The organism is Huijunlia imazamoxiresistens (genome assembly GCF_037132455.1).
Lineage (GTDB): Bacteria > Bacteroidota > Bacteroidia > Chitinophagales > Chitinophagaceae > Flavisolibacter > Flavisolibacter imazamoxiresistens.
In genome coordinates, this window is the sequence record NZ_JBBBEI010000006.1 from 1 (window position 1) to 57,671 (window position 57,671).

Consider the following 57,671-nt stretch of genomic DNA (forward strand, 5'->3'; position numbering starts at 1 on the left):
CGATTGTCTCCTAAAATTTCAAAGAACTATATTGTAACTTGTTGAAAATCAATTAGATTAAACCGGACACCCGTGAATACCAGTATAATTATTCTACACCAATCTCCTCTTCTTCCTCTACCGTTTCAAAACTATCATCTAGAACTGCCTCTTTTGCTTTATCAACGTCCGAAATAATAACGCGTTTTTTTAATTCTTCACTTACTGCATTTGCTCTTGCATTAAAGAACCTTTGATAATCATTCTCCCATATCCCATAACCTTCAAGGTCATAAATTAAATGAGTTTTCATAGTCTCTTCAAGATTAGGATTCTTTTTGGAAAATTCAGACATATACTTAAGAGGTGCCTTTGCGGCAATCTCTCTTTTATTAAGGAAGTCATCAACAATTGTGATATTTAGTATGTGATTTATATAAAATCCTTTGTTCTCCCACGATAAATTTTTATTCAAATAAGACTTAGGAAAAAAATGATGATAATTCTTGCTGTTAGCCTGTTTAAGCCAATAATTACTAATATTAACGATTGCATTCGTATTAAACGATCTCGGCTGTTTATATGCATATAAGCAAAGAATAGCCTTTATAAAGCTACGGCCAGCACTAAACCATCCATACTTTTTAATAAATTCTGGACTTACGTCAATAGCCCACTCATATTTTGGTAATTTATTTTGTAAAATTTGTTCAATTTTCTTTATGTCCTGTGCTAGCTTACCCTCTACCCCTGAAGTATATCTTCCAGAAATGGCACAACGCCAGAAAAAGTCTTCTAAATAATTTTTCTTGTCCCCAGTCGGATTGTCTTTATGATAATAGAAAAAGTATGCAAACGGAACAATCATAGCATTGTATGGCAGCAATTGTGACACTGGAATACCATAGGTGAACTTAAAATATTCAACTGCACTTTTAATGGCTGCAATAGCATTTTGCCATTCCGAAATAAACTTTTGCTTATCTAACTTTAAAATTTGTTTTCGAGTACAATCTTTCTCCATAATCATTGATACGGTTTGAAGGACAGTAGCATCGGAAATCGTTTCATAATTGTGAGGAATGAGATCCTTTATTAGTTCTTTATACTTCTCTGATAAGTCAAAGTGCTTAACTGCATCATAAGTTTTAGCAATCATTATTTCGAATAAGGACAAATGCTTTCCGCCTACATTAATCCTGGTAAATACCTCCGTGGCGATATCAATAGGAGCACCTTTTAAAAGTATTATGGAAAAGTTATATGACTGAATAGTATTTTTATACAAATCAAGCTTATCGAGATATTTTTCATCATACTTTGCAAGCATTTTTATACCGCCTTTTAATAAGTCAGTAATCTTTATTATGGAACCTTCTTCTTTTCCCGAAACATCAACTATTACAATTTGATCGTCCTCCTTTGCTTCTAAATCAATATAAATTTCACCATAGTCATCAACTTTTCCGTTTTCTCTGATTACTTGCAGCCCCTTTAGTCCAGCAAATAAGCTGGTCATCCTTTGCTGTCCATCCAAGACATAATTTATAAATTCGCCAAGTGTAGGCTCAGGAAGTTTGAATTTCCCAATATCTCTGACAGCACGTAGCCTTTCGTTTGTACGCCAAAAAATAAAAGTACCAATTGGGTACCCTTTGATTATGCTATCCAAAAGATTTGCAGACTTTCCAATATCCCATACAAAGTCTCTTTGGAATTGAGGAATCTTCACCTGACCACTTTCAATTTCACTAAGCAAAGTTGAATATGTTTGAGACTGAGGCTCTGGAAGTTGCATTTTAATTTTATCTTTTATTAATTATACAAAAATTAAATATAAATAACATTTCCATTTCAGCAAATTATTACACAAATCCAATCTTTTTTATTTGTAAGTAATTGAATTACACTTATGTTCAACCTTAAAGTTTAAATATTACCATATTTTCGAATCTTGAACATACCTCCATTGGAAAAATGAGGCTGTTGTGGATAAAGTGACTTTGCTATTATACTACAGAAAGCAAAAGCGCTTGGTGACTATTGATTTGTAGACTAACAAGCAAATGGAGGAGGTAAGGTGATGCCAGCGTGCTCAAAGCGCTGTACCTGCCGGTAACTGGGCAAGTTCTATCAGAATTTGCGCCAGCAGGCTGGGCGGCAAAACTTGATTCTGCCGCTACCGACCAAAACCTGTTCAGCAAAGGGCAAAACCTATTTCGGCAAAGGGATAGCAAAGCTATCTGGCGTAACAGGCACTGGCTGCGAACTTTAAGGAGACGAAATCTGTTGCCAGAGTGTGGCTCTTTTGTTTCGATATTCATTGAGTCACGAGTGTAAAAGGGAGTCGGAAAAGCCATGTTGACGGCAGAAGGCGGCAAGGGGGGGGTACCACTCTTTTCCCATTGGCAGATCAGGTCCAGCTTTTCCTTTTCGGTGCGCCTAACCCGTGGTTTCTTGGCGGTTCTGTCCAAATCCGATCGGTTATACAGCAAAGTTAGGAGTGGCAGAGCCAGTTGAATAGATGCAATTCCTTATTTGCGTATTATTGATTTTAAGAGCGATAGGTTTGAACCGACCTATAAAGGACAGATGGAACTCTACCTGCGTTGGCTGGAAAAATACGAAACCGAAGCGGGAGAAGATTCCCCTATCGGCCTTATCCTTTGCGCCGAAGGCAACCGGGCACAAATTGAGCTGTTGCAATTGGACGCAGCCAACATAAAGGGGCAGAATACATTACGCAATATCTCCCCAAAGAGCTGCTGAAAGAAAAACTGCACCACTTTATGCTTTCTTCAAAAAAACAAATAGCCAACCGATGACAGCCTGGAAGAATGGCAGGCAGAGCCGGAACATACCATTGGCATTCCCCTTTAACCTCGGACGATCCACATTGCTTTATGAAAGATGCTAAAGGCAAGCTTTCCAGCGCGGACAACAACAAAAAATTCCTGTGCACCTAAAGCCACACGTTGATAAAGATTTAAAATGCATAGGGCTTATGGACGGCCCTATGCCTTTTCCAGGAACACCAGCCCAGCACGAAGCAGAATGCCCTTTTTATTTCCCTCCGGGGGCCGGCTGATTCAGCGGAGGTTCTTCCTGCTCCTCGCTCAGTTTAAATATCTTTTCCAAAAACTGCTTACCATCTTCCTTATGGACACTGTAAAGCAGCTGCCAAGCCTTTTTATATTTCAGGTATTCCCGCTCCCGGTTATTTCGGTCAAACACAACTAAGCCGTAGACAAGAAGAATAAAACCCAACAGGGAAATAAAAAGGGTCTTAAAATTCTCCCGGGTACACGCTTCCGGAAAAAGCAGGACCCGCTTGTTTACCGTAACCTCTTTGGGTTGACCTTCAATGGCCTGCCGAAGCCTTTTTACTTCCTTTGTAGCGGCTTCTTCCAGACGGGGCATATCCAAAGGCTGCTGGCTGTAAGCTGTTACAGCGGCCTCTAATTTTAGTATTTGTTCTCCCAGCTTTTCCATAATCTTCGGATACTGCTCCGCCGCTTCATTACCCTTTTGGATCCTGATGATGATGAGATTGCGAATTTCCTTTTGCTCCTTCAGGATTTCGTCAAGTACCTTACTTAAAATATCATCGTTCATAACGCTAAATTTTAAAAGTTAACTGATTTACCGGCGCGGGGAATGGCCTTTTCTTTGCCCCTCCTGCCGGGATTGTTGTTGTGTCTGTCTTGGAATATTTTCTTCCCGGATAGAATCAGTATGGCCTCTCAAGGTATTTTGGTCCTTTCCCATCCCCGCCCCCGGCATATGTTGAGCCTTGACGATCCCTTGCTCCAGCTGACGGTTCTGCGCCTGTTGCTGCAGGATCCTTTCCACCTTACAGAGCGGGTAGCCCAGCTCGCTTCCTTTTACCTTTACGGTCTTGGGATCCACAATGGCAAGGCCCCGGCCCTTACATACCTTATAGCCCCTCTGCTGCATGTGCTGCCGGAATTCCTCCATGCTCACGGAAACAGCCAGGCAGCTTTCCACCTGCTGCCGGATTCCTTGTTTCCGCTGGTCCAGCCGCGGGAGCTTCCGCTGCTCCGGGGACAAGAACCTCCGGGGGCTCAACACTTGCCGAAGGCCGTACTGCCTTTCCATCTGCCGGCAATAGGCAGCCATCTTGCGGTAATTTTGGCTGTCCTTGACTACCTTACCGTCAAAGCCAACCCGGTTGGCCACGATGTGAACATGCTGGTGGCCTGTATCGATATGCTCCACGGCTAGGTACTGATTGTTTTCAAAGCCCAAGCTTTTGGCGCATTCCTCTACCATATTCATGAGTTTTTCCTTATCCAGTTGCTCACCCGGTGATAGGCTTAAGGCCACGTGAAGCACCGGGGCTCTGAGCCTGGGGTTCAGCGCCCTGACTTCTTCAAACTGCTGGGTCAGCTCGTGTTTGTTACCAACGCACAGGTGGTGGGTAAGGACCTCTGCCCGGTTCTGAAAGGCTACCGCTTCCGTTTTTTCCAGCTTCTTATCTTCCAGGCAATAGCTGATGCATCCGGAAAAGGAACAGCCTATAGATATCTTCCCAATCATTTTAAATAGTTTTTAATGTCAAAAGCCAATTGTTTAAGCTGATCGGAAAGCACGTTTAATTCTGCTCGCTCCAATGCATTCAGCTCATCATTACTGTTGCGCTTTTTTGCGATCTGATTCAGGTTCGCCGCCAGTTGGTTTAGGGTGCCGGAGAACAGCAACACCTCCTTGGGAAGGACCTTTTGCTTCCTGTCAATCTGGCTTTTCAGGCCCAGCGCCCGGAGGAATTCGGACACCGTAAGATTTACATCCCTGGCGTTGTGCTCGATAACCATTTTTTCCAATAGCGAGCATTTAACCCCCAGGAGCTGGTTCCGCAGGACGTCTTTTTTCGGCCGTCCTCCCTTACCGGAGGCGGAGTTGGAATTGCTTTCCATGGCTGCTGTTTTAAGGGTGATGCCGGTTTCGCACCACCCGCATTTTTTCTTTTCACCCGCCCTATTTCTTATGGCCAGCCACTCCAGGCAGGGAGGAAAGGGTTTCCGTTTAACCATAACATAGCTGGCTCCCCTGCCGCAGCTACCGGCCTATTCGAAACCGGAGAGACCGTTGCGGACCTTGGTACTGGTTAAGGAGGAATTCATTCAGGTCCTTGTATGCCTCGTAGCGGTAGCTCTGGTCGCTGTACCCACGGCCATACCCCAGTGCCTGCTTCGTGGCCTTTAACCCGGCCTCATCCCGGTCCAGGAAGAGGCGGACGGAGAGGTACATATCCATCCGCGAGCGGGACCGTTCGAGAAAAGAGAGAGAGTTAAGCACCAGAAAATTTGTCAGCGAAAGGGCTCCATTAGGATGGAGCACCTGGTAGGACAGGAAGCTAAAGAAGCCTTCAAATACCGTTAGACACGGGGCTTCGCGGTTGAAAAAAGTGGTGCCCTTAGGTGCGCTGCAACCCTTGTAATAGTGGTTGCGGAGCTCGTAGCCTCCGGCATTGTTGGGAAAGCCGATTGCCTCATGTCGCTTGCCGTTCACTTCGAAGACGATCTCGCGGCAATAGAGGCTGGCGACTTCTGGCGGTATTCTCCGTTTTTCCAAGTATTCGAGCAGCGGGGCAGAACCGAGCTCACGGGTTTGTATGATCCGCACTTTTTCTTTTTCACCGGCAGCTGGCCCGGGATTTTTGATGGGCGGGTGAAAAGAAAAATTCTGGATACTACCTGCAGACAGCTTTTGGAGGAGCTCGCTTACAGAACACTTATGAAACAGCACGCCAAAGTCCACAAGGTTTCCTCCCTGGCCGATACCGTGGTCGTACCAGAGGTTCTTTTTGCGGTCTACCTTGAAAGAAGGTGTCTTTTCCTCACGGAGGGGTGAGCAGTACCAGTAATCGGAATTGGTGATCTTCTGCGGCTGGTGGCCAAGAGATGCCAGGTAGTATACGAGGTCGATTTCCCTTGCCTGCCGGCAGGTTAAAATGTGGGTGTTCATAACAGTAGATTTTTGATGATTTGATGAAAAAGGATCTTATTAGATTGGATTTCAGGATATTACGCTTTCATCAAAGTGTCATCAAAGGGCAGGGAGATTTCATCAACCCTCATTTTTTGATGACGGTCTGATGAACATTTTGATGACGGCAACTTTCTTATTTTCAGATAGTTATACTGCTGTCATCAAAATCATCGGGAAAATTGAGCTTCAGGACCTCTTTCTGGGATAGGCGGTAGAAGCGGCCCTTGCTGCTGTACTCGTACAGGGTACCATCACCGCCCAGCCTGTACTGGGTATAGGAGTTGGAGTTTTCCGAAGGCTTCAGTTTCCAGTTATCCTGCAGCACTTTGCGAATGCTGCCGCTGTCATGGCCACGGAAGCCTTTTTTGAGCAGCCAGTCCTGCATGTCCGATACGCAGAAGCAGACCTCCACAATGCCTTCCCTATTGTCCATGATATGGAGCAGCAGGCCGGCCATCTCCACTTCCAGCTTGTTGCGGTTGTAGCGCTTGACCTTTTTCAGGGCGGCAGTGGCCAGCTGGTCGGGCCGAAACCACATCCGCGTGGTGCACTGGGTGGTGAAGGGCCGTTCCAGAAGGTAATGGATCAAAATGGGGATTTCCTGTGCATTTCGGTGAAAGCGGCTCTTCGTCAATATTTATAATAGCGGCCTGGGCAGATATAGGAAACCTCCAAATTTGAACAGGGAAGAAAGGAAATGATCACGAGCCTATCCCTTTTACAAGCAAGATTGGCGAAGAACCATAATCCCCGGAATAGACATGTATCACTAATAACTGCTCTTACCCTTGAACAGACTACTAATCCTTTAAGCCAGAAGACCTGATGTGAGGAATAGTTTATTTATGAACTTTATTGGATTTATTTATATTACTTAATATGCTAAATTGCTTCTGTTGAGGTCTCATAAGAGGCTAAGATTAAAGACCTTTGGGTTCATAGAAGTATTTAATTGCCAAAATTTCACCATATGTCAAATGCAAGTAAGCGAAGACATTTATTTATTAGCCATCATCATGCAGATGATTCGGAAGTGACTAAACTTACCTCACTACTTTCAAATAAAGGTTATGACATTAGAAATAGTTCAATCAGAGCAAAACCTGAGAACCAAAGACGCCTAGATGAAAAGAGGGTTAGCGATGAAGTAATAAAGCGACTTCTAAGAATGAAAATTTCTTGGGCGGGAACAGTTGTTGTCCTGATAGGAAAGGATACCCACAAGAGACCGTGGGTAGATTGGGAAATTGACAAGGCCAAGGAGCAAGGGAAACGAATAGTTGGCGTATTTGCCCGAGGTGGTACCGACGCGGATATTCCTCAAGGTTTAAAGGATTACAGCTCGGCAATTGTTAATTGGAATTCAGAAAGTATTATGAAAGCAATTGACGGCGAAAACATTTTTCAAAATCCTGACGGTTCAGGCCGACAAGGAACTGGCGGCGGATTTACAAATTGTTAGTAAAAATGTCTAAAGTTTATATTTATGTAGTTGCCAGAGACTTTGGGTTTGCCCCTAATCCTTTTCATGGCGTGTGTTCTTTGGCAACCTGCAAACCACAAATTCGAAATACTGCGGCCATAGACGATTGGGTTTTTGGTGTGGGAGGAAGTAGACTTAAGGCCACAGGCAAATGCATCTTTGCAATGAAGGTCACGCGAAAAGTATCATTTAATCAATATTGGGAAAACCCGGAATTTCTTAATAAGAAGCCAGTACGAAACGGAAGTAAAGTAATGATGCTCGGGGATAACATTTACTATCAAAACAATGATACTAAAGCTTGGACTCAAGCTCTTTCCCATCATAGTAACCCTGATGGAAGTATTAACCAATATAACTTAGATAGAGACACAAAGTCATCTAACGTCCTTCTATCGACGCACTTTTATTATTTTGGGAAATCCGCTCCACTAGTACCTCCCTATATTCTACAAGAAATTGGGTACCGAAACAGGAGAGGCCATTCTGTTTTTGATTATAACACTGCTATTAAGCTTGTCGATTGGGTTGAAGAAGAATATAAAGATCGTCTTAACCTAGTTCTATCGGACCCATTTGACTTTCATAGAAGTCATTCCCATTACTCGACAAAAACAAATCGTATTACCTAATATCCTATATTCCGAGTCGAAACTGACCTCCCCTCGAAAAACCGGGCAATTCTTCATAATTTGAAACCACGGAGAATTGCAATGAAAAAATCAAAGTTAACCGAGGCGCAAATCGCATTTGTGCTGAAACAGGCGGAGACCGGCGTGAAGGTGGAAAAGGTCTGCCGCAAAGTAGGCATTTCGGAAGCGACGTTCTATAATTAGAAAAAGAAGTACGGTGGCTTGGGTGTCAGTGAACTAAGGCGACTGCGGCAACTGGAGAAAGAAAATGCCAAGCTGAAACAAATCGTAGTAGACCTCACCTTGGACAAGCAGATGTTGCAGGAGGTGTTAAAAAAAAATCTCTGAAAGTCCGCCAATTGCGGGAGTTGACCACCGAACTGATAAAAGACTACCGGGTATCGGTCCGAAGAGCGTGTTCCGTAGTACGTCTGCACCGTTCCTGCAGGTATTATAAGCCCCATTGAAGGGAAGACCAGTCCCTCCGGCTGAGGATCAGGGAGATTGCCGCCACCAGAATCCGCTGAGGCATGTGGCGCATTTATATCCTGCTGCGCCGGGAAGGTTTTAAGGATAACCACAAAAGGCTGCACCGTATTTACAAAGAAGAAGGACTGAACCTAAGAAGCAAGCGTCCCAGAAGAAACAAAGCGGCGGCACACCGCCTAGAACGGCTGGAAGTCTCCAATTTAGCCCAGTGCTGGAGCATGGATTTCATTTCCGATGGGCTGTTCAACGGCGAAAGATTCCGCTGCTTAACTATAGTCAATAATTTTAGTCGCTACTGCTATGCTATCCGCATAGGCAAATCGATAAAAGGAATGGATGTTGTGTAAGTAATGGAGGAACTAAAGAAGGCCAACGGCTGGGTGCCTCAAAGGATCCAAGTGGGCAACGGCAGCGAGTTCATTTCCAAGGAATTGGATCGGTGGGCGTATGACAACAAGGTGACCCTGGATTACTCCAGGCTTAGTAAACCAACCGACAATCCCTTTATTGAATCCTTCAATGGCAGTTTCCAAGATGAATGCCTGAACATGCACTGGTTCCTGTCTTTGGAGTATGCTGTAAGCATTCGACCAAGTACACCTATGTCATCTTAGGAGTTTAGCTTATGGAGATTGGTTTCCACTGATCTGGAAGCAGTTCCCTTAGCTGAGAGGTTTTGGTTGTGGGCATACGTTCCAGAATATCTTTGAGGTACTCCCAGGGATTGACCTGTTGCTTTCTGCAGCTTTCCAGCAGGGAATAAAATAAAGCCAGCCGCCTGCCACCTTCATTGTTGCCCGCAAAGAGATAATTTTTGCGGCCCAAAGCTACCGGGCGCATGGCATTCTCCACCAGGTTGTTGTCGATTTGCAGCCTTCCATCGGTGGTATACAGGCACAGCCTGTCCCACCGCTCCAGTGTATAGGCCAAAGCAGTGCGGATCGGACTTTTGGTCACCTGGCGCACATAGTTTTCCTCCAGCCATTGCTTCAGTGCAGCCAATACAGGTACGGCTTCCTGCTGTCGAAGTTCAAAGGTCTTTTCGGCTGGCAGATCTTCATCCCGGCATCTTCGCTCCAGGGCATAGAGTTTCTGCACCTCTTTGAGGAAGTGTTCGGCAAGTTCCTTATCGCTCTGTAAGGCCTTTTCAAAATAACGCCGGGCGTGGGCCATACAATGCAGCAACACAATACCCGGCCTGCCGCCGACATCGGCATGTTCGTACACGCCGTAACCATCGGTCTGCAGGTGCCCGCTAAAGTTTTTCAATAACCCTACCGGCCCTTTTTTACTTCGTCCCGGTTGGTAGTCGTAATAAATCAACCGATCCACCACGTTGTGATAGGCCCATAAATAACCGGTTTGGGTAGCACCTTTCGTCTCGCCGTTCAATACCGGCAGGGGCGTCTCATCGGCCTGCAGGTAATCAGAACCGAATACCTGCTTCTTTAAGGCATCGCCAAGGGGCTCCAGAAGTGTTGCTGTCTTGTCCAGCCACCCGCTGATGGTGCTGGTAGCGCTTGATCTGGCGGTAGATAGGAAGATGATCGACGTGCTTATCGACGATGATCTGGGCTAAAAGACCCGGTGCCGCCATGCCTTTTTCAATGGCCAGATCAGGCAGCGCTGCAATGAGCACTTCCGTATAGGTGCCGTCAGCAGAGACTTTTGCATACTTAGGACGTATGGTGCGCAGGGCTATGAGCTTGCCGGGTCTGTAATCCAGCTGCTCGGTAATCTCTTCTCCTATCTTTTTATAGCCGGTGGTATCGAAGGGCGGTTCCAGGTAGATGTCCTCCCGCTCGATAGTATCGGGTATGGCCTGGCGGCCAGTGGGCTTTTGGGCAGGAACTTTCTTTTTCACGACCACCACTTCCTCTTGCTGCGGCACAGGCTTGGCAGCTTCCTGCATCATCAGAGCCAGGTCCAGCTGAGCGGGGTTGGTGGGCGCATCCGGCACAAAGCGTTCGGACTTGCGGCCAAAGAGCAGGCGCTTCATCTCGCCCAGCTCGAAGGTGAGCAGGGAGACCTGATGAAACAATTGCTTGTTCATCGCTTCGAGTTTTTCTATGTACTGCTCCTGGTCCATTAGGGGATAAATATACACTGTTGCTACGTGCTCAAAGCAAAGCGGGGCCTCCTTTTTATGGACCCAAGCTGTATGCCTTCCAGGATCAGGCGAAGCTGCAACGCGCTCAGGGTGAGGGCATCACCGTTTTTTGTGGCAGGCAGTTCAAAAGTGCCTTTTTCCAGGCGTTTATGGTAAAGGCATAAGCCGTCGCATTCCCAGCAGAGCAGCTTGAGCTGGTTGCGGCGTTTATTCAGGAAGATGAAGATATCACCCGAGAGCAAGTTGAGCTTCATCTGTTGCTTTACCAGGCCACCCAGTCCGTCGAATGACTTCCTCATATCAGCCGGTGGCTGGTAGAGAAAATACCTGCGGTTATCGTGAAGGGCAAGCATAGGGGTCAGAGTAAGGCTGAAACATAAGTAAAGGCCTCGGGATGATAGATGGAGATCAACGCTCCGCCCGGCAACTGCACGGAAGCCAGTAAGGTATTTGCAGATCCGGACACCTCAATGGCAATGAAGGATTGCTCCGGTTGAGGAGTTGGCTCTTTGCGTTTTTTCAGCCAGTAGTAGTAAGATGCCTCTTTAATGCCATTGGCTTTGCAAAACTCGCGGACACTTTGGTTGGGCTGTTTCTGGTCCAAAAGAGCATACATTGTTGCCTGGGTGGTGGTTTGCATGGGAATCATTTAGGGCAAAACTATTCCGGACCGAGGCTCAGGGCAAGACGTGGATCGTCGAATGCTTACAGTATGCTTATGAAAAGATAAATGCGTGGCGGGAGGAGTATAACCACTTCCGGCCCCATAGTTCTTTAAATGATTTAACGCCCGCAGAAGTAGTGGAGCGCTGTGAAAAGGATAAAACCGGCACCAGTCAAAAAGAGGCCCTGCCGGTGGCATCTGGTGAGACAGGGATGTATTTTTCAATTTCAGAAGATGGCCCGGCAGCACCGGAAAATACATCTTTTTCTCACCAGTAGAAAAAGCCTCGCAACAGCGGGCTCAACCGTCCGAATTCTCCAACTTAGCCGGTCCTAAATATGGGGGACCTCAGCAGTCCGGCTTCTCTAATTTAGCTGGTCCTATATATGGGGGACCTCAAAACCGCACGGATTCTCCAACTTAACTGGTCCTAAATATGGGAGAAGGTCAATTTTTCCACAGAATAATTTTAATCACCCGAACTGTTATACTAGTTTAGTATACTTTTTCTAATTCTCGTAAAATAACTCTTTCGATCTCTTCCCTTGTTACTGCTTTATACCGCAAAATCTTCCTTGCTTTCGGATGGACTATCCGAGTATCATCCATACAAATTAGCCAAATTAATTTCCCTTCTTTCTGATGAGGATCAATTGCAAGGCTTAACTCATCAAAACACCAAGGGCTACAAGCATACTCTTTACAATATAAAGCGATAAATACATCAGATTTATAAATACTTTCATTTATCGAATTAATTATTTCTTCACCGGCAGAAAAGCTTGTTTCATCTCTGAGCACATTGTGATTTCTCCTTCTTAAAATCATTTCCACAAAATCCGCCTCTGCAGGGCGCTCTTGTGGATAACTTATAAAGAAATTTAAGTACTGCTTTTTGTTCTTCGGGAATTCAGCTCTCCTATCCTTTGGCCCATCAACAATAATATCTATTATTTTTTCTGGATCATCACAATTATAGAATTTCTCTACATTTTCACTTCCCCAAGAATCAATTAGTTGATATCTTCTTCGTTCAAAAAAAAGCCCTCCAACACCTTTGAATTTAGGCAATGGAATAATCTCCTTTTCTTGAGCTTCTGCTACCCTAACTAATAGGTTTGAAGACCCAGAAGTTTTACCACCAATCACTATTACAAAATCTGAGTTTGCAATCGCCTGTATCTGACAAAATAACCATGCATATTTTACAGAGTCTTTCTCTTTTATTTCAGAAGCCTCATGCCTAAACTTAGAGACTTTAATAGATAAGTCGGCAACTATATTATTCCATAATTCCTCAGTTTCAATTATTTTAGGATAGTGAAGCTCAAGAGAGAGCCTTTTATACTCGATAGTTGTAATGCCTCTTGTTACTTCATAATCGGCAGAATCTGGATAAGGACTACAAAGGATCAACTCGATGGGCTTAATAGCTAATCTTTTTCCTAGTTGTTGGCAAAATTCCGAAAATTCAAGTTGATTGGTTTCACCACGAATGAGACTGCCAATGACAAATAACCTCATAGGTCTTGATTTATATAAGTTGCTTCAATAAGTTAAACCATTCAACTAAATAAATATACAGGCTCTAAATTTCAACTTTTTTGACCAAAAAACCATTCAGGTGTATTGGAGGTCGTTCTGCGGCTTTCGACTAAGGCTTGCTGCCCAGCTCCTATGCATTCTATGCAGCATCATTACCATGGCGGCTGAGCTTGATGAAAAGAAGCTTACAAATTAACGCCCAATGCACCCCTTAAATATACACAACGCAATGAAACTTAACTAGAAAACGCATTGTCGAGGTTTTAAATCATCATACACTAGCCATTTGGCAGGGGAGATGACTGCCATTAAAAGCTTTCATTAAACTAAAGGTATATTTGTAATATTGTGCAGATAGATCATTATCTGGGGTTAAACTCCGACAAGCAAACACAAGAAAAAACTCATTAGTGTTGATTTTGAAAGCAATAAGGTTTTCTTTCAATATCTCTAGCCATAAAATTTTGGTTCTTTTTATAAAAAATTGAATTATGCGCTCTGTTCTCTTGCAATTACACATCGGCAACCCAAAGCAGTGCAATGCCTGGGAGAATGTACCGGTTGCCCATGGCGTTCAATTGACCTTATATGCATATTCTGGCGTTACATCTGACGTTGAGCGCTGTGCCCGACATTGTTTTTCCATATTGGAACGCCATTTTACCACTATTGGCGGAAATAAGGCGTTATCTCCGTGCATGGAGGAAAATGGCCAGATTTTTCCAGCCTACACCTGTGCCGGGGCTGTACAGAGCCTCAACAAGCGCGTACTAATTTATTTTGCAGATGGAACTGGTCAAATTGATCCGGTTTTCGAGCAATATTTCCATGGGCCAGAGGCCGCTGTATTTCCGGTAGTGGATAATTCTTTTGGGGACCAGCCTGCCTCAGTATTACCCACCCACCTTAGCGCCCACATTGCCCAAAGAACAAACAATTTCGATATCACACCCCTTATTCCTCAGATTTTGCATGCAGCTGGAATTGTAGACAAAGGATTCCGTCTCTTTATCAGTTATCGCCATGATGATGCCCAATATATTGCTGGACAGCTTTTCCATAAATTGTCAGAACGCATGTTTGATGTTTTCTTAGATCGTTTTTCCAGCCGTCCAGGAGATGACTTTGTGTCCCTTGTTCGAGAGGAACTTTATGATAAAGCTTGTGTCCTTGTATTGGAAACCGAGCATATCGGAAAGTCAAAATACTGTTATCAAGAGGTGGGCACTGCAACTACCTACCATCTTGGCTTGATGGCCATTGATCTTCCTGGCTCCAAAACTACTTTTCCTTTAGCAAAAAGGCGGTTGGATCTAACAACAGCAGTGCTTGCTGGTGATGGCACACTTCAGCCGGCGGACCTAGATCACGTTGTGAGTTTCATTGAGCAAAATTATGATATGGAGATCGCCCGCCGGCCACGAGCACAGGACTTGTCCCTTCTGTATAGCATTTTGGTTGCTAAACTATGGCCGCAAGCCAAGGGGGTTGGGCAATACCTTGTCAACAATGGAGTACGGGATTACTTCGTTAATATGTGCCGGCTTCCTCCTGCTATTGAAGACTTTATGCGGATTGAGGAATTTTCCCAAAAACTATCCGCCCCTGGCATATTATTTGGGCCCATGGCGGTCGTGCGTACTCAAAGAGCTCAAAGAATAAACTGGCTAGGGGTGAAAAGTTCCGTACGCCCCCTAGAGGAAGGCCATATGCTTCGAAGCCTTTTCGATATTGCATCAAACCGGATATAAATATGAGTAATTTTTTGCTGGTCCGGGAAAAAATAAGGGAACCTGGAGATTTAGCTCTTCTGGAACACCAGGCAATTGCCGCTATTGCCCGCACCATCCTTGCAGCTCCCGACAACGAGGGAACGAAACTTTCGGAACATAGACTATTGGCACCCGCCCATCCCGATATTCTTACGATTCTAGCCTTGGCCGCAGATGATTTTTCTCTACTAATAGAACCTGAATCCTACCAACCCTCTTGGCGCCCGCCAATTTCCCTGTACTGGGATGGCTCAATTGAAGATGAGGAAACAGCGAATTTGATTGAGCAATTTCTACATCCCCGCTGGTTCAATATAGGGGGTAGTCATCCTCAAGAAAACCGGTCTACCTTTCTAAAAGGGAAACCTAACCTCATCGACATTGTTTCTGAATTTAAGCCTGAGGTGTGTATTCTAACAGGTGATGCAAGCGGAGTAATTGATAAGCTAATGAATTTGAATTCTATATTTCAGCTTGTAGTAGGTTTTTCCTTATTTCTTCGTGATACAGAAGATAAGCTTCGGAACATGCAAATAGGCGAAACGATCACCATGGCTGATCAAGTATTCGATGAGGCAATAAGATATGCCATGAAAAGCATGAATATCTCTGCTTTCCGACCAGAGCAAGGAGGCTTTTGGTTTAGCTTGTACCAAAATGGCGAAAGACGACCTGAGCTGGAACCTTTCATTGCTTTCGGGGCTGCGTTGGAAACAGTAATATTCCCACAGCGCTTTAACTCTTTTGGATAAATAAAAACGAGTAATTCATGAATCCATACCGAGCGCCCTTAGCCATTTATGTTGTTTGGTATCCTGAGTACAACGACAATAACGTACTTGTGGGAAAAGGAAAAGAACTAGCTGACTTCTTGTTTTCTTCCTTTAACCGCGACATTTCGAACCCGATATCACGGGGCATAGGCATACCGGTGTTTTTCCGGTACCAACCTCCAGAAGGTCAGCAATATCCCATCCCGATTTCCAAGGCCGACTCTAAAAAGAGCGTGGTAGTCCTGCTCATTGACCATGAGTTCGTCAATAATTGGGAAAACTATACAGAACAAATATTGGCAGCTTGGGAAGAATCTGACGAAGACTTACACCGAGTCATTCCAGTCGCTTTAGAAGAAACTGCCTATAACGTCTCCTCTAAAGTAGAAACATTAAACTTTATTAACCTACACCGATTTCCCGAAAAAAAGCAAAAGGATGAACTATTGACCAATGTTACACATGAGTTATGCCGCTTACTGTACAATGAACCCAGGATTTCAGAAGCCGATCACTCCAATGAAGAAAGACCTATTACACTGTTTTTGAGCTATGCCCGGGAAGGGGGAGAAGAAATAACCGATAAGATTAAATCCTATATTGATAAAGAAATAGCGTTAAGAACTTTCATGGATAAGCGGGATATTCCAAAAGGACGGAAATTTGATCAGGTACTTGCGAAAAACATTTCTCAGGCAACATTATTAATCGTCTTAACAGACGCTTATTCCTCCCGTGAGTGGTGCCGGTGGGAAGTATTGAAAGCCAAAAGAAACGACCGACCAGTGGTAGTAATTGATGCCCTAACCCGTCAAGAGGCAAGAAGCTTTCCCTATCTAGGGAATTCGCCGGTGATACGGTTTGAAGAACTAAAAACTGCGAAGGAGGTATTAACGCCCATCCTTACAGAAGATCAATTGAAAAAACTTGAAGAAGCTGAACAGAAACTCACCGAGGAACTTTTGAAAAAAATACTCCATATTGTCCTCTTTGAAATCCTGCGATATGAATATTCAAAACTTCTTTTGCGCAGCCAACTAAACCAGTATGAGGAGGATAAGAAAAGTTACAAAATTTTAGGCAGCCCGCCGGAATTGCTTACGCTTGTAGGAAAGGCTTTTGAAAAAGAAGCAAAAGACCGTCATGTGATTTATCCAGACCCTCCCCTTACCAATGAAGAACGGGAACTACTTTCAGAACTAGAGGGATATTATTTCTTTACACCAACCACCTTGGCTGCTTTATGAGCAGTATCAGCAAAATAAATAAGCTATGAATAGTGTTCAGGGCAAAGTTATCGGAATATCAATATCCAAAAGCAGCGACTTGGCAAGCTTGGGATTTGCTGATGCTCATTTAGAAAATGCTCAGGTTGAAATTGCCCGATACCTTCTTTACCAAGGCTATAAACTTGCCTATGGCGGCGATCTGAGAAAGGAAGGTTTTACACGGCAACTATTTATGTTGGTGGATAATTATGTCCCATTAGAAAAAGAAAAGGAAGTTGTACTACATAGCTATCTGGGATATCCCATAGGCGCCGATCTTACTAAAGAAGAAAAAGCAAACCTGAAAAAAGCCGTTCATTTTGAAGTATTGCCCTTACCACCAGACTTACCGGCAATGCCCCCACAACAAATGAAGGAAGACAAAACGCCTGAAAGTCGCTATTATTGGTTCCGTTCAATGTCGAACATGCGAGAAAAAATGAATAAGGCGATTGATGCACGAATAGTATTGGGAGGACAGTCCAAAGGATTTAAAAGTAAATATCCAGGAATTGTAGAGGAAGTTTTTTTGGCCATGCAGACGGCCAAGCCCACCTATCTGTGCGGTGCTTTTGGCGGTGCCACGCAATCAATAATTGAAGCTATTACCAAGAAAACTTCCCCACGGTTAAGTATGAATTATTTCACAGATTCACTGTATAAAGAATCTGTAGCCTTGTATAACCAAAAACGTCCGGACGAGCCAGTGGACTATCAAGCCATTACAACTTTTTTTTCTAACAAAGGCATTGAAGGGCTGAAAAATGGTTTAACTGAAGAAGAAAACAAACTTTTGTTTTCCACAATTCATATTCCTCAAATGATTTCACTTATCCTCAAAGGATTAAGGATATCATTAAAGATTAGCTAAACTTCTTTTCCTTTATAACATTAAAAGGTTCAACTTGCCTTTTGTACCGAAGCAAGTTAGCTTTAAAATTATTTTATGTTGAGAGAAGGTCGGTTTACTCTTTTGGTAAACAGAGTTTAATTTGACTTTTTCTGCTTTGATTGATAACGACAAATCGCTTTTCACCTGCTCGTCGTATAACACTTTGGTAATGGCTACAACTTATCTTTTCAAATCCTCAAATCCAGGTATACGACTTTGCAGGCATTCTTTCACTAGGGCAAAAGCTTCGCTTGCCGGACGACTTTCATAAAAAAAGCTGACATTAGGCGTAAAATCGTCTTATGCCAGCCGAATCTTCGCGGCCTCGGTTCAGCAAACCCGTTATCAAGATGCCATTTCCAGCTAGTTTACAATTCTCTTTCAAAAACCTTCATTACAACGAAAACATTAGCAAAAAAGTACAGAAGTTAACTTTACGAATAATCAAATTAAGGTTTTATTATTGTTCTTAAATTTCACTAAAATGTCTTTTTTAGGAGCGAATGAATTAAAGGAATTATTACCTTCGTTAATTGAACCTTTCAGGCAAGAGAGAATTGAAAATGCCGCGTATGAACTTTCACTTGGCAAGGAAGTGTTCTCTAGTGACTCAAAATCAGGCAAAATTGAGCTATTAGATGATAAAAACCGTACAGTAGAAATAAACCCTGGACAATTTGCCCTACTTCTTACCGAAGAAAAAATATCCGTACCAAAGGATAAGATTGCGTTTATTTCAATAAAAGCAGGAGAAAAGTTAAAAGGCCTAGTTAACGTTTCGGGCTTTCATGTTGATCCAGGTTTTAGCGACCACCTTTTATTTTCTGTATACAATGCAGGACCATCTACTATTATCCTCGAATCAGGAAAGCCATATTTTCCAATCTGGTATTGTGAATTAAAAACAGAATTAAACTCCAGTGATGCATATAATAAATCTAATGAACATTATAATAAGTTGGCCCATATTCCTCCCAAATACATAGAGTCGTTAAAAAGGGGTGAACTAGCGTCTCCAAACGTTCTATTAGAAAGAATAAAAAACAATGAACATTTAATTAATAACCTAAAGTGGGCTGCAGGCATACTTATCACATTAAGTATATCGATCTTTCTTAAAACCATTTGGGACTTAAGTAAATTTAATGAAGGTTACAGTGCGGGAATTAAAGAGAAACAATTGAAAAGTCAAATAGATACTTTAATTAACAAGAAATCTTTGGATAGCTTAATTTTACTAAAAGTAGATAGCATTTTAAAAGCCAAACACATAAATAATTTGGCTGATAGTACCTCAGAACAGTAAAATATAGGCTTTTTATTTCCAGATTTGTTTTGCTGATGTCCCATGGCGTCCCCTACAACTCGAACCTGGAGTTCTTCAAGGTAATCCTCTTTGGCTTGAATTATAAGCTTTGCTCGTTTTCTCTACTTTCCTGCAGTCCGGCTTCTTTTCAAAAAACGTATATTTTCATTGGCCTTCTAGTTTAAAACCATTTAAGCCGTCATGCCAAAGAAAGCCAAAGCTTGGTCTTTTGCAATAGAAAAGGTGCTATACCTTTGTCGGTTAGCATGAAGAGATCTCAACTCTTACAGATTAAATCATAAGTCTCCCCTCTGCTTCTCAAACTCTCGCTTTGCAATATTGTTCAAAGCGGGGTGCGCAAATGATAAAAGGCTTGTTTGTTTAACATTTTTCATGAAAAAAACCTTAGCCCAGTCATCAAAAAACTCATCATCAAATTGAACTAAGCTTTTTACTCTCTTTTCTCTTAGCTCTTCCTCATACTGTTGAAGAGCATTTAACTTTTCATCAAATTCCTTCAATGAGTTAAAACTTTTATTATACAAATACCCTTGGTCGCTCACTTCCTCTATACCTGCCAACTTCTTTACCCTCTCATACATAGGTTCATAATAATGAAGATTATCCACAATGTGGTAATAGGCCCCAACCTCAAGACCAATTATTTGGGCAAAATATTCTTGCATAAATGTAAAATTAAAAATATTAACCCCCCCTGCACCCCATACAAAATCATTTGACCGCATATGAACTATCACGTCTAACTTGCTCCCATTCCTTAAAAAATGAATACTTTTCGTACAAGGGAAGTCTTTTGTCTCTTTCATTTCTTGGCTTGAAGAAAAATAATCTTTTGCAGGGTCTAAAATCGTAAGAATTGCTTGACGAGTATAGGGATCTTTTAAAAAGCACTTTTCAATAAACTTAAATTGGTCTATTGAAATCGTTTTTCTGTTGTAAAAACCTTCCTCCTTACTAATATGGTCAACTTTATATTCATCAGAAATTCCGTTAAAATACCTAAGTCTTGGACCATACCCCCCACGCATAAATTTACCATCATCTGAATAGTTATACAGACTTCTTAGATAATGCCCAGGAAGAGCCATATCATTACGCCCAGCTGCTAGCCACAAAGACTCAGCAAATGCAAGACTGAAATTCCAGCCCCTTTCTGGCAAAGTGACAATTCGGGCCAGCGGGTTTTTTATCTTGATCATTACTGGATTTGGTATTTCATAGCAAATGTTACCACGAGTATACCTCCTTACTCCTTCCTTAAGTAATACATTGGACATGCCAACTAAAAAAGAGTTAATTCCTTCGTATTCGTTGTAGTACATTCTTTAATAAAATCGTTTAAATTCCATTTAGGGGGAAAAAAGAAAGCGATAGCTTCTTTCTTGGGACGAAACTTTTGCTTGATCCGTGTATTATCAACATGTAGCTCAGGAAGTTTTGCCCTAAGGTATTTATCACACTCACAAAAGCAATTCTGAATGTCTATCAGCTTGGGCTCTCTACCAAAGAGGCTTCTAAAGTTATTATATCCATATCGCTCCTGAAAAACTGTAAAATTATCCTGTGTGTATCTAATACAATCTTCAAATGAATAACTTCCAAAAGTTATAAAACATTTTTTTAAACCTCTTACAGCGCCAATGCCAGCCTTGACAAAAGAATTTTCATCAAAATTAATGACATCAGAATAATTAAAGTCGATAGCATATTGGTATGCCAAAAAGTCGCCTATAAAGGAGCACTCCAATAATATCTTATAAACGTCTTCAAGCGACTTAGCTAATGTTATTCTTTTCAATCTACCTTCTTTAATTAATTCTTTTTCAATCATCCTTAACCACTTTTCATGTTTTGACGAGAAAGCCGAATACTTTTCGTGAGTTCCAGTCATCATGTATGCTGAGTTAAAAATTGGAACACTGCTAATACGGTCTGCCAGCATTCTGGAAAGGATATCCACATTAAAGCGATTGACAGTAATAGCACCAAAGTTATTTGTCAAATACTCCCACGTTTCAACTTTATTAAATACTTTAAAAATTAGGATCTTTAAAAGCACATCCTCTTCATTTAGTCCATTGTTATCACCATAAATAACATCTTTTATTAAATATTGACTTATTCTATCTTGCGCTCTATAAACGTTTGTAAACTTATAAGTAGCTAAAATTTTATCGTCTGTCAAAAGATGATTTACTCCTTCATATCTTTTCCAGAATAAGTTCATCCTTTCTTGAATAAAATAAAAATAATACTGGAACGCTTCATCTCTAATTTTCATTTTCATTTAATATTAAATTATTTCTTTAATATATTCGATAATCTAATTTGGCTTGCCTTACTTAAATGCACTTGTTTCAGGGCCTGCACCTGCTTTTCATCATTCTCATAGTGGCTAAAAGAAATATTGCGAGGTGAACCCAATAATAATAATAATAATATCCATTATCCAATTTACGCTTTATTTGACATGACTTTATTGAGCTCACCTTCATTTTCCCTTAATTAATTTATCTAGCTGATCGGCATATTCAATCAAAACTCTATTTACCTCTTTCATGGAAGTAATTAAATTTTGAAACTCAGGGTACTTCTTTTGAAGTTCTTGAGGAGATAAATCTTTATTAACTGGATCCTCCTGTGCTTCCTTAAGCCATCTTCTAAATTTAGCCTGATACTCTGTTAAGTGTGGGCGTAGTCCCTCATTCAATATTTTCCTCGATAAACCAATTAATGCTTGTGTAGCATCATGATCCTTTAAATACTTTCCAGGTAGTGCTTTTAATTCATCCCTAATTATTCCAAATAATTCGTACCAAGAATTATAAATCTCCTCCACAACATCATTATTCTCATCGATTGTTATTGCAGCTTTTCGCGTGGTTAATTCAACGTAAATTCGATTAGCTATATATAGATTCTCATTGTTCCTTTCAACCTTAAACACTGCCTTAGGACTCCCAGATATTTCTACTTCAAGCGCATGCCAGTAAAATTGCTTAAGTAAGATTCTTCTAAGAAAAAGAAATAAAGAAATTAAAATTAAAACTATAATTATGAAGCTCCAATCACTCTCAAATGTAATTGAGGGCTTCCTTCTATCGAAAGACACCCTAATAATCTCATGTATTAAAGTTGAGTCCATCATATGAAAAATTTTTACAAGCATTAATTGTAAATCAAATCATGCTCAGTTTTAGTTTGCTTGTCGGGCGTTGCCCGAAGTATTTTAGTGATAAGTTTTTGAAAGTTTCAGTCTATAAGGATGTAAAAGTTTGGGGCCTTGCATGCACTTGTAGGCTGTTGAGCTAATGCAGCATGGTGCCTAACGGACAGGGCTTTTGGCTGTGCTGATATTCTACTCTCTATCCAACGCCGTACTACAGCCCGATAAATTAATGATGTTAAAGATATGCACTTGTGTTGGTTGTATTTAATCAGCGTTGTTAATGGTTGCCAACAGAGGCGAAACTAGTCTTCAGCCAGCATAGCAGAAAACCAATGTAAGTTGCATACTCTTCGTTTTCTTTTTTTATTACACCTTCTTTGTCAGAAGCCGTTTAAGTTCAACGATGTTTTTATCCCAATTACTTTCGTCGCTGAAGTCAAGATACTTTAGGCGCCTGATTATGTTGTCTATTGGCTCATCAAATTGTTCCCCTTTGTCAATAATTATTGGAATTATGTTCCGATTATCAGCAATACCCATAAACTGTGATAGCTCAAACTTTACCCATTTAGAATTAACTGAATCCTTGGAAATGACAGCAATTAAAAAATTACTTGCCCTTAAATTTTCTGAAATTGAATATTGTATATCGTCTCCCCCACTTATTTCCTTTTCATCAATCCAAAAATTCAAATCACTTCCTGAAAGTGTGGAAATAAGCTTTCTTACAAATGGCTTGTCAACAGACGAATGACTAACAAATATTTTTGATTTGGGTAGCTTGTGTGAAATAACATCCTTTAAATCTCTACCGATTGAGTAGTTATCAACAATATTCCGTACTCCAAAAGTCCTCATTAATATTCTTTCAAGCTCTCCTGTGTCTGTAGTTTGAGATGAGTAATAAATTGCTTCCTTCAGCTTAACGTGAAAGTTATTGAAGGTTGGTAATTCAAATCCTGAAAAAAAATTTGGCTCATATGATTCCCCTCGTTTTTCAAGTTTAAAGAAAACAAAAGTTGGATTTGTTTGAATTGGTATTCCTAACGCACGAAACTCATTAGCCATATATCGCATTTGGTCATCGGGAACCAAACTATCTTCATAAATGAATGGAGTGAAAATGTGAAAATTGGCTCCACTGTAAGAAGAAATTTGTTTTTTATAAGTCTTGAAGTAATCCACAAATTCAAAATCCATTGATGAGAAAAATGCAATCATAAACCTAGAGTCTTCAGGATTCAACTGTTCCTCATTAATTAATTTTACAACCTCATTAATCCATTTTTCTGTCGGATAGATGTACCACATAAAATTTGTTAGTTATGGTGAGTGTCATTTTAAAATCGCAGCCTATGGGCCTAGACTTAGCGCTGTGATGGTTTCCCCACCCCTTCAGTCTGGACCGCGGCCCCTAAATGTACAAAAGATGAGCATAAAATCTCAGCTTGGTGTGGTTCGCCCAATGGAAACTACTGACTAGCAGTATTCTTTCTGCCGAAAATAAAACCCTCACCCTGTCAATGCGCGAAGCCCCTGTATCTAGACGTGAGGCGGGTGCCTTGTAAAGGAGTCTGCCTGCAAGGGCGGATAGATGTCTTGGGAGATGATGCCTTCGGCAATGGCTTCGTTGAAGATGGTTCGGATCTGCCGCAGGTAGATGCCCACAGTGGTGCGCGATTTCCCCCGCTGGATCATCCAACGCTCGTAGGCCCGCAGGACGTCAGGAGCTATTCCCCCGAAAGCGACCTTGGTCCCAGTTACCTTTCATTTATTAGCACACAGTTTAGATTTCAGTGGTTGCGGCTCTTTTTTCTTGCTTTCATTCCAGACTTCTTCTAGAAACATCTTCCCGTCTTCCCTTTCCATACTGTACAGCAGTTGCCAAGCCTTCTTATAGGGAAGGTTTTTATTTGCCTCGAAAGACCAATGGAGCTCGACTAATAGGAAAAAGATAACTAAAGATGCTAACCCGCCTATATACAGCAATTTGAAGTACTGCAATGCCTGTCCATCGGGGAAGAGTAAGAAACGCTTGTTCATCGTAATTTCCTTAGGCTGGGATTCAATACTCCACCGAAGTGCCCTTACCTCCTTAGTAATGGCTGCTTCCAGTTGGGAAATATCTAAAGGTTCCGGCTTGGACACTAGTACGGTAGCCTTTAACTCCAGTAAATATTCTTCCATTGTTTGTACTTTCTCCAAAAGCTGGCCCATTGCTTCACCCTCCTTTTGCTTTTGGCCGTTGAGGGATTTTTGCTCCTGCAGGATTTCCGTAAGCACCGTATTTACGATTTCGTCGTTCATAACGCTTGATTTTAAAGGTTAACTGATTCACCGGCGGAGAGAGGGGCCCTTACTTTGCCCCTGCTGCCGGGACTCCTGTTGTTCCATTTTCCTGGATATATTTTCTCCACGGGTGGACTGCAAAAGATCTTTAATAATATCTCGTTTCTTTTCCAGCCCTTGGTGCGGATTATGCTGAGCCATGCCGAGTCCTTGCTCCAACTGCCGTTTCTGCGCCTGCTGCTGCAGGATCTTTTCCACCTTCCAGAGCGGGTAGCCCAGCTCGCTCCCTTTTACCTTTACGGTCTTGGGATCAACAATAGCGAGGCCCCGGCCCTTGCAAACTTTATAGCCTCTCTGCTGCATGTTTTGCCGAAATTCTTCCAGGCTCCTGGAAATAGCCAGGCAGCTTTCCACCTGCTTCTGGATTGCTTCCTTTCGCTGGTCCAGCCGCGGAAGCAGCCGCTGTTCCGGCGAAAGGAACCTGCGGGGACTCAGTACCTGCCGGAGCCGGTACTTCCTTTCCATTTGCCGGCAATAGGCAGCCACCTTGCGGTAATTATGGCTATCCTTGACCACCTTTCCGTCAAAGCCGATCCGGTTTGCAACAATGTGCACGTGCTGATGGCCTGTATCCATATGCTTCACGGCCAAATACTGGTTGTGCTCAAAACCAAGACTACGGGCACACTCCTCCACCATATCCATGAGCTTTGCCTTCTCCAATTGTTCTCCTGGCGAAAGACTCAGAGCCACGTGGAGCACCGGGACCTTCACTCTATGATTCAAAGCCCGGACTTCTTCAAATTGCTGGGTCAGTTCCTGCTTGTTTCCAAAGCACTGGTGAAACAGTAGGACCTCAGCCCGGTTCCGGAAGGCGATTTCTTCCGTTTTTTCCAGCTTCTTGTCTTCCAGGCAATAGCTGATACACCCGTAGAAAGAGCAGCCGGTTGAGATTTTCCCGATCATCGCAAATAGTTTTTAACGTCCCCGGCCAGTTGTTTTACCAGCCCCGAGAGGTATAGCAGCTCGGCCCGCTCCAAGGCATTCAGCTCGTCGTTACTATTCCGCTTTTTGGCGATTTGGTTGAGGTTGGCGGCCAGGTGGTTCAGGGTAGCCTGGAACAGCAGCACTTCCTTGGGAAGAACCTTTTGCCACCTGTCAACCTGGCTTTTAAGCCCCAATTCCCGGAGGAATTCCGAAACTGTAAGGTTCACGGCCCTGGCCTTGTGTTCGATAACCTTTTTTTCCAGGAGGCTGCACTTGACCCCCAAGAGCTGGTTCCGCGGGATGGCTTTTCGTGGCCGTCCTCCTTTATCAGGATTATAGTTGGTAGTGTTTTTCATCGTTGCCGCTTTAAGGGTGAGGCCGGTTCAGCGCCACCCGTATTTTTTCTTTTCACCCGCCCTTTCCTTTTGAGCTGGCAGCACCAGGGCAGGGCGGAACAGGTTTTCGTTTAACCATAACATAGCTGGCTATCCTGCCGCGCCTAAAGACATCTTCCTTGCCGGAGCGACTTTTTCGGACTTTGGCCCTGGTCGAGGAGAAACTCGTTCAGGTCTTTGAACTTCCCATAGCGGTGGCTCTGGTCAGTGTAACTTAGGCCATACCCCAGTGCCTGTTGTGTGGCTTTTACCCCGGCCGGGTCTCGGTCCAGGCAAAGGTGGTTCGCAGAATGTTTTTCCATCTGGCTGCGTGAACGATCCAGGAAGGAGAGGGAATTGAGCACCAGAAAATTTGTCAGGCCCTGTGCCTCCATAGGGTAGAGCACGTGGTAGGAAAGGAAGTTGAAGAAGCCTTCAAACACCGTAAGGCGGGATGCTCCCAGACCGATGAAGCTGGTATCCTTTGGTGCGCTGCACCCCTTGAAGTAGTTGTTGCGCAGCTCGTAGCCGCCGGCATTGTTGGGAAAACCGATGGCAATATGCCTTTTCCCATACAACTCAAATACCACCTCGTGGCAGTACCGGGCAGCTATCTCCCTGGGTATTTTCCTTCTTTCAAGGTATTGAAGCAGGTGAATGGAACGGAGCTCCCCAATTTCAACGACCCTGATCTTTTCCATTCCTGCTTCAGTGCCCTCCAGGGTTTTAACGGGCGGGTGAAAAGAAAAAGAGAGATTGCGGTTACCCGATAGCTTTTGGAGGAGCTCGGATACAGGGCACTTGTGGTACAAAACGCCGAAATCGATGAGATTGCCTCCTTTGCCGATGCCGTGGTCGTACCACAAGTTTTTTTGGCGGTCGACTTTAAAGGAGGCTGTCTTTTCTTCCCTTAGGGGAGAACAATACCAATAATCGGAATGGGTAATCTTTTGGGGTTGGTAGCCCAGGGATGCCAGGTAGTCTACCAGGTCAAGCTCCCTGGCTTGCCGGCAGGAAAAAGTTGGGAGGCTCATAACGGCTCATTTTAGAGGTTTGTTGAAAAGGGCAGGCTTCCTCCGGGCGCCCGGGAATACGGCGCCTTTATAAGGATTAAGAACTTTGAGAGCTATCTTCCAATGATACAAATACACGGATGCGCCCAGTTGCCCTTTCCCAGGATCAGGAAGAGGGAAATTGCGGGGCAAAACGGCTGCGGCAGCTTTTTACGTACTCCAGCACTTCGGAGCGCTGGAAATACACCCGACCGTTCAGTTTGTAGGAAGGAAGTCCCTTCTTGGCCCAATCGTTCAACGTAACCAGAGAAACACCCAGCAGGCGGGCGACATCCTTGCGGGTAATAAGTGGCTTCTCCCCATCCGGTTCCAGCTTATTAATAAAAGTGCCTTCCAGGCATTCTTCCACCACTTCCCGGATCCATTTTTTAAACTCGATTTCTGTTGGAATGAATAAGGTGTCCATAAAAAAAGTTTTATGGCGTAAAACTGGGAAAGGAAGGCAAAGAAGTCAATGATGGATTAGTCATGGATTTATATTAACTGATTATCAACAACTTACGATACATAAAGGGAGGTCGTCACGCAGCCCATTTCATATCCGCATTCAATAAAGAGGATATTGGAAAGGGAATAAATAAAGAAAAGGGCAGGTTCCCGGAGAACCACCCGCTAAAGAATCCCGTTCTTTCATAGTGGAAACACTTTACCGGTGGAAAGGATATCCTTGCCGGTTTGGGTACTTTGAAAAAGCCATGATCCATGCTATCCTTATAAAAACAGCGCCTCGGCGGGATCCCGGGTGCTTCACTATGCTTTTGCAAATGCAAATAAGGATCAGCCCGGCAATTTGCAGTTGTCAGTAAATCTTTCTTTCAGTTTGTTGGGAGCGTCAACCTTAATAACTGTCCTTCCAGGCCGGCGGTAACTTACCTGTTGAAGCCAGCACTATTGAGCCCCATAAATGAATGCAATTAGCGCTTGCTCCAACTGCCTGATTGGTTCGGAATGAGAACTTCTGATAACCTCTGCAGCAGCGGCGACTTCCTTTTCGATAGTATTGTTTCTTTTACCGGAAAAGGCCTTGAAATGTAGGCGCATCATACAGGCCAGGTCCCGGTTCGTCATAGCCCGAAAAAGCGGCTCACCCTTGGCTCCTCCCTTCGGCGCCCTAAGATCACGAAGCAGGACGAACACCTGTAAGATTTTTTCCAGATGGTTGTCGTTATTTAGATCTATTTGCCCAATGTCATAGCCCCTGGTCATGTCTTCCAGTTTTGCCTCGGCATTGGCTACCATCGTTTCAATGCGCTGGTTCATGCTATTCCAGTCCTCATTTACTTTAACAAAGCCCATAGCCCCATTACCATCATTTCCTACAACACCTCGAATTTCGATATCCCGGCCGTTCAGACCTGCAGGATCACCTGTTCTTTTAACCTCTTCGGCCCGCTGTCGCTCCAGTTGTTCGCTCGTCCATTTCAGCATGCGGCAATAGCCCGATTGGAGTTCGCGGTCATGCTTGCGCTTTAACCGCTCCGAAGCTTCATAGTGGAGGAACCGTACAAAGGCGGCTTTGTCCGGATAGAGGTTGTAATGAAACTCGATGTATTCCACTATGCCATACCCTTTATATTCAATGGTTTTATTGAATATTTCGTTGTAATAGCGTTCATTGAAAGGCTCCCTGGAAAAATAAAGATAATGATCGGGCCGGTATGGTCCGATCCGGTATTGGAAAAAGGGAGTAAAGTCATGCCGGGAGAACAAAGTACTCCTGAATCCAAAACTGGCCAGCATATTGCGCAGGAACTCGTTCGAAAATAACTTTTCAAGCAGACTCATAGTTAATAATTTTAGTATATAAATCTAAAATTATTAGCATTAATAAAAAATAGGACCTATAAGGCGATCATAAAATCCGGCAATAAATTCCGCGCAAACGTAGTAAAATCAATAGCTTACAAATGTATTCACATTTTAGCGACAAGCATCCACCTTGCAGTGGCGAAACAGTAAATGCAAGGATATAACCTGGAGTTTCGACGAGCTCCCATGTACAATTGCCTGTCTTAATAGGCTTTAGCTGAACAGTTTCACCCCGATTTAAAATTTAAGGATATCCTTTCTTTAATCCAGTTGAGCATCACGTGCTATGGCGCCGACTAAATAAAAGTCAACGCCATGCTGCCGGAATACGCGCTCCATTTCCTCGAGCATGCCCACAACAACCAAGGCTAATAGGCTATCAGTCATCTTTTAAAATAAGTGCCTCGATCTTTTCTGCCGTTTCCCTGTTTCTGCTATCAAGGCTTGTTGCCAGTTCTGCATAAGCAAGTAAAGGCGGAACCGTTTCAGGTGCGGGCTTGGAAAGATCCATCTAATCACTCCAGAAGGCTTCCATCATTTCAACAGGGCCGTTCTCATCCTGCACCAGCCTCAGCTCTTTCATCAATTGCATTTTGGGGTAACGGGTATACAGGGTAAGCTTTACCGGCTTCAAATAACCTGTCAGCAAAGCAGCCGCGGCCGCACCGCCCCAGGAGAAATGATCCGTGGGGAGGGTTTCCCAATGCTCAATCCCCTCCCGGCCGGAAAACCGGAAGGTTCCCAGCTTCAACTTTGGCCGCAACACCGAAACGAACAACGCCACCCACCTTTTCTGTAAATCATCCCTTTTTTCAAAAAACAAGCTGCCATCACGGCTGTTCTGTACATATCCTTCCCTTTTCAATTCATCTATAAAGGGGCCAATATTGCCTAATGCAACCCCACTGACGATATCTCTTCCAACAGTTTGCACAAAGTATTACACACACCCGAAAACTACCGAAGCATTTTATTTTCTTTGAATGGGAATTTGCTTCCAACCAGAATCTGGAGCATCATTAATTTCAGAACGCACAGGATATTCAAACAATATGTTACTCAAGGTTGGATCTTCACTTGAAAACTCAACAATAAAGCGTTCACCGAAGGCTATTTTCTGGCTTCTTTTCTTTGCATTATATCCTTCATAATCGTGGCTCATGTATGAAAACTTATAGTGGTAATGAACACCATTCTTCAAGGAAGAAGTCTTTTTAAACACCACACCTACAGTATATCGCCTGTCCGCATCCAACTTCTTTTGCCTACGATACGGATTATAGAAAGCAAATACCAATATTGATATTGATATCGTGTATAGCAAAAAAGTGGTTACTTTTCTAATCATACAAATTTATGATTGACTTTTCAATTATTCTGTTGCCGTATTAATTGAATTACCAATTGTGCTGGTAGCAAAATAAGTTTTATCCATGGATTTGTTTAACATATTGCGACCGTTAAGAAGCGTTCTTAAAGTTGGTAAACTCGAATTCGAGGGTATTCCTAACCCATTCAAATAATCAATTGATGAATTTACTTTTGATAATTTCCCTTGAATAGAAGAAGTAAGCCTATTGCCAGTATAACCCATGAGCGTACCTACGCTCATTTCAAATAAAGCACGTCCGAAAGTTTTTGATTCGCTATTTAGCACTCCATTTGCCCCGCTTTTTGAAGAATAACTATACAGTGAAGCAATTCCATTATTTAAGCCAACAGTTAGAATAGAGTTGCCTGGATTTCCAAATGCAACTGCCAGGGATGTTGCATTTACATCTGTAATTACATCCCAACCTCGTTTTCCTCCTAAATAATTTCCAAATGCCTGTGAGGCATAATCCCAACTTGCACTAACTAGGCGACTTTTAATTCCTGCCGATGCTATTTCCGGTGCAGCTGGAATCCCTACACATATAGCTGCAGGGGTAAGTAAAACACCTGCCATAATATAATGTAAAGACCTATCTTTCATTATCTTATCGCTTTCTATTTGGTTTGCCGTTTGATACTTATGCCAACTACCATTTGCCCTTTTAGGATCTCTGCTTTGTATCAAAACTGATTGGTCTTTTATACCCTCCTTATGTTTCCAATACCATCTTTGACCATCATTTCCTTCATGAATAAACCAATTCCTATTAGTGGCGATATCATATACATTTTCAATTCCAATAACTCCCAATTGAGGATCGTCATAAGTCGAAATAGTTGTTATATTGTGTTTCCATCTTTCCACCCGACTTTGCGGTTCTCCACCATCTAAATCCGTATTACGAACTGGGTCATTCCCCGCAAATTGATAGGATGAATACCATGGGTAATCCCTATATAATGGATCCACACTTAGAAACCTCCCCAGCCTTGGATCATAGATGCGCATGCCGTAATCCTGCGCACCGGTCTCCCCATCATTTTCCTTTCCGTTGTATCCATATCGGTATTTATCTTTATTATAGCTGCGGCCCTCCATGGGGCTCCCAAAAGGGGAATAATCCACGGCACTGATCACTTCTGGCTCGTAGTGTTCTACCTGGCCATCGCCATTCTTGTCCACGCCTGTCCTGCGGTCTGTTACCACTGCCACCACATTGCCCCGGTGATCAGTGAGTTCATAACGCTTATAGCCTGTGGTAATATGGAACCGCTCTCCTCCAATCCACCGGAGTTGGCGTTTTCCCCAGGTACGAGCACCGTCCATGCTTTCTTGTACCGCCATCATGCTTTCATTAGGCATCATGAGTCGGCTGATACAGGCCTGCCAATGCCGCTGCCACCGCACCGCCTGCCGCCATTGGAGGTATCTTTGCCCTTCATCCACAGTAGAAGCATTTTGTACCATACTACCCGATGAACCTCCCTGTTTCGCTTCCGCCGAATCCAGGTATGTCGTTATCCCTTGCAACTGCCATTCCAGCCAGCCTCGGTAAAGCACAAAAGGATTCGTCTTCAGGCCCAGCATTTTACTTATTCCTTCTTTCTTTATCGGGAAAGAATCGACCGAACCGTTTTTGTCATGAATAAATATCATTGCCTTCGCTCCGGATATTACTGCCTTTTCCACCGGGCTGAAGGGGTTTTGATTAAAGTATTCACCCCAGGCTGAGTCCCCGGATCCACCGGTACGGCAGGCGCCGGCTTTGTAGGAAGGCGAATGCAGGGAGCGGCGCACACTGTCAGCTAAATCATACACCATGATCTCATGGCGAGTGTTCACCAGTTGTTGGATCATTTCCTGGCGGCAACGGTCCAATACCAGCAGCTTTTCTAAAGAGGTTTTGGCTTCCTCTACTACAGGGTTATTAAAATAAGGACTTCGGTTTTGCTTTTTGGCAGCCTCAATTCCATGCAACTGTAATTCCCGGGTGGCTTGGTTTATTTGATCAATATAGGAAGCCCTGTAGGCGGTATAGAATTGGAAGACGTCCCATTTCTTTTCCATTACAACGGCTAGGTATTCATCTTCCTTTAGAAAAACAAAGTCGGTTACCTTTCCATAACAAGTAAAGAAATAAGCGATGCGGCTTTGCCTGTCCACAGCGCAGGCCACTACAAGAGCATTGCTTATAGGATTGGAAAAAACTTCCAGGTTTTCTGCTTGCTCCTTGTCTATGGCTCTCAGCACAGGGTGCTCAAACGGCGGCAACGCCATTAACTTTATCAAGCTGTCCACTAAGGCATAGTGCCTCTGACGCTCCGCGGTGAGGTCTTGCTGATGAGCAGCGGCAACATTCCTACCTGTTGGGGCTATGGGCTTTTGTCCAAAACCTGCAAAGGAAAGCAACAGGCAAAGCAACACCGCCAAGGCATTGCGCATGGTAAGGGCAGCCATAAAAGAAGGGAATTGCAGAACAAAATAGTAAAATTTATTTTAATAAAGTTGTCATATACCATTTTGTTTTATTTTATTGACTAGGATCAACAAGAGCTGCGCGCCTTTTTCCATTTCACCTACACCATCCAGAACATGTTTGAAATGTCGTAACGCTTGTTGGAATAAATTTGCCTTATGGCTCTTCAGTTCAAAATTCAATTGCTGGAAGTGGATAACCCGCCGGTCTGGCGCAGAGTTGTCATTCCTGAACATTTTACTTTTATGCGGTTTCACCACGTGATCCAGGAAGCCTTTGGCTGGGAAAATTCCCACCTTTTCCTGTTCTCACCCGAAGGCTGGGGCTCGGAGCCCAGCATAGGAATGGTAAATACCGAAGACCCGGATGATAATACGCTCGATAGCAAAAAAATAAAGCTTTCCCGGGTATTTAAAAAAGAGGGGCAGACATACACCTACATTTATAATATGGGCGACGACTGGCTGCACGGCATCTGGCTGGAAAAGATTACCGAAGAAAAGCTGCTGAAAGCCGATTGCCTGGATGGCAGCGGCAAATGCCCACCGGAAGATTGCGGCGGTTCTCCCGGGTTTGAGGATTTTAAAAGGACCATGGCTGATCCTAAACATCCAGAACATAAGGAACTGAAGGAGTGGCTGGGCCTGTCAAAACGGCAAAAATGGAACCCAGAAGAATTTCACCTGAAAAAGACCCAATCTGCCGTAAGAGCAGTTTAATTACTGCCTGATCGATAAGCCATAGATTACAATCATTTTACCATACAATACCTTTCAGCTTAATAAATCGTCCGAATAGGCACTTCATTGAAAACAATAAGCGATTTTAGAAACCGTGTTTTATTTCGTTCTCAAACAAAGAACCATTTTTAACAAAATAAATAGGAGGGAAAAGCGGCAGCCTACAATGAATAATCAAATGTTGCCACAGGAAAGCAAAAAAGCTATGTCTGGCAGGAAAAATAGCCAAACCACCTCAATAAACTCAACATAAAACATTGATTATAAGAGATTTAACTCAAAGCCTCTTATAATCCTCTTATAAATCTCTTATAAATCTCTTATAATCCTCTTTTAGACGCTCCGGCCCTTAATCGCTCATTAGCACCCATTTAGATGAGGTATCTGAGCCCTCATTTACAATAACCTTTTTCTGCCTTAGCTCGGAAATAAGATTGGTAATTTTAATCTTCTTTTGCTTTTCGTCATATAAATCCGAAAGCTTATCCCACAAAAGTTCCTCAATATCCTTACGAGATAAGGAGCCATGATCATTTAAAGCTTTAATGATCCAATCAAAATAATCCTGTTTATTAAAGGCTTTATTTCGGGTGTAGGAAGCTTTTTGTCCGGTGGCTTGAGCTACATTTACAGAAATAATAATATTGGGCCTTTTTCCTTCTATTAACCCTTTATCTCTAAGATGTTTGATCTCTGCATCGCTCAATGTTTTTCTTTTCTGCACCTTGTCAAGCATAATAATTTCATCAAGGCTCAAATCAGGTCTCTTTGCCAGCAGTCTTGCAAAATCCATATCTAACACCTTTCCTATAAGCGTTGCTTTCACTTTTCCACCTTGCAAATCATAGTCAGGCATAGGAAAGAATCGCTCTCTTTGTAAACGAAACATCCTTTTTATGCCACTACCCACAGTATCAATCATATTGAAATTCACCATTGCCTGTGCAAGGAAATTATTACGATAATAGCTTGGAGGTTCATCACTTTCAATAACCGTTTCAACGGAGCCAGGTAAAAACTCCCCCTGGTTAGTAAAAATCAATTGTGCATCTTCCCGCTCCACAACATTAATTCTACCACCCAAGGTATAATCCTGGTGACAGATGCAATTGCTCAAAGCCTCCTTTATGTTGAAGGGGTCATACTGATCGACCTCATCCGGAAATAAAGTCCCATCCGTAATATACCGGTACTTTAGATTCCTTATCTTACCATATACTTCATTTATAGCAAGGATAAAGGGACAAGTAAAATGTTGATAGTCCTTTTCTACATTGTCTTTATCCTTTAACACCCATGTTATCCTGGCAATAGCAGGTGCTATATAATGCTCTGATTCGGGCTTGCCTAAAAGAATAATGGCAGTTCTGGTAAGCTTGCTATTAATAGCAACCTTGGCTTTATTTAAAAAGGTGGGGATATCCCAACTATCAACTTCGTGAGCTAAACGGGGATTTTTAACTTTAAAGTTTTCCCTGGCGGCTATTATAGCGCTGGGGTCTAAATCGTCAATAGTAGCATCAGGACAAATGCCGGCACTCCAATCTACACGTGTAGCCTGCTTTCTGATGCGTTCTATTTCTTCCAGGTTTAGCGGAGACAACTCTTCGCCATCCCTGCCATAATAATGTCCATCCCAAGCTATGGGCATCCCTTTAGGAGCGGCAGGGATAGAAAACATTACGACCCTGCCTTCAGCCAGATTTAATTCATATATTTCAATAAAGGTTAAGCGGTTGCTTGTTTTCTTTGCGACCTCGCCTTTCAAACTGTCCAAATGCGAACGGCTTTTACTACGATAGTTAGAACCAACAATACTTCTCTTCTTGTCCTCTACACCGAAAATCAGCCAGGCATCTTCCTTGCCTTTCAGATTAGCTTCATTCGATAACGCGCTGAAATATTTACCCAGCTTATTAAAATCATAATCGTTCTTTGCCTCTTTAAACTCCACCACCTCGCTTTCTGAAGGCAGAGAACGAAGTTCTGCTAGCTTTTGGATGAGTTGCTTTTCTGTCATTCTAATTTATCAACTAATCTTATTATAAAAAATTATCACCCCATAAAATGAAATAGCTATATGCTTTCCCTTTTATCTCCGGCTACGCCAAAGAGCTGCATCGATCATTGTGTCAAAATAGTGTCCGCAAAATAATATTTATTCCCGAATTCCGGTTTCTCCAGCATCACCCTGCCCACCCATAGAAATTGACCTATATACAGTTACAACACTTGGAATTGGCAATCAAGATTGTTTCGAACTCTGCATTTAAACCGCTTACACCACCCGCATCGGCACCTCTTTAAAGGCCAGCAGTGATTTTGAAAAATGCTTCTTCATTTCGTTTTCAAAACTGTCCAGGTAATTCTCGGTGGTGCGAACATTGCTGTGGCCGAGGCATTCCGAAATAAACTCAATGGAAGCACCGGAGCGCTTCAGCACGGTGGAAAAGGAGTGTCGGGCTGCATACGTGGTGAGCGTCTTCTCGATACCCAGCTTTTCCCCAATCCGTTTCATATTTCTGTTGGTGAACTGGACGATCTGTTCGATGTTGCGGTCCTGCCGGACAACATCTGCTCCGGGATCAATAATGGGAAAGATGAAGGAATCCCTAACGATGGGCTTGTTGCCCCACCTGTTGATGATGCGCTCCATATCACTATTGATGTACACGCTGATGGGTCGGGGATTGGCCCGGCTGGTGAAGATGGTCTTGGCCCGCTCGAAGATGATGTACTCGTCCTGGATGTTCCGGTAGCGCAGCAGGGCCAGGTCCTTGAAATTGATGCCATTGGCAAAGTAGCTGAACATCCACAGGTCCCGGGCCATTTCCTCGCTGGTACCGGGCTCAGCCTCATAATAATAGATTTTTCCGATCTCCGCAAGGGTGAGCGCCTTTTTGACGTTCCGGCCGGTGGGTACCACGTACTTCCGTTTGCCGAATGGATAGATGTCCCGGGAGATAAGGCCTTCCGCAATGGCTTCGTTGAAGATGGTACGGATCTGGCGCAGGTAAATGCCTACCGTGGTCCGCGATCTTCCGCGCTGGATCATCCAGTGCTCGTAGGCCCGCAGGAAATCAGGCGTTATTTCCTCGAAGATGATCTTGGGCTTGAACTTCAGCATGCTGTTCATGGCCGTCTGGTGGCTGGCCGCATTCCCCATGCGTCCCTGCTTTTTCAGTTCATCGATGTATTTCTCACAGCTGTATTTGAAGAAGTCACCAAGGATAGGGCGGTACTGCATCCTCTTTTCAAAACCCGCGAACGTAAAGGGTTTAACCTGTTTTACCAATTCCTGGGCATGCACCTTGGCAGCTTCCAGTTCATTCATTACTTCCTTTAACTTGGACGGGATCCTTTTCCCTGACAGCGCATTAAATTCCTCCCTGGTAAGATCAATATCGGTTAAGTAGTATTTGGTTTTGCGGCAGTAGTTCACACGTAACTTAACGGGATATTTCTTATTTTTCTTTTCACGTCGCGTGTCGTGGTATAGGGCAACACTGATCATACGCACTCGTTTTTGAAGTTAAAAGACGGCTTTCATATACTTAATTTACCAAAGTTTTTTTGATAATTTAACGGTCTCGATTAGGGTTTACAAATTTTTAGGATACCCTAAAAAATTTGCAATCAATTTGCAATCAAAAGGCAAATAAGAGGGGAAAACCGGCATAAAACGAAGTTAAGCCAATTCTTATGAAACGCAGGCAGGATAAGCATTTCGCTTAATTTAGGCAAAGTAGCAAAAAAGTTCTGAAAGGGGCTGTTAATCAGAGTGCAAATCACTTACTTTATGTATTATAATCGTTCATGTATAACCGTAAACAAACGGCACATCTTTCATTGGCTTTTTTGAAGTCACAAGCTAGGTATTTAATAAACATAGGCCGGACCTACAATTTTAATATATAACTGTCCAATAGTTCACAAATAAATACCATCACTAGCGTTTTGATGTTTAGGAACGAAAACCTTTGAAACGCTTGCTGGTATTAAGTTTTGAAGGATTATCGCCCTGCAACGATTTGAAAATTTTCCACTGACTTTTTAAAATTCAAATCATTGATAATCAACGTATGAAATTTCTGTTTTTTAAACATCAAAACGCTAGTGAAATACCATTAAAATTAAGCATGTGATACGCTTATGCCAATTCATTAGGGTAGCTAAGAAAAAAAATATTCTTAACTACTTTTAACCCAAGTATTACCTAAATTTCTTTTAGCTGCATCGTCATTATTCATCATCTTCTGCCAGACCAAACCATTAACTGCACCTGCTAAATTAGTTTTCCCAATCAATTTTTTCCCAATTGTAAGCATTTCCTTGCCAGCCCATCCGAAGGGAGCAGCTTAATGCATATTTATGCAACAGCTTAAACCAGATCAGTATTATAGCCGAAGAGTGAAGAAAGAATTACAATACCGAAGGGCAGCACAAGGCCAAAGCTACCTTCCGCTACTTATTTGCAACAGGAAGCATATCCAAAAGTAAAGGGAAGGCTCTCAGCTTTATCCAAGATCGGCAAAGGAAAATTACCCAAAAATTGAAGTAAACCGTATAGTAAATATAGCAATGGTGAAACTCATTAAAACAAACTAATTTTCTATACCCAACGTTAGTATAATTCAGAGAGCTGGAGACTGTAAAATATTTAAATTGCATAAAGAAATCTTAACTGCCTTTCCCCTTGGGTAACTCCTTTTGATTTATTAAACTTTAAATCAAATAATATGCAGACCACGGACTTTGCACGCGGAACAAATGAACTCATTGCCAAACAAAATGGCAAAGGACTTATTATTCTTGCAGTTTTACCTTCAATTGGCCTTCTCACTATTATTTTCAATCCAAACCATACAATTTCCTGGTATACGAAGAACCCATTTGGAGCAGTATTTCTTATTAGCACGCTATTCATCCTTACTGCTTACCTATGGAATAAAATTTTAGATACAGGCGTAAAATTAAAGGTAAATGAGGAGGGCATCTGGACAAAAAAGCACGGATTAATTAATTGGCAAAACATTTTTACCTATCAACTCGAAAAAAGGTTAGGGAAGACAGTTACTTACAACCTAAAATTGGAAACTAAAAATCCAGGAAGGTTAATTGTTTGCGACCTTACCTTTTTGGATAAAGACTTCTTTGAAATAAAAGAATCGATTGAATTAAACGCAAAAGGCTATAATATTCAATTTTTAGGAATTTTAGAGCATGAGTATTAAGCAACATGCCTCATTTAAAGGAGTTTGCAATAAGCTGTTATCAGATACAATACCTAACTTCATCCGCACTTCTGATTACGGCGGTTTTTCTGTGTAATTTGCAAGGCCATTTCCAACACCTCCCGTAGTTACACTGACTCCAACACCTACCCCTTGATTTGTTTTTATCATTTTCTGCAACGATGCTGAAAGCGGACTTCCTTTACCCATTAAACTGTTTACATGATTAAATCTTGCGGCCAAACTTTGACCTTTAAGATCTATCCCCCTAGTCGCTCTGCCTGCTAATGTTCCTACAACGAATTGAATAGCTGCAGTTGTAATACTCTTACCGCCTCCAACACCATTATATCCTACTGAAGTAGAAAAAGAGAAGCCATTACTAACGACATTATTAAATGCGAGCCTCTTCCACGTAGATCCAGAATTAAGGCCTGCGAATACAAGGGAAGTAGCATTAATATCAGTAAATGTCTCTGTTAAACTTTTTCCTGATAAATAATTACCGACAACCTGAGCTCCATAGTCTACTCCTACGCTTAGCATTCTTTCCCCTACAGATGCGGATGGAATTGAACTTATCGCTGCTGTAGCTGCTGGAAATAAAGCCGCAATTGCCGGCAGAGCGATAAGTGATCCGGCCATTATTTTCTCAAAGGAACGATCATTGAGAATTTTTCGTGCTTCAATTTTATTTCTGGTTTCAAATTTCTCCCAAACCCCATTGCTTTTTCCTTCCCTGTTAGAGCTAATATATTCCATTTGATTGGCGCCTGGATTATGCTTCCAATAATAATATTGCCCGTCATTTCCCCGATGTACAAACCAACATCGTTCAGTCACTTTGTCAAATACTGCAGTGTAAGCAATAAAGCCTAATTGCTTATTATCACTATATGCCTCCCAAGTAGAGCTTCCTCCTCTTATGGATTCAATCGTTTGATCAACCCAACGCTCACGATAATCCAAAGGTTCACCACCATCCAAGTCAAGGTTCTTTATAGGGTTCCCTCCTGCAAACTGGTAGGTAGAATACCATGGAAAATCCTTGATCAATGGATCTGTTGATAGGAATCTACCCAGCCGTGGATCATAAATGCGCATTCCATAATCCTGCATACCGGTTTCGCCATCATTCTCTTTTCCGTTAAATCCAAAACGGTATTCGTCTTTATTAAAGCTCCTGCCCGCCATTTGAGTACCAAAAGGCGCGTAATCTATGGCGCTGATGATTTCCGGTTCATAATATTCTACCTGGCCATCGCCATTCCTGTCTATGCCGGTACTTCGGTCCGTGACCACGACCACCACATTGCCCAGGTGGTCGGTGAGCTCAAAGCGTTTTTGACCCACCAACTTGTGAAACCTCTCACCACCAATCCAGCGGAGTTGGCGCCTTCCCCACGTACGGGCACCGTCCATGGTTTCCTGTACAGCCATCATGCCTTCATGGGGCAGCAGGAGCCGACTGATGCTTTCATGTAAGTGACGCTGCCACTGCACTGCCTGCCGCCATTGGCGGAACTGCTGGCCCTTATCGATAGAAGAAGCTCGCTGCATAGGGGCTTCAGCAGTATTCTCCAGCTTTATTCGTATCGAATCCAGATAAACAGCTAGTTCCTGTAACTGCCACTCCAGCCATCCCCTGTACAGCACAAAAGGATTTGTTTTGCTCGACAGCATTTTACTTACCCCATCTTTCTTTACTGGGAAAGAATCGATCACACAGCTTTTGTCATAAAGGAACACTAAGCCTTTTTCTCCGGATACCACTGCCTTTTCTACCGAACAGAAGGGATTTTGATTGAAGTATTCTCCCCACCTAGCTGAGTCGGCGGCCCCTCCGGTACGGAAGACGCCGGCTTTAAAGGCAGGCGAATGCAGGGCTCGTCGTACACTGTCGGCCAGATCATACACCATGATCTCATGTCGGACATTTACCAATTGCTGGATCATTTCCTGGCGGCAGCGGTCCAGCACCAGCAGCTTTTCCAAAGGAGTTCCGGCCTGCTGCACTACCGGGTTATTAAAATAAGGACTCCTGTTTTCCCTTTTGGCGGCTTCTGCTCCATACAACTGCAATTCCCGGCCGGCCTGGTCAACCTGGTCAATATAGAACTGCTGGTAAGCCGAATAGAATTCAAATACGTCCCGCTTCTTTTCCCCGACAATTGATTTGTACTCTTCTTCGTTCAGCAAAACAAAGTCGGTCACCTTCCCAAAGCAGGTAAAGAAGTATGCGATCCGGCTCGGCTGCTCTATGGCACAGGCCACCACCAGGGCATTGGGGGTATAATTGGAAAAGAGGGCCAGGTTTCCGGTTTGCTCTTTATAGATAGCCCGAAGCACCGGGTGCTCAAAGGGCGGTAACGCCATCAGCTTCACGAGACTGTCAACCAAAGCATGCCGCTTTTGATCCGCCGCTGCCAAGGGTTTTTGAATAGTTTTTCCTGTTGCACCTTCAGGCTCTTGGCCCAAGCCCAAAAAGGAAAGCAACAGGCAGAGCAATACCGCCAACGCGTTGCGCATGGTTAGAGGAACCATAAACGACAGGATTGGAAAACAAATTAACAAGATTATTTATAGAAAAATAACCCTATGCCTTCCTACTTCATTTTATTGACACTGATCAACAAAAGGCGCTCTTGGGTTTACCTACTGCCCGGATTCAACATTCACCAGCGCATTTTCTATTTTACAACTGCTCATAAAGGTTATCGCTTCAGCACTAATTCCGGCAACAGTATCTGTGTTTCCTGGGTGTCGCCCTGTCCCTTCCACCACACGCAGAAGTTTACCTTTGCCCCATAAGGCCTGTAACCCATCCGGCTATATCGCTCCATGTTTTCTTTAAACCCTTTGGAAAACTGCACTACCAATTCGCCCCGGTAATTGACCAGGCCATCTTCGTTAATTCCCAGGTCGTCTCCGCTATTCAACGCTTCTATCCGGCGTTGAACGCATTTAAAATAACCCAGGTTAACATCGTTGTGTGATAGTACGCAGGATAGGAACTCCGGAACCTCGTACGTTCCCACATCAATACTGTAAGTAAGGTTGTCCGCTACGAGGGTTTTCAGGTAATCGCCATTGTAATGCACAAAAAGATTATTCTTCGCCCTTGTCAATCCTACATAAAAGAGGCGCAGGTTTTCTGCAGACGCTTCCGCTGAAAAACGGTTCAGCAGCATAAATACATTGTCAAATTCTTTGCCCTTGGCTTTATGAATCGTAGACACATAAATCACGTCGCTTTTGATACGGAGGAAATCCTCAAACCGCGACTCCATTAAAAAGGTTTTCCAGTCACTCCGGTATTTATGTTCGGGGTGAATGCTTTCAAACGCCTTTATGACCGAGAAACACCCCTCCCGTTTGTTGCTGCCCCTGAATACCTTATACATCCGGTCTTTGGCAGTTGCCCAATCCTCCTCGCTGATTACCGGCGCCTCTTCCTGCTTGTTGAGCAAGTCCGTGAAAAACCGGAGCTCTTTGAGATTGTAGAGCGGAAACCCTTCGTTGCTTTGAATGAGCCGTGCTGCAAACCCATATTGCACCAGTAGGCCGGTGATGTGCACGGCCTCGTCATTGGTCTTGGTCAGCACACAGGTGGAACCGGAAAGCTCCGCTTTTCTGATATCCTCGACCAGGGGCGTAATTAAATGGGTGCCCTTATATTGAACGATCCTGACGCCACCGGTATCTTTCCGGACCGGCCGGATCGGAAGCTCTTTGAGCCGGTTGGGGATTTTCTGCGCCCATTGGTTGGCAATGGCCACCAGCGAGGTGCCGCTCCGGTAGTTATCGAGCAGCGGATGTTTGGTTGCCCCCTCCCGGATCAACTCCATCAAAAAGCGGGCATCCGAGCCCCGGAAGGCATAAATATTCTGGTCGTCATCCCCCACGAAAATGACCCGTAGCTCCTCGTTGCGCTGGCGCAGGAGCTGCACCAGCCGGTACTCGTCCTCGTTCATGTCCTGGGCTTCATCCACTACCAGCACCGTTTTGGTGATCCGGCTGGGATCGATATCGCCGTTGCTTATCTTTTCCAGCGCCAGCCGGATCACCCCCTCTGCCTGCGCCAGGGAACCGGTCTGCCCCAGCAGGTCAAAGCAATAGGAATGAAAGGTTTTGATTTCTACAAAATGGGCCGCATTGCCAATCAGGTCGAGCAGGCGCTTTTTAAATTCCGTGGCCGCCGCCCGGGAAAAGGTGAGCATGAGCAACTGCTCGTGCTTGACATTTTCCGTCAGCAGCAGGGAAGCCAGCTTATGCACCAGCACCCTGGTCTTGCCGCTGCCCGGCCCCGCCGCCACCACGATGCGGTCGCTTTCCTTATCCAGGATAATCTTATGCTGCGCCAGGGAAAGGGAGGCAAACAGTTGGCGGAATTTTGCCGGGGTCAGTGTCCGGCTGATATCTTGCTGTCGGTTGCCCGGGAAGTATTTGTTCAGGAAAGAGGTATAATTGAGCCGGAAATAATCATCCACGAACTGCAGGGCCTCGCCATAGTTCTCCTGCATCTTGCGGGCATACTCGCCGACAATATGGATCTGCTGCATGCGGCTTTCGTAAAACTGGGCCAGCTTGCGGTAATCCTCCTGCTTGTATTTGACAAAATTGCTTTTCTCCAGCCGGTGCAGGGTCAGCTTTTGGTAAATGACGAGAAAGCCGCCTTCAATTTTGATGGCTTCGATCTGCGACAGGTAATACAGGGTATCCTCGATATCGTCCAGGGAAAATTCGCCTTGAAAAAGGCCGTTATCCCCCGCAGCCGCCTCTTTTAGTTCCTGGACGGAGAACTCGATCAGCACCTCGTCCGCCGCCTTTTGCGCCTGGGGCAGCGCCTGGACCTTCCCATACAGGTAGTCCACGACCAGCCGGGACAGGAAATGGCGCCGCACCAGCTTCTGCTGCAATACCGCCTTTGTCTGGCAGAGCGCCAGGGTAATATGGTGCTTCGACTGCTCCTGGTACTCCCGCTTGACCCAGCTCTTCACGCACCAGAAGTTCAAAATAGTTTTGATCTTGTTGGGCGTCACATCCCGGCAGTCGGCCTCCCTGGCCTTTTCCAATAATTCTTTGAGGTTATACACGCCGGCGTCTTCCTCCAGCCGGGAAAACAAAAAACTTTCCAGCGCCCGGTACTTTTCCGCCAGCACCTGCGACCGGTTGCTGCTCTCGCCCTTTTTGATAAAAGCCGTCAGATCCTTCGTATTCGCCAGTATGTGTTCGTCCCGCAGCAGGTTCACGATGCGGATAACCTCCTCGCGCTGCAGCCCCAGGTGATCGGCCATATAGTCCACCCTCGACTCCGCCGCTTCGTCCGTTTGCAGCCGCTTGCTTTTGCTGGAAAACAGCTTTTTGATGACCCGGTGCGCCTTCTCTTTGTCGCCTTCGGCAAACCGGTCCGAGGCATTGATCTTTTCAATGGCCTCCTGGGCCGTCCGCGAAAGGATGCTGCTGGCAAACACCTGCGGCATGTTCTGCCCCCTTTTGACATAGCCCCCCTCTTCCAGGGCCGCAATGGCGGTGGTCACCCGTGTTTCGATATCCCTGATGCTGTCGTCCCAGCCGGCCTTGCGGGCGATCTCCAGGGCGGAACTATGAATGCTTCCCCTGCGCTGGTCCAGCTCCTTGATGCCCTTCCAGACCTGGTTGATCTCCTTGCTGTTTACTTTCGACTGGTTCAGCAGCAAAAAATGCTTGTCCAGGTCTTCTTCGCTGAACAGGACATAGCAGTCAGCGGAAATATGTTCGCTGCGCCCCGCCCGGCCGGCTTCCTGCACGTAGTTTTCCAGCGAGTCGGAAATATTGTAGTGAATGACCAGACCCACATCTTCCTTGTCCACCCCCATGCCGAAAGCCGAAGTGGCCACCATGATACTGACGTCGCCATTGATAAAGGCATCCTGGTTTTTTACTTTTTCTTCCTTGTCCATCTTGCCGTGGTAGGCCAGGGCCGCAAAGCCATCCTCGCTTAACCGCCGGGCCAGCTCGTAGGCCCTCCTGGTGCGGGAAACGTAGATGATGGAGGGACAGGATTTCTCGGCCAGCAGGCGCCGCATCTCCGCATACTTTTCCTCCTCGCCGTCCCGTTCGAATACCTTGTAGTGGAGGTTGGTACGGGTGGCATTGGCGCGGAACACCTTCAAATCGAGGTCCAGCTTTTCCTTAAAGTAGGCACAGATGTCTTCCACCACTTTCTGGCGGGCGGTGGCCGTAAAGCAGGAAACCGGGATTTTCGCCCTAAGCCCTTTTTTTAGCTGCAGCGATTTAATGAAGTCGCCGATGTACAGGTAATCCACCCGGAAGTCCTGGCCCCAGGAGGAAAAGCAGTGGGCTTCGTCAATAACGAAACGGGCAATCTTCCGCCCCAGGAGCAGGCGCTCGATGGTCACCGAGCGGAGGGATTCCGGCGAAATATAGAGGATGTTGGCCAGGCTGGTGTCCGGCTCCAGGCCTTCCACCCGCCTGATGGCCTGCTGCCGTTCAATGGGATCCAGCAGCCCGTTGATGGTGACGGCATCGGAGATGCCTTTCTGCAGCAAATTGTCCACCTGGTCTTTCATCAGGGACTGCAGGGGCGAGATGACCACGGTCAGCCCCTTGGTATTGTTCCCGGCCAACAGGGCCGGGATCTGGAACGTCAGGGACTTGCCGCCACCGGTGGGAAACACCGCCAGCAGCGACTGGTGGTCCAGGGCGGCCCGGACCGCGTTTTCCTGCAGCGGCTGCCCACCGTAGCGGCGAAAGTCCGCATAGCCGAAATAGCGTTGAAGGGCAACAATGGGATCCCAGGACCGGCGGCACCAGGAACACCCCTGGAGGCAGGGCCTGCCCCGCAGGAGATACAGGACCCGCTCCACGTCCGGGAACTGGTGCAGCACCCAGGGAGGAGTAATGGAATAGCGGTCGTTGGCGTGGACCAGCGAAAGGCAATAAGCCAGGGCAATGGGCGCCTGCCGCAGCAGGTCCGTTAGCGGGGCACGTTCACAGATCTTTTCCTGGAACACCGACCGGATCTGTCTTTCGAGCTCTTCTTCGCTGATGGGATGCCCGTAATCCAGGTAGCGAAAGAAGCCCGAAAACTCGAGGCGATGGTGCAGCAGGCTGAAATAAATAGTTTTCAGGGGCTCCTCCAGGCTTTGGAAGGCGGCCACCTCATCATAGAATAAATCCCGGGCTTTTCTGCAGTCGTTGACGGGGTTGTTCTGCTCTTCGGAAAAAAGCTTTTCATCCTTCAAGAGCCGGTGGTAGGGATGGGTGGGAAACAGCAGGGGAGAAAGGAAAAGGGTATCGATGGCGTTGGTCCGGCCGAACTCCAGATTTCCCGAAAACTGCCGGATGGCAGGAAGGTCGTGGTTCAGGATGTTATGGCCGCAGATAAAGTCAGCGCCGCTGGCAAACTGGAGAAATTTCCGGACCGAGGCGTCATGAAAAGGAGTGCCGTCCCATTTTAACGCACCAATATCGGCAATGGAGGCAGTTTTCACATCCGTTTCCAGGTCAAAAAAGAGAATCGTTCTCATGAGCGGCTATCCAAATATAATATGATCTTTCGGCATTTAAACAGTTTGCATTGAGGATCAATGCTTTTGCAGCCCGCCGGCTGCCTGGTTGCAGCATATGCGTGCCGGCTGCCTTATGCAGATGTTCTACATTTGCGCCCTATGAACGGTTTGTTTGAAGCATCGGCGCTGAACTGGTCCCTCATTGCCCTGGCGGCGTTTATCATCGGCCTGTCCAAGGCGGGCATCAAGGGCATCGACATGATGAACGTCACCCTCATGGCCATCGTCTTCGGCGGCAAGGCCTCCACGGGCATCGTACTGCCCCTGCTGTGCCTGGCGGATATCCTGGCCGTCCGCTACTACCACCGCCATGCCCAATGGGACCATTTCTGGAAACTGCTGCCCTGGATGGTCGCGGGCATCCTGGTGGGCGTATTCGTCGGCAAAGACCTGGACGAAACGGTGTTCCGGAAAATCATGGCCGCCATCATCCTCCTCACCGTAGCCCTCGTGCTGCTGCTGGAATGGAAAAAACGCCCCTCCATCCCCCACAACCGGCTCTTTGTCGCCACCATGGGACTGACCTCCGGCTTTACCACCATGCTGGGCAACCTGGCCGGCGCCTTTTCCAACATCTACTTTCTCGCCCTCCGCATGGTCAAGAACGATTTTATCGGCACAGCCGCCTGGGTGTTCCTGGTGATCAATTTGTTCAAACTTCCCTTCCAGGTTTTTTTCTGGAAAAACATCACCCCCGCCACCCTCTGGATCGACCTCCTGCTGCTGCCGGCCCTGCTCCTGGGCTTCTTTGCCGGCATCCGCCTGGTCTCCCGCATAAAGGACGACAGTTACCGCAAAGTGGTGCTCGTGCTCACACTGATCGGCGCCGCCGTGATCTTCTTTAAACGATAACCCCTCCGGATGGGCATTTCCAATACCTGATGCCGGACCGGCAAACCTTTGGTACCTTTGCACCTTCTCCTGAACGCGTTAGAACAGGCTGGAACAGGAAAAGCTGCCGCAGGCATATGTGCAAGCTCAAATAAGTAAGACCAAATGAATACCATGAATAAGAACCGGGAGTATGATGCCGTAGTCGTAGGCGCCGGCCCCAATGGGCTGGCGGCCGCCATCACCCTGCAACAGGCAGGACTGTCCGTATTGCTGGTGGAAGGCAAAGAAATGATCGGCGGCGGGTTGCGGACGGCCCAATTAACACTGCCCGGCTTCATGCACGATATCTGCTCGGCCATCCACCCCATGGCGGCCGCCTCCCCCTTTTTCAAAACCCTCCCCCTGGAACAATACGGGCTGGAATACATCTGCCCGCCCCTGGCGGCGGCCCACCCCTTTGACGACGGCACGGCGGCAGCCCTCTACCACTCCCTGAAACAAACCGCCGAATCCCTGGGCAGCGATGAAAACACCTACACCAAACTGGTGCAGCCGCTGATCGAAAGCTGGCCCCGCCTGGCCAACGACCTCCTGGCCCCGTTGCAGCTTCCCAGCCACCCGATCGACATGGCGCTCTTCGGCGTCAAAGCGCTCACCTCCGCCACCCACCTGGCCAAACGTTTCCGCACCCGCGAGCTGCGGGGGTTATGGGCGGGCATGGCGGCCCACTCCATCCAGCCGCTGTCCAATGTCGCCACTTCGGCCATCGGCCTGGTACTGATGATGGCGGGGCACCTCAATGGCTGGCCTTTTCCCAAGGGCGGCTCCATGGCCATCGCCAACGCCCTGGCGGCCCATTTTCAAGCGCTGGGCGGAACGATCGAAACGAACTTTTATGTCCGCTCCCTGGCCCAGCTGCCCTCGGCCCGGGCCGTACTGTTCGACGTCACCCCGCAACAGCTGTTGCAGATCGCCGGCCATAAGTTCTCCTCGATTTACAAGTGGCAACTGGAGCGCTACCGCTATGGCATGGGCGTGTTCAAGGTCGACTGGGCCCTGGACGGCCCCATTCCGTTCACGGCACCGACCTGCCGGCAGGCGGGCACCATCCACCTGGGAAATACCCTGGGCGAGATCGTGGCTTCGGAACAAACCATAGCGCAGGGCGGGCATCCCGAACGGCCGTTCGTTTTGCTGGCCCAGCAAAGCTTATTCGACTCTACCCGGGCGCCGGAAGGAAAACATACGGCCTGGGGTTACTGCCACGTGCCGAATGGGTCGACCGTCGATATGACCGACATCATCGAACGGCAGGTGGAGCGGTTTGCACCGGGCTTCCGCGACCGCATTATCGGCCGCAGCACAATGAATGCCGTACAAATGCAGGAGTACAACGCCAATTATATCGGCGGGGATATCAATGGCGGCATCCAGGATGTAACCCAGCTGTTTACACGGCCCGCCTTACGGCTGTCGCCTTACCGGACTTCGGCAAAGGGCCTTTATATCTGTTCGTCTTCCACGCCTCCGGGCGGAGGGGTGCACGGCATGTGCGGGTATCATGCGGCGAAAAGGGCGTTAAAGGATGTTTTCCATTTGAAGGCGGCTGCTCTTGATTGATATGTTTCCTGTTTTTGTTGGAGCTTTTTAGAGGTCTTAATTTGATAATGTCCTACAGGTTCTGAAACTCTTCTTCTTTTTCTCTTGAAAGAAAAAGAAGCAAAAAGTTCAATCCGGCCCCGATGCTCCGCCGGGCCGGCAGGCCCACGCACAAAGGGGGCACATTCAATATTTGCCTCGAATATTTCCGGTTCTTCGAAAAGTTCGGCGTGCTAATGGTAAAGCGTGAAGGCGCTGCATTCCGCCTTGTCTTTCATTAAAGGAGCAGGAAACATTAGGTCCGGCGGAATGAGGCGCGTGACCATCAAGCTTTTACTGGTTTGTACATTCTACTGCTTTACAGGCATGGGCGCTGCCCATGAAGCTTCGATTTCTGTTTGTGCTACCAACAGACTTGGGCGCTGCCCAAGGGAATAGAGCTGAGTGAAGTCTTTATTAGGCTTAAAAAGATAACCTCGGCCTTTGCCCAATTTAAATGTATGGTGAAGCGCCTCATTCGGCCGGACCTAACGTTTCTTTCTACTGTAAAGACTAACAAGGCCGAATGCCAGCGCCGGCAGTATTTTGTAATAGCACGACCACATGAAGGCGTTGTATAAGCGCGAAGAAATAAAGACTGTGCCCCCTTTGTGCGTGGGCCTGCCGGCCCGGCGGAGCATCGGGGCCGGATTGAACTTTTTGCTTCTTTTTCTTTCAAGAGAAAAAGAAGAAGAGTTTCAGAACCTGTAGGACACTATCAAATAAAAAGCTCTAAAAACCTCCAACAAAAACAATCCTCAAAAACCTTATTCGATCCACCCCTCGCTCTCCAAAAAATCCAGTAAACGCGGATCATCAACCGAAAAGGCCGGCAGCCACAGGCCCAGGCGCTCCCGCTCCCAGTAACGGCCTTCAGCATTGCCCGGCGGCGCAAAGCGGTATTCGTAGAGAACGGCCCGGATATAACGGGGAGGCCCGTCCGGGAAAGGATTGCCCGCAAATAACCCCAGGGCACCGGCATCGTTGTGCAGCAGCTTCCAGATCAAATGCACCGTCCACGGGTAGCGGTTGGGCGAATACATCGCGGCAAACCACATCTGCCAGTCCAGCCGCAACTGGTAGGGCGCTACCTGCGGCGGACGCCGGTCCAGGGCCACGGGAAGGCCTTTGTAGATATAGGGCTGCCAGTGCGCCCGGTCGGTAGAATCGTCATCCGATGTTCCCTCAAATACGACGTTGTACCGTTCCTTGCCTACTGAGCCGAAGGCCCCATAAGTGTTCACCAGGTCAAAGGGATCGAAGGAGGTGTTCATGATCTGCCCCGGCGAAATAAGGTTGCGCACCGGCCGGTAGCTCAGAAAGCCGATCAGCCCGGCGACGATCCAGCCCGTCACCTGCATCGGCCGGGAAATCTCCGCCCGGCCGGCAGCGGCTTCTGCCCGGCGCACCAGCGGGCCGGGCAGCACCCGCGCCCAAAAGCCGTCGTCGAAGCAGGCCAGGGCGGGAATAATAGTCAGCCAGTTTAAAAACGACAGGTTGCCGCTGAGGATAATGTTGCCTTGGAACAACACGATCACCACGCCGGCAATGTGGCGGGCCGTCCGCGGCCAGAACACGAACCAGGGGGCGCCCAGCTCGGCCAGGTGGTTGAACCAGACGCCCATTTTGAGGGCCGGCCGCGGCAGGAAATGAAACCAACGGCTCAGGGGGTTAGGGATGGGCTGTGTTTCAAAATGGTAAAAAAGCGCCGTGCCGTCGCGCCAGACCTTGTCGCCCCGGATCTTGATCAGCCCTGCGCCCAGCATGATGCGGAAGACAAGCCAACGGAACAGCACGATAATGGGCAGGGGCGGCGCAGCGCGGGGAAACGGGCGCATGTCCAGCAGCGGGCAAAGGAAGATGCACAAAAAGCCGGTCTCGGTCAGCTGGATCTCCCAGCCATAGCCGTACCATTCCTGTCCCACGTGCACAATGGAGAGGTAGAGCGCCCACAGCACCGCCATTACCGGCGCATTGGCGAAGCCGGCCACCACCACGCAGGAAAGGCCGAAGCCCGTCCAGGCCACCACCATCAGGGCGGTATCGGAATGGTTGGCCCAGAACAAAGAGGGCAGGCGCCAGAAGCCGGCCCGCTCCGAGCCCAAGGCGGCGGCGATCCGCTTCAGGTACGGGCCTACAGGGGTCAGCCCCTTGGAGCCGATCAGCGGCAACAGTTGCCGGATGGCCACCAGGAAGGCCACGCCATAGATCAGGCCCACCGCCCGCAGCAGTACAAAGCGGGTGAGCCAGTACGTAGGAGCAGCGGGAGGCTCGCTATCATCGCAGGATTGTTCCACGTTTACCGGTTTCTACCTGAGGGCAGCAATCCGTTTGCCGGTTTTTAGTTTTGGAAAAAACAATGGGCACCGCTGCTCCTGAAGAGCGGCGGTGCCCACAAAGGTCGGGATGAACGGATGCAGCTATTGCTCCCGGCAGTTACCCGTAGCGGTTATTCCTTGGTGAGGTTAAAGCTGTAGCGCTTGTTGGCCTTGCGGGGCGTGCCGGAACCCGACAACACCGGCTCCAGGCGGGGCGTATCCACGAAGCGGCTTTTCAGGTGCTGCTGCAAAAATCCATTTTCGGGCGAAACCGACACATCGTTGATCGTTACCTGCCCATCGGTTTCAATCACATAAAGGATCAGTACGTTATAGTCGCCCTTCTTGATCTTTTTATTCGAAAGCACTTCGGTCTTTACGGATTTGGCCACCTCGTTGACATAGTCCTTCCAGGCCGCATTGTTGTCCTTAGGTTTGTTATCGGCAGGGGCCGTTTCGGCAGCAGCAGGTTCTGCCACGGTAGCAGGCGCGCCCATCGGGGCCGTATCCGCTACGGGAGCCCCGGTTTCCGTGGTTGCAGCCGGCACGCTGTCGTTTTTCTTTGCGCCGGCAACAGCCGTTGCGGGCGGTGCGGCAGGGGCGGCCGGGGCAGCAGGTTCCTGGCCGAGGGGTGCCGTGCTGGCTATGGCGGAATCAGGTGCAGCCTTCCGGCTGGTGGTATCGATCTTGGTGGACAGGTCTTCGCCCTTGCGGATCACGGTGCCGGGCTGGTTTTTCAGCTTGCCGCCGTACAGGGCCTCCTTCAGCGATTGCGCCTGGGCGAAAACAGCCGGGAACAGCAACAGAAACAATAGCGCTTTTTTCATGGTGGTATGTCTTTACAGGAAAGTTAAGAAGCAAAGACCTTATTGCCGCCAAAATAATGCCGTGCTGTCGCCAGGCGCAGAGCTGCAAAAGGAAAGGACGTTAAATTCCCGCCAATCCAATAAATTTTCGAAACTTTGCCTGTTGGCTCCGGTACAACCAATGCCTGCACCGCTCCCTCCCCCGGGAACAGCGTCAGCCGCGGAAACCCCTGCCTTATCCGCACCGCTTCCTTCCCCTATGCCCCTCCGTGAACCTCCTTTGTTCACCCGTAAATCGTTTTATATGCGTAAAGGTCTATTTTTCCTCCCGGCAGTCCTCACCACCCTTGCCACCCTTTCCCTGCTGCAGCCCCTCCAGGCACAGGACTGGGTGCTGACCGGCAACGGTAATGTCACCGCCAACTCCATCCTGGGCAGCACCAACAACCAGCCCCTGCGGCTGTATGCCAACAATGCCGAACGCCTGCGCATCGACGTCGGCGGCAACGTGGGCATCGGCACCACTTACCCGCTCAGCAAGCTGCACGTGGAAGGGCTGGGCCTGTTCAGCCTGGGAATATCGGTCTCCAACGGCGGCACCATCAGCTCCAATACCAACGGCGCAGGCTTTATCGGCAGCGGTTCCACCTATGGCATTTATGCCAGCGGCAAGACCACGGGCGTTTATGGCACCAGCACCGGCGGCGGCCACGGCGTGGACGGCTGGAGCAGCTACCTGGGCGTCTACGGCAATGGCGGCACGTATGGCGTTTACGGCGCCAGCAACAACATCGGCACCCTGGGGGCAGGCCCTACCGGCGTCCAGGGCAACGGTACCACCACGGGCGTTTACGGCGTCGCCACCACCTACGGGGTGTCGGGCTTCAGCACCAACGGCATCGGCACCCTCGGCCGGAGCACCAATTACCTCGGGGGTTACTTTTACTCCGCCACCTCCTACGGCATCCGGGCGGCCACCGGCCTGACCAGCAAGAACTGGGCGGGTGTGTTCGACGGCAACGTCATTGCTTATGGGAATTACCAGACCAGCGATCAAAACTTAAAACGCGACATCGAAGACCTGACCGGCGCACTGGACATCCTGCGCCAGCTGAAACCGCACCGTTACGAGTTCCGCAGGGAGGGACGCCTGGCCGCCCTGCACCTGCCGGAAGGCAAACATTACGGGCTGGTGGCCCAGGAGCTGGAAGAAATCTTCCCTTCCCTGGTGCGGGAGGTGCAAAGCGACCTTTCGCCGGAACTGCAGAGCCTCCCGGCCGCCCCGACAGTGGACGAAAAAGGAATGCTCGTTCCGGCGCCCGCCGCCCCAACGGTACAGCCGCCGGCAGCGGGAGAGAAGATCACCACCAAGGCCATCAACTATATCGAGCTGATACCGGTGATGATCAGGGCCATCCAGGAACTTTCGGAAAAGAATGAAGCGCTGCAGCAACAACTGGACGAGCTGAAAAAGGCACAACAGGGCCCCACGGCCGACAATACCCTCACCGGCCTGCTGGACCAGAATAGTCCCAACCCGGTACGGACGGATGCCCGTATCCGCTACACCTTACCGCAGGGAGCGCGGATAGCGCAGCTGGTGGTTACGGATAACCTGGGACGGGTAGTGAAACAGCTTCGGCTGGACGCTTCCGGCCTCGTACAGCTCGATGCCTCTGGGCTTGAAAACGGCCAGTACACCTATTCTTTGATCGTAGATAATCAAACGGTTCAAAGCCGGAAAATGACAGTGATCAAATAGGAGATTTCGGATAAAGGACCATGGCCTATTAAGTATCTTAGGATGAAGTGAACTTCTCCGGAATGCAATTCCGGGGTACGTTGTCCCTCCGTGTTCTGAAAAGTTCCTGTGGCCATTGAGAAAGGCTTTTGTCACTACCCCAAAGGCAGGCAACCGGAAATAATCGCAGGACATAACTAAGGCGACCCACGTACACCGGAATTGTATTCCGGGGAAGGACGCTTCATCCTGCTGTTGCTCCAAAGGAGCTTTTCACTTTAAAATACATCCTGAACTTGAAATAAGGCTCATAAAAAAAGCCCCCGAAATTCGGGGGCTTTCTATGATGTAAAACATTATCTCCTTTCAATCTCGCCTCAGGCGAGACGAAATCCGAAATCCGAAATCTCCTATGCTACCGATACCAACCCGGAAACCTTTTCCGGGATACAAATGATGAATGTGGCTCCTTCGTTGGGCTTGCTCTGCACGTTAATGATACCGTTATGGCCTTCCACGATCTTTTTGCAGATGGACAACCCCACGCCGGTACCCTCGTATTCCTGGTAGTTGTGCAGGCGCTTGAAGACCACGAAGATCTCCTGGGCGTACTTCGGATCGAAGCCAATGCCGTTGTCCTGTACATAGATCCGGTAAAACCGGCCGTCCTCCTGGCGCCGGTCGTCATCGAACAGGGCCTGCGCCTCCACGCAATCGGCATAGATGCGGATCTGCGGCTTTACCTCTTTTTTGCGGAACTTGAGGGCATTGTGGATCAGGTTCTGGAACAGCTGCTGCATCTGGCTGGGCACGCCCCACACATGGGGCAGGTCCACCACCTCCACGATCGCCTGCGACTTTTCGATCTCCACCTCGATATCGGCCAGCACGTCCTGCACCAGGTCGTTGAGGTTGATGTACTGGAAATCGCTCAGCCGGATGGTGTTGCGCGAAAACTTTAGCAGGTCGCGGATCAGCAGGTTCATGCGCTTGGACGCCTGGGTGATCTTTTCCAGGTTGCTGCTCAGGCCTTCATCCAGCTGGTCCTTGTACTTGATGGTGATGCGGTCGCTGAACAGGGTGATCTTGCGCAGCGGCTCCTGCAGGTCGTGCGAGGCTACGTAAGCAAAGCGGTCGAGGTCCTCGATGGTGGACTTCAGGTGCGCGTTCTTTTCCATCAGCTGCTGGTTGAGCTGCCGGACCTTTTCTTCGTTCAGCTTCCGTTCCTCTATTTCCCGGGCCAGGTTGGCGTTGGCCGCCAGCAGCTTTTTCTCGTGCTGGAGCAGCTCGTGGGTTTTGCGGTACAGCTCCACGAATACGCTCACCTTCATGCGCAACAGTTCGGGGTTGATGGGCTTGTAAATATAGTCCACGCCCCCGTTGCGGTAGCCCTGGTAAATATAGCCTTCGTCGTAGTTGAAGGCGGTAATGAAAATAATAGGAATATGCTTCAGCTTATCACGTTCGTAAATCAACGCCGCTGTTTCCAGTCCGCTCATGCCTGGCATCTGCACATCCATGAGGATCAGGGTAAAATCCTGGTCCTGCAGCAAGATCTTCAGGGCGGCCCTTCCGGAAGTCGCTTTCACCAGGGTATAGCCATCCCGTTCCAGGATGGTTTCAATGGAAAGCAGGTTGTCTTCCCGGTCGTCCACCACCAGTATCTTGATCTCTGGTTTCTTCATCAGGCTTGTTGTTAACTGCATCTTACTTATTTATACAACCACACACGCATCAGCGACAGTAATTGGTCGATCTTCACAGGTTTTGTTATATAATCCGAAGCGCCGGCTTCGATGCATTTCTCCCGGTCGCCCTTCATGGCCTTGGCCGTCACCGCGATGATGGGCAGGTTGCTGTTCTTGTGCTCCCTGCGGATCTTCTGCATGGTTTCGTAGCCGTCCATTTCGGGCATCATGATGTCCATCAGCACGATGTCGATATGATTCCGCTCGTTCAGGATGTTGATGGCCTCCTGCCCGCTTTCGGCGGTGATGGTGTTCACATTGTAGCGTTCAAAGGCGGTGGTCAGCGCAAACAGGTTCCGCACGTCGTCGTCCACTACCAGCACGTTCTTGTTGGCCAGCACGTCCTCGCGGGAGCGCAGGTTGTCGATGATCCTTCTTTTTTCCGGCAGCAGGTCCTTATGGTCGATGTGCAGGTGCATGACGGTTTCTTCCAGCAGGGCGTCCAGCGAATGTACGCCCTTTTGCAGGATGCTGCCGGCATACTGCTTCAGCAGGGTACGTTCGCGGGGCGAGAAGTCCTTGGCCGTATAGAGCACCAGGGCGGTCAGCGGGCTTTTCTTCACCGAGTGGAGCTGGGTGATGAACTCCATGCCCGCGATGTCGGGCAGGGTATAGTCCGAAATGACGCAGTCGTACTCCTTGGCGGCCACCAGCTCCAGGGCTTCCCGGCCGGTGCGGGCCACTTCGATCTCCATCATGTCGCCGTTGTTCACCAGCTCCGTGATCAGTTCCGCTTCCAGGTCGTTGTCTTCCACGATCAGGAGGCTTTTCGTCTTCCGCTCGTGGAAGGCGATGATGTCGGCAAACAGGTCGGCAAGGATCTCGCCGGTCAGCGGCTTCTGGTTGAAGCTGCGGGCGCCCCGCTGCATCGCCAGTTGGCGGTTTTCCTCGCCCGAGATCAGGTGCACCGGTATATGGCGGAAGTTGATGTCGTTCTTGAACAGGTCGAGCACGCGCCAGCCGCTGGCATCCGGCAGCTTCACGTCGAGGGTCACGGCGATGGGGTTGTACTTGTTGGTGAGCTCGAACACGTCGCCGAAGCTGGTGGCCACCACGGCCTTCAGGTCCAGCTCATGGGCCTTGTCGATCATGATCCGGGCAAAGCGCAGGTCGTCCTCCACGATCAGCACCACTTTGTCGCTGCCGCCGATGTTGTTGCGGTCGTCGCCGGTTTCGTTGATGATCTCGTTGAGCACGTTCAGGTCCTTGGTCTCCGCCACCTTGATGGTGGGTACCGACTGGATGGGAATGTTCTCGTCGGTATCGGCAATCTTGTACTCGGTCACCTGCAGGCTGGTGCCTTTTTCCTTGCGCAGCTGGCCGCCGGTGTATTCGAGCGGCAGGAAGAGCGTGAAGGTACTTCCCTTGCCCGGAACGCTGTCCAGCTCGATGGAACCGCCCAGCAGGTCGGCCAGGCCGCGGCTGATGGAGAGGCCCAGGCCGGTACCCCCGTACTTGCGGCTGGTAGAGCCTTCGGCCTGCTGGAAGGCTTCGAAAATGATGTTTTGTTTGTCCTTGGAAATGCCGATGCCCGTATCCCGGATCTCGAAGGCCACCACCTTACCGGCGTTGTCGAGATTGGAGAGGGCGCTCTTCCAGTTGTTCTTCGCCTCGTAGATCCGCAGCTTCACGTCGCCTTTCTCGGTAAACTTGAAGGCGTTGGACAGCAGGTTCTTGAGGATCTGGTTGAGGCGCTGCACGTCGGTTTCGATGATGTCGGGCAGGCTGCTGTCCACCTCGATGGTGAAGCGCAGGCTCTTCGACTCGGATACGTGCTTGAAGGTCGATTCCACGAAGGAAACGATCTCGTTGAAGCGTACCTTGATAAAGTCGGTGGAGATATAGCCCGATTCGATCTTGGACAGGTCGAGGATATCGTTGATCAGCTGGATAAGGTCGTCACCGCAGCTGTGGATGGTCTTGGCGTAGCGTACCTGCTTTTCGGACAGGTTGCCTTCCTGGTTTTCAAAAAGCTGTTGGGCCAGGATCAGCAGCGAGTTCAGCGGCGTACGCAGCTCGTGCGACATGTTGGCCAGAAACTCGGATTTGTACTTGGAAGTAAGCTGGAGCTGCTTGGCTTTTTCTTCCAGCGACATCCGCGCTTCTTCCACCTCCTTGTTCTTGCCTTCCACTTCTTCTTTTTGTTTTACCAGCAGGTGGGCCTTGTCCTGCAGCTCTTCGTTCGCCCGGCGCAGCTCCTCGGTCAGCGACTGCGACTGTTCCAGCAACGCCTCCGTACGGGAGTTGGCTTCGATGGTGTTCAGTACGATGCCGATACTTTCGGTCAGCTGGCTGAGGAAGTTCAGGTGGATCTCGCTGAAGCGGTCGAAGGAGGCCAGCTCGATCACCGCCTTGGTCTGGTTTTCGAACAATACCGGCAGTACGATCACGCTGACCGGCAGGGCCTCGCCCAGGCCGGAGCCTATTTTAAAATACGTTTCCGGCACGTTGGTGAGCAGGATCCGCTCCTTGGCCAGGGCCACCTGGCCCACCAGCCCTTCGCCCAGCTGGAACTCGCGGTTCAGCTCGAGCTCGTTGCT

43 protein-coding genes and 5 pseudogenes (1 of these 48 running past the window's edge) are annotated in these 57,671 nt (G+C 46.9%); 15 read left to right on the top strand and 33 right to left on the bottom strand.

The window, feature by feature from the left end; translation table 11 throughout:
• Window positions 1–88: 88 nt before the first annotated feature.
• Window positions 89–1,777 carry a GmrSD restriction endonuclease domain-containing protein gene (locus V9K67_RS09010; RefSeq protein WP_336721630.1) on the bottom strand — a complete coding sequence of 563 codons (1,689 nt, stop codon included), beginning with the start codon at window positions 1,775–1,777 and terminating at the stop codon, window positions 89–91.
• 740 nt (window positions 1,778–2,517) lie between these two features.
• On the opposite strand from V9K67_RS09010, the gene V9K67_RS09015 reads away from it, so the two are divergent.
• Window positions 2,518–2,748 (top strand): PDDEXK nuclease domain-containing protein, encoded by a 231-nt coding sequence (locus tag V9K67_RS09015; protein ID WP_336721632.1) that lies wholly within the window; start codon window positions 2,518–2,520, stop codon window positions 2,746–2,748.
• Between the two features lie 294 nt (window positions 2,749–3,042).
• Here V9K67_RS09015 and V9K67_RS09020 read toward each other — a convergent pair whose 3' ends face one another.
• From V9K67_RS09020 to V9K67_RS09040, 5 genes are all read right to left on the bottom strand, one after another.
• Window positions 3,043–3,594, bottom strand: coding sequence for a hypothetical protein (locus tag V9K67_RS09020; protein ID WP_336721634.1), 552 nt, complete (start codon window positions 3,592–3,594; stop codon window positions 3,043–3,045).
• A 27-nt stretch (window positions 3,595–3,621) separates the two neighbouring features.
• On the bottom strand, window positions 3,622–4,539 hold the full coding sequence (locus V9K67_RS09025) for a relaxase/mobilization nuclease domain-containing protein (protein WP_336721637.1): 918 nt from the start codon (window positions 4,537–4,539) through the stop codon (window positions 3,622–3,624).
• Window positions 4,536–4,916 carry a plasmid mobilization protein gene (locus tag V9K67_RS09030; RefSeq protein WP_336721640.1) on the bottom strand — a complete coding sequence of 127 codons (381 nt, stop codon included), beginning with the start codon at window positions 4,914–4,916 and terminating at the stop codon, window positions 4,536–4,538. The genes V9K67_RS09025 and V9K67_RS09030 overlap by 4 nt, the downstream gene beginning before the upstream one ends.
• A 142-nt stretch (window positions 4,917–5,058) precedes the next feature.
• Entirely contained in the window at window positions 5,059–5,967 is a 909-nt protein-coding gene (locus V9K67_RS09035; protein ID WP_336721642.1) for a DUF8464 domain-containing protein, read from the bottom strand.
• A gap of 163 nt (window positions 5,968–6,130) precedes the next feature.
• Entirely contained in the window at window positions 6,131–6,580 is a 450-nt protein-coding gene (locus V9K67_RS09040; RefSeq protein ID WP_336721644.1) for a hypothetical protein, read from the bottom strand.
• A 381-nt stretch (window positions 6,581–6,961) separates the two neighbouring features.
• Here V9K67_RS09040 and V9K67_RS09045 point away from each other — a divergent pair, with 381 nt between their 5' ends.
• The 3 genes and pseudogenes from V9K67_RS09045 to V9K67_RS09055 all read left to right on the top strand — a co-directional run.
• Window positions 6,962–7,453, top strand: coding sequence for a TIR domain-containing protein (locus V9K67_RS09045; RefSeq protein WP_336721645.1), 492 nt, complete (start codon window positions 6,962–6,964; stop codon window positions 7,451–7,453).
• Window positions 7,454–7,458: 5 nt separating this feature from the next.
• Window positions 7,459–8,106, top strand: a complete 648-nt coding sequence (locus tag V9K67_RS09050) for an Nmad2 family putative nucleotide modification protein (protein ID WP_336721646.1) — start codon at window positions 7,459–7,461, stop codon at window positions 8,104–8,106.
• 81 nt (window positions 8,107–8,187) lie between these two features.
• Window positions 8,188–9,173, top strand: a pseudogene (locus tag V9K67_RS09055) (IS3 family transposase); the annotation flags it as partial.
• 40 nt (window positions 9,174–9,213) lie between these two features.
• Here V9K67_RS09055 and V9K67_RS09060 read toward each other — a convergent pair.
• The 4 genes and pseudogenes from V9K67_RS09060 to tnpA all read right to left on the bottom strand — a co-directional run bounded on the left by V9K67_RS09060 (window position 9,214) and on the right by tnpA (window position 11,345).
• Window positions 9,214–9,369, bottom strand: a complete 156-nt coding sequence (locus V9K67_RS09060; protein WP_336722108.1) for a transposase domain-containing protein — start codon at window positions 9,367–9,369, stop codon at window positions 9,214–9,216.
• Window positions 9,346–10,684 (bottom strand): annotated as a pseudogene (gene tnpC / locus V9K67_RS09065) (IS66 family transposase); the annotation flags it as partial. The pseudogene tnpC and the gene V9K67_RS09060, both read right to left, overlap by 24 nt.
• Window positions 10,685–10,707: 23 nt before the next feature.
• A complete protein-coding gene (tnpB, locus tag V9K67_RS09070) occupies window positions 10,708–11,058 on the bottom strand; it encodes an IS66 family insertion sequence element accessory protein TnpB (RefSeq protein WP_336721648.1) in 351 nt (116 codons plus the stop codon).
• Window positions 11,059–11,063: 5 nt separating this feature from the next.
• Window positions 11,064–11,345, bottom strand: coding sequence for an IS66 family insertion sequence element accessory protein TnpA (tnpA, locus tag V9K67_RS09075; RefSeq protein ID WP_336721650.1), 282 nt, complete (start codon window positions 11,343–11,345; stop codon window positions 11,064–11,066).
• On the opposite strand from tnpA, the pseudogene V9K67_RS09080 reads away from it, so the two are divergent.
• Window positions 11,324–11,524: pseudogene (locus tag V9K67_RS09080) on the top strand (integrase core domain-containing protein); the annotation flags it as partial. The gene tnpA and the pseudogene V9K67_RS09080 sit on opposite strands and share 22 nt — an antisense overlap.
• A 340-nt stretch (window positions 11,525–11,864) precedes the next feature.
• Here the strand turns inward: V9K67_RS09080 and V9K67_RS09085 are convergent.
• Entirely contained in the window at window positions 11,865–12,893 is a 1,029-nt protein-coding gene (locus V9K67_RS09085; protein WP_336721652.1) for a toll/interleukin-1 receptor domain-containing protein, read from the bottom strand.
• 512 nt (window positions 12,894–13,405) lie between these two features.
• On the opposite strand from V9K67_RS09085, the gene V9K67_RS09090 reads away from it, so the two are divergent.
• The 5 genes from V9K67_RS09090 (at window position 13,406) to V9K67_RS09110 (ending at window position 18,925) form a co-directional block, all read left to right on the top strand.
• Window positions 13,406–14,665: a toll/interleukin-1 receptor domain-containing protein gene (locus tag V9K67_RS09090; RefSeq protein WP_336721654.1), complete on the top strand. Its 1,260-nt coding sequence runs from the start codon at window positions 13,406–13,408 to the stop codon at window positions 14,663–14,665.
• A gap of 2 nt (window positions 14,666–14,667) precedes the next feature.
• Complete coding sequence (locus V9K67_RS09095; protein ID WP_336721656.1) at window positions 14,668–15,438, top strand: hypothetical protein; 771 nt, start codon at window positions 14,668–14,670, stop codon at window positions 15,436–15,438.
• A gap of 17 nt (window positions 15,439–15,455) precedes the next feature.
• Window positions 15,456–16,706 carry a toll/interleukin-1 receptor domain-containing protein gene (locus V9K67_RS09100; protein WP_336721657.1) on the top strand — a complete coding sequence of 417 codons (1,251 nt, stop codon included), beginning with the start codon at window positions 15,456–15,458 and terminating at the stop codon, window positions 16,704–16,706.
• Window positions 16,707–16,731: 25 nt separating this feature from the next.
• A complete protein-coding gene (locus tag V9K67_RS09105) occupies window positions 16,732–17,598 on the top strand; it encodes a hypothetical protein (RefSeq protein WP_336721658.1) in 867 nt (288 codons plus the stop codon).
• A 505-nt stretch (window positions 17,599–18,103) separates the two neighbouring features.
• Window positions 18,104–18,925: a dCTP deaminase domain-containing protein gene (locus V9K67_RS09110; protein ID WP_336721660.1), complete on the top strand. Its 822-nt coding sequence runs from the start codon at window positions 18,104–18,106 to the stop codon at window positions 18,923–18,925.
• Between the two features lie 296 nt (window positions 18,926–19,221).
• Here the strand turns inward: V9K67_RS09110 and V9K67_RS09115 are convergent, their stop codons facing one another.
• From V9K67_RS09115 to V9K67_RS09175, 14 genes and pseudogenes are all read right to left on the bottom strand, one after another.
• Window positions 19,222–20,145 (bottom strand): thymidylate synthase, encoded by a 924-nt coding sequence (locus tag V9K67_RS09115; RefSeq protein WP_336721663.1) that lies wholly within the window; start codon window positions 20,143–20,145, stop codon window positions 19,222–19,224.
• A gap of 83 nt (window positions 20,146–20,228) precedes the next feature.
• Window positions 20,229–21,227, bottom strand: a complete 999-nt coding sequence (locus V9K67_RS09120; protein ID WP_336721665.1) for a nucleotide kinase domain-containing protein — start codon at window positions 21,225–21,227, stop codon at window positions 20,229–20,231.
• A 210-nt stretch (window positions 21,228–21,437) separates the two neighbouring features.
• Complete coding sequence (locus tag V9K67_RS09125; RefSeq protein ID WP_336721667.1) at window positions 21,438–22,094, bottom strand: hypothetical protein; 657 nt, start codon at window positions 22,092–22,094, stop codon at window positions 21,438–21,440.
• Between the two features lie 387 nt (window positions 22,095–22,481).
• Window positions 22,482–23,426, bottom strand: coding sequence for a toll/interleukin-1 receptor domain-containing protein (locus V9K67_RS09130; protein WP_336721668.1), 945 nt, complete (start codon window positions 23,424–23,426; stop codon window positions 22,482–22,484).
• Window positions 23,427–23,657: 231 nt separating this feature from the next.
• Window positions 23,658–23,858: pseudogene (locus V9K67_RS27150) on the bottom strand (phage integrase SAM-like domain-containing protein); the annotation flags it as partial.
• A 24-nt stretch (window positions 23,859–23,882) separates the two neighbouring features.
• Window positions 23,883–24,422: a hypothetical protein gene (locus tag V9K67_RS09135; protein ID WP_336721671.1), complete on the bottom strand. Its 540-nt coding sequence runs from the start codon at window positions 24,420–24,422 to the stop codon at window positions 23,883–23,885.
• Window positions 24,423–24,449: 27 nt separating this feature from the next.
• Window positions 24,450–25,370 carry a relaxase/mobilization nuclease domain-containing protein gene (locus V9K67_RS09140; protein ID WP_336721672.1) on the bottom strand — a complete coding sequence of 307 codons (921 nt, stop codon included), beginning with the start codon at window positions 25,368–25,370 and terminating at the stop codon, window positions 24,450–24,452.
• Window positions 25,367–25,747 (bottom strand): plasmid mobilization protein, encoded by a 381-nt coding sequence (locus V9K67_RS09145; RefSeq protein WP_336721675.1) that lies wholly within the window; start codon window positions 25,745–25,747, stop codon window positions 25,367–25,369. The genes V9K67_RS09140 and V9K67_RS09145 overlap by 4 nt, the downstream gene beginning before the upstream one ends.
• Window positions 25,748–25,890: 143 nt before the next feature.
• Window positions 25,891–26,799 carry a DUF8464 domain-containing protein gene (locus V9K67_RS09150; protein ID WP_336721676.1) on the bottom strand — a complete coding sequence of 303 codons (909 nt, stop codon included), beginning with the start codon at window positions 26,797–26,799 and terminating at the stop codon, window positions 25,891–25,893.
• A 145-nt stretch (window positions 26,800–26,944) separates the two neighbouring features.
• Window positions 26,945–27,244 (bottom strand): helix-turn-helix domain-containing protein, encoded by a 300-nt coding sequence (locus V9K67_RS09155; RefSeq protein ID WP_336721678.1) that lies wholly within the window; start codon window positions 27,242–27,244, stop codon window positions 26,945–26,947.
• Between the two features lie 482 nt (window positions 27,245–27,726).
• Entirely contained in the window at window positions 27,727–28,623 is an 897-nt protein-coding gene (locus V9K67_RS09160) for a hypothetical protein (protein ID WP_336721679.1), read from the bottom strand.
• Between the two features lie 403 nt (window positions 28,624–29,026).
• Window positions 29,027–29,581: pseudogene (locus V9K67_RS09165) on the bottom strand (type IV toxin-antitoxin system AbiEi family antitoxin).
• 36 nt (window positions 29,582–29,617) lie between these two features.
• Entirely contained in the window at window positions 29,618–29,995 is a 378-nt protein-coding gene (locus tag V9K67_RS09170) for a hypothetical protein (protein WP_336721680.1), read from the bottom strand.
• 24 nt (window positions 29,996–30,019) lie between these two features.
• The gene (locus tag V9K67_RS09175) at window positions 30,020–32,479 is read right to left on the bottom strand and encodes an RHS repeat domain-containing protein (protein ID WP_336721683.1); all 2,460 of its coding nucleotides are present in this window, start codon (window positions 32,477–32,479) and stop codon (window positions 30,020–30,022) included.
• A 177-nt stretch (window positions 32,480–32,656) separates the two neighbouring features.
• Between V9K67_RS09175 and V9K67_RS09180 the strand changes: the two genes are divergently transcribed.
• On the top strand, window positions 32,657–33,217 hold the full coding sequence (locus tag V9K67_RS09180) for a plasmid pRiA4b ORF-3 family protein (RefSeq protein WP_336721685.1): 561 nt from the start codon (window positions 32,657–32,659) through the stop codon (window positions 33,215–33,217).
• Window positions 33,218–33,587: 370 nt separating this feature from the next.
• Here the strand turns inward: V9K67_RS09180 and V9K67_RS09185 are convergent, their stop codons facing one another.
• Entirely contained in the window at window positions 33,588–35,258 is a 1,671-nt protein-coding gene (locus V9K67_RS09185; protein WP_336721688.1) for an RNA-binding domain-containing protein, read from the bottom strand.
• Window positions 35,259–35,516: 258 nt separating this feature from the next.
• The gene (locus V9K67_RS09190) at window positions 35,517–36,752 is read right to left on the bottom strand and encodes a tyrosine-type recombinase/integrase (protein ID WP_489753311.1); all 1,236 of its coding nucleotides are present in this window, start codon (window positions 36,750–36,752) and stop codon (window positions 35,517–35,519) included.
• 1,225 nt (window positions 36,753–37,977) lie between these two features.
• Between V9K67_RS09190 and V9K67_RS09195 the strand changes: the two genes are divergently transcribed.
• The gene (locus V9K67_RS09195; protein ID WP_336721692.1) at window positions 37,978–38,472 is read left to right on the top strand and encodes a hypothetical protein; all 495 of its coding nucleotides are present in this window, start codon (window positions 37,978–37,980) and stop codon (window positions 38,470–38,472) included.
• A gap of 75 nt (window positions 38,473–38,547) precedes the next feature.
• Here the strand turns inward: V9K67_RS09195 and V9K67_RS09200 are convergent, their stop codons facing one another.
• Together V9K67_RS09200 and V9K67_RS09205 are read right to left on the bottom strand one after the other, a co-directional pair.
• Complete coding sequence (locus V9K67_RS09200; RefSeq protein WP_336721694.1) at window positions 38,548–41,016, bottom strand: RHS repeat domain-containing protein; 2,469 nt, start codon at window positions 41,014–41,016, stop codon at window positions 38,548–38,550.
• Window positions 41,017–41,186: 170 nt separating this feature from the next.
• Entirely contained in the window at window positions 41,187–46,004 is a 4,818-nt protein-coding gene (locus V9K67_RS09205; RefSeq protein WP_336721698.1) for a RecQ family ATP-dependent DNA helicase, read from the bottom strand.
• 141 nt (window positions 46,005–46,145) lie between these two features.
• Between V9K67_RS09205 and V9K67_RS09210 the strand changes: the two genes are divergently transcribed.
• Window positions 46,146–46,898: a sulfite exporter TauE/SafE family protein gene (locus tag V9K67_RS09210; RefSeq protein ID WP_336721700.1), complete on the top strand. Its 753-nt coding sequence runs from the start codon at window positions 46,146–46,148 to the stop codon at window positions 46,896–46,898.
• A 153-nt stretch (window positions 46,899–47,051) separates the two neighbouring features.
• Window positions 47,052–48,500 carry a phytoene desaturase family protein gene (locus V9K67_RS09215; RefSeq protein ID WP_336721703.1) on the top strand — a complete coding sequence of 483 codons (1,449 nt, stop codon included), beginning with the start codon at window positions 47,052–47,054 and terminating at the stop codon, window positions 48,498–48,500.
• A 785-nt stretch (window positions 48,501–49,285) separates the two neighbouring features.
• On the opposite strand, the gene V9K67_RS09220 is transcribed toward V9K67_RS09215, so the two are convergent.
• Together V9K67_RS09220 and V9K67_RS09225 are read right to left on the bottom strand one after the other, a co-directional pair.
• Window positions 49,286–50,815: a lipase maturation factor family protein gene (locus V9K67_RS09220; protein WP_336721705.1), complete on the bottom strand. Its 1,530-nt coding sequence runs from the start codon at window positions 50,813–50,815 to the stop codon at window positions 49,286–49,288.
• Window positions 50,816–50,967: 152 nt separating this feature from the next.
• Window positions 50,968–51,663 (bottom strand): hypothetical protein, encoded by a 696-nt coding sequence (locus V9K67_RS09225; protein ID WP_336721706.1) that lies wholly within the window; start codon window positions 51,661–51,663, stop codon window positions 50,968–50,970.
• Window positions 51,664–51,946: 283 nt separating this feature from the next.
• Here V9K67_RS09225 and V9K67_RS09230 point away from each other — a divergent pair, with 283 nt between their 5' ends.
• Window positions 51,947–53,404 (top strand): tail fiber domain-containing protein, encoded by a 1,458-nt coding sequence (locus V9K67_RS09230; protein ID WP_336721707.1) that lies wholly within the window; start codon window positions 51,947–51,949, stop codon window positions 53,402–53,404.
• A 389-nt stretch (window positions 53,405–53,793) separates the two neighbouring features.
• On the opposite strand, the gene V9K67_RS09235 is transcribed toward V9K67_RS09230, so the two are convergent.
• Window positions 53,794–55,089: a sensor histidine kinase gene (locus tag V9K67_RS09235; RefSeq protein ID WP_336721708.1), complete on the bottom strand. Its 1,296-nt coding sequence runs from the start codon at window positions 55,087–55,089 to the stop codon at window positions 53,794–53,796.
• A 5-nt stretch (window positions 55,090–55,094) separates the two neighbouring features.
• Window positions 55,095–57,671: the 3' portion of a HAMP domain-containing protein gene (locus V9K67_RS09240; protein ID WP_336721709.1), read on the bottom strand. 3,576 nt of this gene lie beyond the right edge of the window; only the last 2,577 of its 6,153 coding nucleotides appear in the window; the start codon falls outside the window, past its right edge; its stop codon occupies window positions 55,095–55,097.

What these genes read in the sequence shown, in the direction of transcription:
- V9K67_RS09135 (WP_336721671.1), bottom strand. Translation starts at nt 24,422, where the DNA reads ATGAACGACGAAATCGTAAATACGGTGCTTACGGAAATCCTGCAGGAG.
- V9K67_RS09175 (WP_336721683.1), bottom strand. Translation starts at nt 32,479, where the DNA reads ATGGCTGCCCTTACCATGCGCAATGCCTTGGCGGTGTTGCTTTGCCTG.
- V9K67_RS09025 (WP_336721637.1), bottom strand. Translation starts at nt 4,539, where the DNA reads ATGATTGGGAAGATATCTATAGGCTGTTCCTTTTCCGGATGCATCAGC.
- V9K67_RS09150 (WP_336721676.1), bottom strand. Translation starts at nt 26,799, where the DNA reads ATGAGCCTCCCAACTTTTTCCTGCCGGCAAGCCAGGGAGCTTGACCTG.
- tnpA (WP_336721650.1), bottom strand. Translation starts at nt 11,345, where the DNA reads ATGCAAACCACCACCCAGGCAACAATGTATGCTCTTTTGGACCAGAAA.
- V9K67_RS09085 (WP_336721652.1), bottom strand. Translation starts at nt 12,893, where the DNA reads ATGAGGTTATTTGTCATTGGCAGTCTCATTCGTGGTGAAACCAATCAA.
- V9K67_RS09225 (WP_336721706.1), bottom strand. Translation starts at nt 51,663, where the DNA reads ATGAAAAAAGCGCTATTGTTTCTGTTGCTGTTCCCGGCTGTTTTCGCC.
- V9K67_RS09050 (WP_336721646.1), top strand. Translation starts at nt 7,459, where the DNA reads ATGTCTAAAGTTTATATTTATGTAGTTGCCAGAGACTTTGGGTTTGCC.
- V9K67_RS09235 (WP_336721708.1), bottom strand. Translation starts at nt 55,089, where the DNA reads ATGCAGTTAACAACAAGCCTGATGAAGAAACCAGAGATCAAGATACTG.
- V9K67_RS09190 (WP_489753311.1), bottom strand. Translation starts at nt 36,752, where the DNA reads ATGATCAGTGTTGCCCTATACCACGACACGCGACGTGAAAAGAAAAAT.
- V9K67_RS09095 (WP_336721656.1), top strand. Translation starts at nt 14,668, where the DNA reads ATGAGTAATTTTTTGCTGGTCCGGGAAAAAATAAGGGAACCTGGAGAT.
- V9K67_RS09195 (WP_336721692.1), top strand. Translation starts at nt 37,978, where the DNA reads ATGCAGACCACGGACTTTGCACGCGGAACAAATGAACTCATTGCCAAA.
- V9K67_RS09110 (WP_336721660.1), top strand. Translation starts at nt 18,104, where the DNA reads ATGTCTTTTTTAGGAGCGAATGAATTAAAGGAATTATTACCTTCGTTA.
- V9K67_RS09010 (WP_336721630.1), bottom strand. Translation starts at nt 1,777, where the DNA reads ATGCAACTTCCAGAGCCTCAGTCTCAAACATATTCAACTTTGCTTAGT.
- V9K67_RS09130 (WP_336721668.1), bottom strand. Translation starts at nt 23,426, where the DNA reads ATGTGGTACATCTATCCGACAGAAAAATGGATTAATGAGGTTGTAAAA.
- V9K67_RS09185 (WP_336721688.1), bottom strand. Translation starts at nt 35,258, where the DNA reads ATGACAGAAAAGCAACTCATCCAAAAGCTAGCAGAACTTCGTTCTCTG.
- V9K67_RS09205 (WP_336721698.1), bottom strand. Translation starts at nt 46,004, where the DNA reads ATGAGAACGATTCTCTTTTTTGACCTGGAAACGGATGTGAAAACTGCC.
- V9K67_RS09210 (WP_336721700.1), top strand. Translation starts at nt 46,146, where the DNA reads ATGAACGGTTTGTTTGAAGCATCGGCGCTGAACTGGTCCCTCATTGCC.
- V9K67_RS09230 (WP_336721707.1), top strand. Translation starts at nt 51,947, where the DNA reads ATGCGTAAAGGTCTATTTTTCCTCCCGGCAGTCCTCACCACCCTTGCC.
- V9K67_RS09145 (WP_336721675.1), bottom strand. Translation starts at nt 25,747, where the DNA reads ATGAAAAACACTACCAACTATAATCCTGATAAAGGAGGACGGCCACGA.
- V9K67_RS09140 (WP_336721672.1), bottom strand. Translation starts at nt 25,370, where the DNA reads ATGATCGGGAAAATCTCAACCGGCTGCTCTTTCTACGGGTGTATCAGC.
- V9K67_RS09115 (WP_336721663.1), bottom strand. Translation starts at nt 20,145, where the DNA reads ATGATCAAGATAAAAAACCCGCTGGCCCGAATTGTCACTTTGCCAGAA.
- V9K67_RS09125 (WP_336721667.1), bottom strand. Translation starts at nt 22,094, where the DNA reads ATGATGGACTCAACTTTAATACATGAGATTATTAGGGTGTCTTTCGAT.
- V9K67_RS09030 (WP_336721640.1), bottom strand. Translation starts at nt 4,916, where the DNA reads ATGGAAAGCAATTCCAACTCCGCCTCCGGTAAGGGAGGACGGCCGAAA.
- V9K67_RS09215 (WP_336721703.1), top strand. Translation starts at nt 47,052, where the DNA reads ATGAATAAGAACCGGGAGTATGATGCCGTAGTCGTAGGCGCCGGCCCC.
- V9K67_RS09160 (WP_336721679.1), bottom strand. Translation starts at nt 28,623, where the DNA reads ATGAGTCTGCTTGAAAAGTTATTTTCGAACGAGTTCCTGCGCAATATG.
- V9K67_RS09170 (WP_336721680.1), bottom strand. Translation starts at nt 29,995, where the DNA reads ATGATTAGAAAAGTAACCACTTTTTTGCTATACACGATATCAATATCA.
- V9K67_RS09100 (WP_336721657.1), top strand. Translation starts at nt 15,456, where the DNA reads ATGAATCCATACCGAGCGCCCTTAGCCATTTATGTTGTTTGGTATCCT.
- V9K67_RS09155 (WP_336721678.1), bottom strand. Translation starts at nt 27,244, where the DNA reads ATGGACACCTTATTCATTCCAACAGAAATCGAGTTTAAAAAATGGATC.
- V9K67_RS09090 (WP_336721654.1), top strand. Translation starts at nt 13,406, where the DNA reads ATGCGCTCTGTTCTCTTGCAATTACACATCGGCAACCCAAAGCAGTGC.
- tnpB (WP_336721648.1), bottom strand. Translation starts at nt 11,058, where the DNA reads ATGCTTGCCCTTCACGATAACCGCAGGTATTTTCTCTACCAGCCACCG.
- V9K67_RS09200 (WP_336721694.1), bottom strand. Translation starts at nt 41,016, where the DNA reads ATGGTTCCTCTAACCATGCGCAACGCGTTGGCGGTATTGCTCTGCCTG.
- V9K67_RS09035 (WP_336721642.1), bottom strand. Translation starts at nt 5,967, where the DNA reads ATGAACACCCACATTTTAACCTGCCGGCAGGCAAGGGAAATCGACCTC.
- V9K67_RS09180 (WP_336721685.1), top strand. Translation starts at nt 32,657, where the DNA reads ATGGCTCTTCAGTTCAAAATTCAATTGCTGGAAGTGGATAACCCGCCG.
- V9K67_RS09045 (WP_336721645.1), top strand. Translation starts at nt 6,962, where the DNA reads ATGTCAAATGCAAGTAAGCGAAGACATTTATTTATTAGCCATCATCAT.
- V9K67_RS09105 (WP_336721658.1), top strand. Translation starts at nt 16,732, where the DNA reads ATGAATAGTGTTCAGGGCAAAGTTATCGGAATATCAATATCCAAAAGC.
- V9K67_RS09120 (WP_336721665.1), bottom strand. Translation starts at nt 21,227, where the DNA reads ATGAAAATTAGAGATGAAGCGTTCCAGTATTATTTTTATTTTATTCAA.
- V9K67_RS09020 (WP_336721634.1), bottom strand. Translation starts at nt 3,594, where the DNA reads ATGAACGATGATATTTTAAGTAAGGTACTTGACGAAATCCTGAAGGAG.